Here is a 40561-nt window from a genome sequence, read left to right as displayed (position 1 = left end):
CATCGCCGCCGTTTAAACCGTTAGGTCGTATCCGTCCGGGTTCGACATAATCAGAATCAGGAAAAATCATGAACAAAAATTATCGTGTTATCTGGAATTATGCCCAGCAATGTTATGTCGTGGCCTCGGAACTGGCGCGCGGCAAAGTGAAGTCTTCCTGCTCTGGTGCAGCGACAAATAAATCATCCCTGATTATCGGCGCGCTGGGCTCGGCGCTGCTGCTGGCTGGTTCACCGGCGGCGCTGGCCTCTTCTCATGGCGCAATGGTAAACGGCCCTGAGGATAAGCTGGAACTGAGCAACCAGACGCTGCAGGCGACCGGTAACGATCGTTATGGGCTGCTGGTGCAGAATGGCGGGCAGGCCAGCGCCACGGATGTCATCGTGCTCAATGATGGCAATAACGGCTACGGTGTATTCTCCACCCTTGCGTCTTCTGCGATTGAGATGACACGCGGCAGCGTGCAAACCACGGGCGATGGCGGCTACGGTGTGGTCGCCAGCCGGACTGGCACTTTAAAACTCGATGGCACCCGCGTGGAAACCACCGGAAAAACCGCCTACGGCGCCTACGCTTCTTCGGCCGGTATCATTAACAGCCAGAACGCAGACTATATAACGCACGGCGACAGTGCCTATGGTGTTTATTCGCGCGCTGCGGGTTCGCTGATCGATATCACAGGCGGCAGCGTCACCACCAGTGGCACCAAGGCTTATGGTTTGGTGGCGGGTTCCGGCGGCAGCCTGACTGCGGATGGCGTAAATGTGGTCACCCATGGCGACCAGTCCTTTGGTGTTTTTGCTAACCTGGCCGGGACAGAAGTTACGCTGGCAGGTGGAGCAGTGACGACCAGCGGTACCAACGCCTACGGTCTGGCAGCGATTTCCGGTGGCAAACTCAACGCCAGCGGCGTGCAGGTTGCGACCAGCGGGCAGGATGCCCACGGTCTGTACGTCGCTGGCTCGGGGACGATGACCGCCTCAGATGCCCACGTCAGCACCTCTGGCCGGAATGCACATGGCGGCTACGCCAGCGGCGAGGGCTCTGTGCTCAACGTGGACAATAGTACATTTGTGGTTACTGGCGCCGGTGCTAATGGCCTGCTTGCAGATCCAAAATCGACGCTGAATGCGTCGAACTCTGAAATAGAAGTTACCGGCAGTGGTTCAGGCGTGGCCGCCAATGGTTCCGGAACGGTGCTGAGTCTCTCTGACAGCCGGATAAAAGTCGGTCAGCAGGGCGGATATGCAGCGTTTAGCTATGACAACAGTACTATAAATCTGAAGAACGTAGATATTGTCACTGATGCAAACAATTCAGCGCTGTTATCAGCATTTTCAGGCGATATCAATGCCGAAAATGTTTCTGTACAGGCACGCAGCGGTGGTTTCGGAATTCTGGTGCAGGATGGAAGTACATTCACCGGGCAGAATATCACCATTGATAAAAGTGGTATCGATAAAGATGGCTTTAACGCCGCGCTCAACATCCAGAATGTGTATAACCCGGACCTAATCAATTACCTTAATCTGGCTGATTCGAATATTAATATTACAGGCGAAAATGCCACCGGCATTCTTTCTCAGAGCCAGGCCATGCTGGCGGACACTAAACTCGCCAATACCCGCGTCACCGCCACCGGCGGCACCGCCGTCAATGTGCTGACCGGCACCAGCATGAACATCGACGCTAATAATTCGGTGCTGAGCGGCAGCACGCTGCTGAAAACCGGCTATAACACAGCAGAAGGTTCAACCGCCGGGTCAGTGGTACTGAACGGCAGCAACCACTCGCTGTTCATCGGTGACGTGGACATCGACCGCAGCCAGACGCAGGACAGCCAGATCAACCTGAGCGGCAGCTCGGTGTGGACCGGTGCGTCATCCGGCCTCAATACGCTGACGCTGAACGACAACAGCCAGTGGAACATCATGGACAACAGCAGCGTGGATGCGCTGACCGCGAACAACAGCGTGATCAACTTGGCGCACAATACCGCGAACTTCACGGTGCTGACCGTCAACGGCAACTACACGGCGGACAATGCCACGCTGGTGATGAACGCGGCGCTGGGCGGCGACACCTCGGCCACCGACCGGCTGCACGTGCTGGGCGACGTCAATGGCAACACCGACGTGGTGGTGAACAACGCCGGCGGCAGCGGCGCGCAGACCATTCAGGGCCTGCAACTGATTCAGGTGGACGGCGCGACCAACGGCGAATTCCGTCAGAAAGGGCGTATTGTCGCCGGTGCCTATGACTACAACCTGGTAAAAGGCGCGGATCAGCACGGCTGGTATCTGGTGAGCGACAAAAACGGCAGCGAGACCGATCCGGTTAATACCGATCCGGTGACCGCACCGGGCGAAGGCACCGGCGGTGACATCATCGCGCCGCCGGCGGAGCTGCACAATATGATCGTGCGCCCGGAAGCGGCGAGCTACAGCGCCAACCTCGCGGCGGCCAACACGCTGTTCGCCACCAGCATGGACGATCGCCCGGGCGTCACGCAGTACACGGACGCGAACGGCCGGCAGCAGCACACCCGCCTGTGGCTGCGCAACAGCGGCGGTCACAACCATCAGAAAGACAGCAGCGGCCAGCTGAAAACCGACACCAACCGCTATGCTATCCAGCTGGGCGGTGACCTGGCAACCGGCACGCTGCACGGCGCGGACAGCCTGCGCCTCGGCGCGATGGCCGGCTACGGCAACGCGCAGAGCAAATCGCGCTCGGCGGTGAGCGGCTATCAGTCGCGCGGTCAGGTGCACGGCTACAACCTGGGCATTTACGGCACCTGGCAGCAGAACGCGGCGGCGCGCAGCGGCGCGTTTATCGACAGCACGCTGAGCTACGGCTGGTTCGACAACAGCATCAAGGGCGAGGACATCGGCGAGGAGTCCTACAAGTCGAAGGGCATCCTGGCGTCGCTCGCCGGCGGCTACAGCGCCGAAGTGGCGACGCTCTCCGAGTCGACCGGCTTCTGGCTGCGTCCGCAGGCGATGCTGAACTGGCAGGGCGTGAAGGGCGATGACCTGACGGAAGGCAATGGCACCCGCGTACGCGGCACCGGTGAAAATAACCTGCAGAGCCACGTCGGCGTGCGCGCCTCACTGCGCTCCGGGCTGGAGCAGGGGCGCAGCGTGGAGCCGTACGTCGAGGCCAGCTGGGTGCACAACACCCGCGCGCTGGGCACCTCAATGAACGGCGTTACCATCCATCAGGCCGGCACGCGCAACGCCGGTGAGCTGAAGCTGGGCGTCGATGCCACGCTGAATGCCAACGTCAACCTGTGGGGCGGCGTAGCGCAGCAGCTGAGCAGCCACAGCTACAGCGACACCAGCGCCATCGCCGGCGTGAAGGTCAGCTTCTGATGCTCAACGGCTCCCGCAACGGGGGCCGTTTTTTTATGCCCGCCCGCGTTCTCCGCTTTTGTTTACTGCTCACCTGACGTGTTAACACAGAATTAATTGATCTGGAACATAGCGCGGCGACTTACTTTTTGTAGTCCTGCGACTACAGCCGTATGCCGGTGCTCTCATATTCACCCTTCCGCGATTTTGCGAATATTTTCCCATCAGCCGCTCTGGCAGAGATTAATTAAGGCCGGTAAGACAGCGCATCACCGTAAATAGCGTGATGGCTGTGTATTCCGCGCCTGCCCGTTAATAACCGCTTATTCCGCTTATTGCCGGAAGGGATTGCTTTAACCTGAATCAGGAAAAGAATATGAACAAGAGCTATCGCGTTATCTGGAATTATGCCCTGCAATGTTATGTCGTCACCTCGGAACTGGCGCGCGGCAAAGTCAAATCATCCTGCTCCGGTAAAGCGGCGAATAAATCAGCACTGATCGGCGGCGCGCTGGGCTCGGCGCTGCTGCTGGCCGGTTCACCGGCGGCGCTGGCGGCCAACGGTGCCACCATCAGCGATCCGGCGCAGCCGGTTGAACTGAATAATCAGACGCTGCAGGCGACCGGTGACAAAGCTTATGGACTACTGGTGCAGAATGGCGGCAAGGCAAGCGCCACCGACGTGACGGTGCTGAATGCCGGCACCAGCGGCTACGGTGTGTTTTCCACCGTCGGCGCTGCCTCTGCGGAGATGACGCGCGGCAACGTGACCACTACCGGTACCGGCGGCTACGGCGTCGTGGCCAGCCTGACCGGCGCTGTGAAGACCAACGGCACAAAGGTGGAAACTTCCGGCCAGACCGCCCACGCCGCGTATGCCTCTTCAGCAGGTATCATCAACAGCACTGACACCGACTATGTCACTCACGGCGACGGCGCGTATGGTGCTTATTCGCGCGCGGCGGGTTCGCTGATCGATTTAACCGGCGGCAGCGTTACTACCGACGGTACCAGGGCCTACGGTCTGGTGGCGGGATCTGGCGGCCTACTCAATGCCAGCGATGTGCAGGTGAACACCAGCGGCGACCAGTCTTATGCTGTGATGGTCGCTGACAAAGGTAGTGAACTGACGATGACGGGCGGCAACGTGACCACGACCGGGATGAAAGCCTACGGCCTGGCCGCGGGTTCCGGCAGCAAGCTCAGTGCCAGCGGCGTACGGGTGAGAACCAGCGGTGACCAGTCGAATGGCGTGACCGCTAACAATACCGGTACTAAAGTGAACCTGGAGAACAGTACGTTCACAACCGCCGGAGCCAGCGCGATTGGTCTGTATGCCGGCAGCGCTTCAGCTTTAAACGCCAGCAATGTGCAGGTTAGCACCAATGGCGACCATGCTTATGGTGTATATACCGCGAGCGGCGCACATCTTGATGTTTCAGGAGCAGAAATCACGACCTCCGGCCAAAATGCTGATGCTGTCTATGTAAGCGGTGAGGGTTCGCAGTTAAATATCGATAACACGACCATAGCTGCCAGTGGTGGCGGAGCCAATGGTCTTAAAGCTGATGGGAAATCAACGCTTACTGCCGCTAACACTAATATTACAGTCACTGGCAGCGGCTCAGGTATCTCTGCGTCCGCAGACGGTACAGAACTGAACCTGACAGACAGCCGCATTGAGATGGGGCATGAAGCCGGATATGTAGCTTATGTCACGTACGGCAGCATTGCTAATCTCAGGAATGTTGAGATTGTTACTGATGCTAGTAAATCAGCGCTGCTTACCGCATTTTCTGCCACGACCAATGCGAGCGATGTTTCCGTAGTGGCTCGCGGCGGTGGCTATGGCATCCTTGTACAGGATGGCAGCACATTCACGGGAAATAACATCACTATTAATAAAAGCGGTATCGATGCCGAAAGGTATAACGCCGCTATCAGCTTGCAGAATAATTATATTTTTGATTTAACCAATGCCTTGTCATTAACTAATTCAAATATCAGGGTTTCCGGCGAGAATGCTACAGGTATTCTCTCCCCGACGCAGGCCACGCTGGCGGATATTAAACTGGCGAATACCGCTATCACCGCCACCGGCGGCACCGCCGTTAACGTGCTGACCGGCACCAGCATGAAAATCGACGCCGACAACTCGCTGCTGAGCGGCAGCACGTTGCTGAAAACCGGCTATAACACAGCAGAAGGTTCGACCGCCGGCTCGGTGGTGCTGAACGGCAGCAACCACTCGCTGTTTGAAGGCAACGTAGACATTGACCGCAGCCAGACCACCGACAGCCAGATCAACCTGAGCGGCAGCTCGGCGTGGACCGGTGCGTCTTCCGGCCTGAATACGCTGACGCTCAGCGACAACAGCCAGTGGAACATCACCGGCAACAGCAGCGTCGATACGCTCAACGCCAGCAACAGTACGCTGAACTTCACCCACGACGGCGCCGGCTTCAGCACCCTGACGGTCAACGGCAACTACAGCGGCGACAACAGCACGCTGGTGATGAACGCGGCGCTGGGCGACGACCACTCCGCCAGCGATAAGCTGCACATCCTCGGCGACAGCAGCGGCAGCACCGACGTGGTGGTCAACAACGCCGGTGGCAGCGGTGCGCAGACCCTTCAGGGCCTGAACATCATTCAGGTGGATGGCGCTAACAACGGCGAGTTCCGTCAGAAAGGGCGTATTGTCGCCGGTGCCTATGATTACAGCCTGGTGAAGGGCGCGGATCAGCACGGCTGGTATCTGGTGAGCGATAAAAACAGCAGCGAACCCGATCCGGTGGTGACGCCGGGCGAAGGTGAGGGCGGCCAGATCGTCGAGCCGCCGGTAAATCAGCACAACATGATCGTGCGTCCGGAAGCGGCGAGCTACAGCGCCAACCTGGCGGCGGCCAACACGCTGTTTACCACCAGCATGGACGACCGTCCGGCGGAAACCTTCTACACCGACGCCAGCGGCCAGCAGCAGAGCACGCGCCTGTGGCTGCACAACAGCGCCGGCCACAGCCGGGTGACAGACAGCAGCGGCCAGCTGAAGTCAGACACCAACCGCTACGCCATTCAGCTGGGCGGCGACGTGGCGAGCGGCACGCTGAGCGGCAGCGACAGCCTGCGCCTCGGCGCGATGGCCGGCTACGGCAACGCGCAGAGCAAGTCGCGCTCGGCGGTGAGCGGCTACCAGTCACGTGGCCAGGTTAACGGCTACAGCCTGGGCGTGTACGGTAGCTGGCAGCAGAATGCGGCAGAGCAGAGCGGCGCGTTCGTCGACAGCGCGCTGAGCTACGGCTGGTTCAACAACAGCGTGAAGGGCGATGACATCGGCCAGCAGTCGTATAAATCCAAAGGCATCAGCGCGTCGCTGGCCGGCGGCTACCGCGCCGAAGTGGCGACGCTGAGCGACAGCACCAGCCTGTGGCTGCGTCCGCAGGCGCAGCTGAACTGGCAGGGCGTGAAGGCGGACGACGTGAAAGAGCAGAACGGCAGCCGCGTGCAGGCCACCGGTGAGGATAACCTGCAGAGCCGGCTCGGCGTGCGCGCCTCGCTGCGCGCACTGCTCGACCCGCAGTCGCAGAGCGCCGTCGAGCCGTACGCCGAAGCGAACTGGCTGCACAACAGCAAGGCGTTCGGCACCGCGCTGAACGGCGTCAACATTCAGCAAGCGGGCACGCGTAACGCCGCCGAGGTGAAGCTGGGCGTGGACGCGCGGCTGAACGCGAACGTCAATCTGTGGGGCGGCGTGGCGCAGCAGCTGGGCAACCACAGCTACAGCGACACCAGCGCGGTGGCGGGCGTGAAAGTCAGCTTCTGATAAGTGACATATAATAGAACCGGTGGGGCGTGTCGCCTCACCGGTTTTTTTGTATCTGCAATGCGGAGGTAAGGTGTCATCATCCGTACAACCCGAGTCCGGCCAGCCGATCATTCTTTATGATGGACAATGCAAGCTGTGTAATGCCTGGGTGATTTTTCTGCTGCGCCACCGCTTGCCGCGCGATTATCACTTTGCGGCGATCCAGAGCGAGCGCGGCAAACAGCTGCTGCAGCGCGCCGGATTACCGCACGATAACATCCGCACTATCGTGTTACTGCGCGATGGGCAGCACTGGCTGCGCGCGCAGGCCATCTGTCGCATTATGTACTCGCTGCCCTGGCCGTGGCGCGCCTGTGGCGTTCTGCGTTATCTGCCGGACGGGCTCACTAACCTGATCTACAACCTGATTGCCCGCAATCGCTATCGCCTGTTTGGCCGTTATGACCAGGTACACGCGATTGAAGCAGATTATCCCGGACGATTTCTGACCGACTAAAGACTGACGCGCCGGCCCTGCGCATCAATCACCACCTCACCATCCTCTTTAGTAAACGGACCGCGCTGCGCATCGGGCAGGATATCCCGCACCTGCTCAGAAGGACGGCACAGACGCGTTCCCAGTGGCGTCACCACAATCGGGCGGTTGATGAGAATCGGCTGCGCCAGCATGGCATCCAGCAGTTGCTCATCGCTCAGCGTTTCACGTACGGGCCCCAGCGCCTGCCAGGCGTCGGTGTTTTGACGCACCAGCGCGCGCAGACCAATCCCCATGGCGTCGATCAATTGCTGCAGCGTTTCACGCGTGGGTGGCGTAACCAGATAAAGCACAATGGTGGGCTCGACGCCGCTGTTGCGAATCAGTGCCAGCGTATTGCGCGAGGTGCCGCAGTCCGGGTTGTGATAGATGGTAATGTTAGTCATTGTCAGTCTCTTAACGGTCAAAGGGAAAGGCGCAGCGCCAGAGCTGCCAGCGTCACGGCCAGCACCGGTAACGTCAGGGTGATGCCGACGCGAAAATAGTAGCCCCAGCTGATGCGAATCTCTTTTTGCGCCAGTACGTGCAGCCATAGCAGCGTTGCCAGACTGCCAATCGGCGTGATTTTCGGACCCAGATCGCAGCCGATAATGTTGGCGTAAATCATCGCCTCGCGCACTACGCCCTGCGCCGTGCTGGCATCAATCGCCAGGGCGCCCACCAGCACCGTCGGCATATTATTCATGATGGAGGAGAGCAGGGCGCTGAAGAAGCCGGTGGCAAACGTTGCGCCCCACAGGCCAGTGGAAGAAAAATCGTTGAGCAAGCCGGTGAGCCAGACGGTCAGCCCGGCGTTGCGCAAACCATACACCACCAGGTACATGCCGAGCGAAAACACCACAATCTGCCACGGAGCGCTGCGCAGCACTTTACGCGTATCAATCACCTGACCCCTCCGCGCCACCAGCCACAGCATCAGTGCGCCTGCGGCGGCCACGGCACTCACCGGTACGCCCAGCGGCTCAAGGGCAAAAAAGCCAGCCAGCAATAAGAGCAGCACCAGCCACCCCGCGCGGAAAGTAGCTCGATCCCGAATTGCCGCCGCAGGCGACGTCAGCCGGGCGCGATCGTAGCTGAGCGGTAGCTCTTTGCGGAAAAACAGGTGCAGCATCAGCAATGTCGCCAGCACCGCCGCCAGCGTGACCGGCACCATCACAGCGGCGTAATCGCCAAAGCCGATCCGGAAATAGTCGGCCGAGACGATGTTAACCAGATTGGACACCACCAGCGGCAGGCTGGCGGTATCGGCGATGAACCCGGCCGCCATGACAAACGCCAGCGTGGCCCCCCGGCTGAAACCCAGCGCCAGCAGCATCGCGATCACGATAGGCGTCAGAATCAGCGCGGCTCCGTCATTGGCAAACAGCGCGGCCACTGCGGCGCCCAGCAGGATAATAAAGGAGAACAATTTTTTACCGCTGCCACCGCCCCAGCGCGCCACGTGCAGTGCCGCCCAGGCAAAAAAGCCGGCCTCATCAAGCAGCAGGCTGATGATGATCACCGCGATAAAGGTGGCGGTGGCGTTCCAGACAATCTGCCACACCGCCGGGATATCGCCGGGATGCACCACGCCCGTCAGTAGCGCCAGAAGCGCGCCGGCGCTGGCACTCCAGCCAATGCCCAGCCCGCGCGGTTGCCAGATCACCAGCAGTAAAGTAATGGCGAAAATAGTCCCTGCCAGTAACATGTTTCCTCCGGAAAGTCAGGTTGTGTTCGTTTCATATATGGTAAATCGAATATGTATGGGTAAAATTTTTTACAGACACACCGCCCGGCCATCGGTGGTCAGCTGGTCACGCTGCACCGGCAGCAGCAGGGCATGGATCGCATCGCGCTGGCATTGCCATGCCTGTTCGATCACCGTCGCTGCCCACACCGGCATATGTGGCGAAAGGCGATAGTGGATCCACTTGCCGTCACGACGATCGCTCAGCAAACCGCTGTTGCGTAGCAGCGCCAGATGACGGGAAATCTTCGGCTGCGGCAGTTGCAGAATGGCAGACAGCTCGCACACGCACAGCTCCTGACGTTCTTTCAGCAGCAGCACCAGCGTCAGACGCGTCTCATCGGAAAGGTTTTTAAACAGCTGCAGTGGCGTTAGCGGCGACATAATCCCTCCTGAATGGAAAGCAAACAGTGTGGTGCGGCGACGTGATGAAGTCAACTACATATGCGAAAAAAGAGATGTGTTTATCCTGTGATGCGCCAGGCTCACCGTGAGCGGCTTGAAGCTGGTCACAAATCTGTATTGTGGTGCCCGCGGGCCTGAGCGGAGTAAAAACGGGGCTGGCTTTGTTAACTCATTGTTAATATTGAGGGTGGCCCGTTGCCGGCAGCGATTAATGCGCCGCACGCATCACGCCATGCGTTTATTGCGCTTATTAACCTTAACGTTCTGATCCAGTCTTCCGAAGCAGGCGCGATTGATAACAGCGCCAGGGACAAACTGGAGATACTTATGCATTCCTCTGCCTTACCGATGACCACCCGAGCCCGGGTTGGCGCTATTTTCCGCGTCACCTCCGGCAACTTCCTCGAACAGTTTGATTTCTTTCTGTTCGGTTTCTATGCCACCTATATCGCGCACACCTTTTTCCCCGCCAGCAGCGAATTCGCGTCGCTGATGATGACCTTTGCGGTGTTTGGTGCCGGCTTCCTGATGCGGCCGATTGGCGCGATTGTGCTGGGCGCTTATATCGATAAGGTTGGCCGGCGCAAAGGGCTGATCGTCACACTGTCGATCATGGCGGCGGGCACCTTCCTGATCGTGCTGATTCCGTCGTACCAGTCGATTGGCCTGTGGGCGCCACTGCTGGTGCTGATTGGTCGTCTGCTGCAGGGCTTCTCGGCCGGGGCAGAACTGGGTGGCGTGTCGGTTTATCTGGCAGAGATTGCCACGCCGGGGCGCAAAGGTTTCTACACCAGCTGGCAATCCGGCAGTCAGCAGGTTGCCATCATGGTCGCGGCCGCAATGGGCTTCGCGCTCAATGCTGCGCTGGAGCAGAGCGCCATCAGCGCCTGGGGCTGGCGTATTCCGTTCCTGTTTGGCTGCCTGATCGTGCCGTTTATCTTTATTCTGCGCCGCCGTCTGGAGGAGACGCAGGAGTTCAGCGCGCGCCGTCATCATCTGGATATGCGTCAGGTATTTAGCACGCTGTTGCAGAACTGGCCGGTAGTGATTGCCGGGATGCTGATGGTGGCGATGACCACCACCGCGTTCTACCTCATTACCGTCTATGCGCCTACCTTCGGCAAAAAAGTGCTGATGCTGAGCGCCTCGGACAGCCTGCTGGTGACGCTGCTGGTGGCGATCTCCAACTTTATCTGGCTGCCAATTGGCGGTGCGCTGTCGGACCGCTTTGGGCGTAAACCGGTGCTGCTGGCGATGACGCTGCTGGCGCTGGCGACCGCCTACCCGGCACTGACGCTGCTGGCGCAGACGCCGACCTTCAGCATGATGCTGAGCGTGCTGCTGTGGCTGTCGTTTATTTACGGCCTGTATAACGGTGCGATGATCCCGGCGCTGACCGAAGTGATGCCGGCAGAAGTGCGCGTCGCCGGTTTCTCGCTGGCCTACAGCCTGGCAACGGCGCTGTTTGGCGGCTTCACGCCGGTGGTGTCTACCGCGCTGATCGAATACACCGGCGACAAAGCGTCACCGGGTTACTGGATGAGCTTTGCGGCGATTTGTGCGCTGCTGGCGACGCTGTACCTGTATCGCCGCCGCGCGCTGACGTTGCAAACCGCGCGTTAAGCGTGATGAGACTGTTCGATAATCAGCTTTTCCAGTTCCGCAGCGACGTAAGATTGCATACGTCCGCTGCGGCGAATTAATCCCACCGAACGGGTGACCTGCGGATCGGTCAGCGCCAGCTGGCGCAGCAGCGGATGCCCGTTCGCCGGCATCGACATCGCGGGCACGGCAGCAATGCCGATGCCCGCTTCTACCATCCCCAGCAGCGTCGTGACATGGCGCGTTTCGCAGATGCTTTGCCGGGCGGGCGTAATGTGCGCCAGCGCGTTGTCCAGCAGATTGCGGTTACCGGACACTTTATCCAGCGCCACATAATCCTGCGCAAAATACTCCTGCCAGCTGAGCTGCTGGCGCGTCGCCAGCGGATGATCGTGGCGACAGGCGGCGACGTAAACATCTTCCACCAGCGGCGTGAAGGTGAGCTCCGACGGAAGATTGCGCGCAAAGCAGATACCGAAATCGGCCTGTCCGCTGCTGACTGCATCCATCACGTTGCCGACGCTGCTGTCTATCAGCTTGATGCGCACGCGCGGGTAACGCGCCTGAAAGCGGCGGATCACCTCCGGCATAAAATAGTAAGCGCCCGAGGGCACGGTAGCGACGGTGATCAGGCCGGTGCGATCCTGGCTGGCGCGCTCGACGTCGGCCAGCATCGATTCGACATTATCCAGCAGCTGCTCCGAGCGCTGAGCAAAGTTCTGGCCATACAGCGTTAGCGTGACGCGCCGCGTGGTGCGGTCAAACAGCCGGGTGCCGAGCGCCGCTTCCAGCTTCTCAATTCTGCGGCTGAGCGCTGACTGCGACAGGCAGATTGACTCCGCCGCCAGACGAAAGTTGCCGTACTCCACCAGCGCGCGGAAGGCGTAGAGATCGTTGAGGTCAAAATTGACGGGCATAACCGCGACTATCCTGCGTAATAACGCCAGCACACTGCGCCGCTGACGTTAAAAAGTTGTTATAGCCGACGAGTGTAACAGGCTGCAGGGCGTTTCCGGCGGCGCAGAGGGAAAAAATCCGCTTTTAGCGCATCAGCGGCACTCAGCGCATCCATTCAGCGATGAGCTGCCCGTAAATCTGCTCAGCCTCGCTCAGACGGCTCACCAGGCAGTATTCATCAGTCTGGTGCGCCTGCGTCGGCTCACCGGGACCGAGAATAATGCAGGGCAGATCGCCGAGCGCCGGCATCAGCAGTGAGGCATCGGTAAAATAGGGCACGATGCGCGCTTCCGCAGGTTGCTGCGTCACGGCTTCGCAGGCACGGTACACCGACTGAATCCACTGGTGCCGCTCCGGGCTCAGCACCGCTGGCAGATCGACCAGCGTGCTGATGTGCACGCTGTCACCGAGAAAGGTCGCCAGCTGCTGGCGAATCACCGCGTGTTGCAGGTTGGGCGCGCTGCGGATATCCACATCAAACGCGGCGCGGTCAGGCACCGAGTTGATGTTGAGGCCGCCCTCAATGCGGCCGACGTTCAGCGTCGGCTGTTTCATCAGCGGATGCGGCGCGCCCGGTGAAAAGTGACGAATTTTACCCAGCGCATCAGCCGCCAGGTAGATGGCGTTGATACCCAGCTCCGGCATGGCTCCGTGCGCGGTTTTGCCACGCGTTTCGCAGCGCAGCCACAGCGCGCCTTTGTGGCCGATCACCGGCTGGTTGGCGGTCGGCTCGCCCACGATCAGCGCGCCAATTTCAGGCAACTGCCCGGCCGCGATCAGCGCCTGCGCACCATGGCAGCCGGTCTCTTCACCGCCGGTCAGCAGCAGTACCACGCCGCGCCCGGCAGCAATCGCCGCTTTATGCTGCACGCAGGCCAGCACAAACGCCGCTACCGCCGCTTTCATATCGCTGGCGCCGCGCCCGTAGAGCCGGTCGCCATCAATGTCGTGACCAAACGGATCAAACTGCCACGGCTGATTACCCAGCGGCACGGTGTCCAGATGGCCGGTAAAGGCCAGCGGTTTGCCCGGCATCTGGCCCGGCAGGCGGGCGATCAGGTTGGCGCGCTGCTCGCCAAACCCCGTCAGTTCGACAACGAAGCCCTGCTCTTGTAGCCACGCGGCGAGGAATTGCACACAGGCCAGCTCATTGCCCGGTGGATTGATGGTGTCAAAGCTCAGCAGCTGCTGCGCCAGAGGCAGTGAGCGCGCTGGCATCAGTCACGCTCCGTCAGCCAGTCGAGGCAGTTGATCCACAGCTGGCGATAGCCCGGCCAGCGGCTGAACTCTTCCGGCAGCCAGTGAGCTGACATGTCACTGGTCCACACCAGCGAGCGGCCTTGCTGATATTCGCGCACCGCCAGCAGCGGATGGCCGGTGCCCGCCACGGTGGCCAGCAGCGTGCCTTCCGGCTGCATCTCTACTTCGTTGTAACCGAGCAGCCACGGCCAGTCGCCGGGAAGATCGGTAACCACTTTGTGTGACGTTGTCACCTCAGCGTAACTGCCTTCCGGCGTTTCGATACGGTCGTCCCAGGCCAGACAGCGCACCGGCAGCACTTTCTCCACCAGCGTATTGCGATAGCGTGCGCCGCCGTTAATCCCCTGAAAACTGTAATAGCCGCCTACCATCATTAATGCGCCACCCGCGGCAACATAGTCGTGAATCAGCGCCAGGCGATTGGGCGTGCGCCGGCTTTTCAGCCAGGTGTCCGGATGCAGCAGCAGGGTATTGGCACCGATATCGGACAGTATAATCACGTTCCAGCGCTGCAAATCCTCCAGCGTCTGCGGAAAATCGGTGGCGGCGGCGTGGGCCGGCATATGCGTGACGGCATAGGCGCTCTCCTGCAGCGAGGCGAGAAAATCCGCCGCACCGCTGTGCCAGGTGGCGGTAGCAAACTGATCAAAGCCTTTTACGTGCGTTGCGGTACTGGTCCAGGATTCACCGACCAGCAAGACGTTCTTTTGCATGCCAACTTCTCCGTTTATCCGCCAAACACCCGTTGCGGATTAGTGATCATCAGGGTTTCGAGTTGTTCGCCGCTGACGCCATGACGTTTCAGGCGCGGCACAAAATGTTTGAGGATGTAGCCATAGCCGTGACCGCCGTAGCGCGTCAGCATGGTTTTCAGGAACACGTCCTGGGACAGCAAAATCTGCGGCAGATAACCATCGTCGATCAGTGCGCAAATGGCGCGCGCGTTCTCCTCATCGGACGGTGACTGCGCCGATTCGTCGGCGTAGTAGTAGCTCATGCCGATCATGTCGTATTCGAGGAACACGCCGCGATCCGCCAGCTCGCGCTGGTAGGTTTTGTCGGCAAAGCTGGGGTTCATGTGACACAGCACGGTGTGGCGCAGATCGGCGCCTTCCTGCGCCAGAATATCCAGCACCTTATGGCCTAGCCGCTCCCAGCCCGGCAGATGCACCTGAATCGGTACGCCGGTGGCGGCGCTGGCGCGTCCGGCGGCACGCAGCGACTTCTCTTCATCCGGCGTGAAGCGGCTGGAGATGCCGATTTCACCGATCAGCCCGGCCAGGACCTCCGGCTTCTCCGGCAGTCCGCCGAGGTCATAAATCAGCTTGTCGGTCAGCTGTTCCACGCTGATGGTTTTTACCCACTCCGGATGCGACGGCTCCAGATACAGGCCGGTGCCCATCACAATATTCAGGCCGGTGAGACGGGCGATGCGCTGCAGCGCTTTGCCATCGCGGCCGATGCCGATATTGGTCGGATCGATCACCGTTTCGCCGCCCAGCGCGCGGTATTTCATTAGCTCGTCAATTGCGGTGTCGACGTCAAACAGCTGGCAGTTGTCGCGGCTCATCAGCGGGTTGAGTGACAGCTCGCCGAGGTTTTCGATGCGCACCGGCATTTCAGCAATGTGGCGGTCGCTACAGCAGCAGGGCGGCACCCATTTACCGGAGGCATCCAGTAAAATGTGCTCGTGCATCAGCGTGACGCCCATCTCCGCCACCGGCAGCGGACCGAGCACCGTCATCACCTGACCGCTGCTGACGCCGAGCGGCAACGGATCCGCATGGCGAAAAATTGATCCTTTCATGGGCTATCCTTTGGCGGGCGCGCGGCTCGGGTTGAGAATGCGGGTGTTGAGCCAGATGGCGAGCAGAATGATGGTGCCAGTGGCGATCTGGGTATAGAACGGCGAGATATGCGACAAAATCAGGCCGTTCTGGATAATGGCAATCGACAGCGCGCCGAGCAGCGTACCGATCACGGTTCCAAAGCCGCCAAACAGGCTGGTACTGCCCAGCACCACCGCCGCAATCACCTGCAGTTCAAAACCTTCGCCCTGGTTAGAAGAGCCGCTGCCGAGGCGCGCGGTGATGATCATGCCAGCCAGCGCCGCCGCCATACCGCTGAGAATGTACACTTTCATGGTCACCGCTTTGGTATTGATACCGCTGCGGCGTGCGCCTTCCGCGTTGGCACCGATGGCGGTGACGTAGCGGCCAAAGCGCAGGTGATTAAGCACAATGTGACCGGCCAGCAGCACCACGATGCCGATCAGCGCCGGCATGGGAATCCCCAGCACCCAGGCGCGACCCATAAAGGTGAACAGGCTGTCAGCCGGCACCGGAATCGAATAGCCCTGCGTCACCAGCAGCGCGATGCCGCGCACCACTGCCAGCGTGGCCAGTGTGACGATAAATGCCGGTATCCCTTCCCAGGCGATAAAGAAGCCGTTGATGGCGCCCACCAGCGCACCGAGCAGCAGCCCGCCAATCAGCACCACCGGCCACGGCAAGCCCCAGTTATTGAGCGCAATGGCCGACAGCGCGCCCACCAGCGCCAGCGTCGAGCCGACCGACAAATCGATGCCGCCGGTAGTAATCACCAGCGTCATCGCGGTGGCGACGATCAGCAGCGGCGCACTTTGCCGGATGATATTCAGCCAGTTGGTACTGGTAAGAAAGTTGCTGGTGATCAGCGAAAACACCACGCAGCAAAAGACAAAAAACAGCGCGATGCTCACCACACCCGAATGGTTATGCAACAAGCGGCGCGGCAGAGAGTGCTGGATCATGCGTGAACTGCCCAAATTCATGATGCTCATCCTGTTACCTCAGTGTGCTGCCGCGGACTGCGCGGTAAATTTCTCACCCACGATCAGGTTGACGATATCGCTCAGGCTGGTGTCCGCCACGCGACGATCGGCCACGTTAGTGCCCTCGTACATCACCATGATGCGATCGCACACCAGGAACAGATCCTGCAGCCGATGGGTGATGAGGATCACGCTAACGCCACGCGCCGACACGCGGCGAATCAGCTCCAGCACCGCCTCGACTTCCGCTACCGCCAGCGCGGCAGTGGGTTCATCCATAATCAGCACTTTAGGATCGAACGCGGCGGCACGGGCGATAGCAATCGCCTGGCGCTGCCCGCCGGAGAGGTTACGCACCAGCAGACGGGTATCAGGAATCGAGATGCCCAGACCTTTCAGCATCTCACGCGCCTGCGCATGCATTGTGGCCTGATCGAGAAACGGCACGCCGAGGATGCGTCTGGTCGGTTCGCGGCCCATGAACAGGTTACCGGCCACGTCAACCGTGTCGCACAGCGACAGATCCTGATAAACCATTTCGATATGGCAACGGCGCGAATCCGCCGGATTGCTGAAGTGCTGCTGTTCACCATCAATGCGGATCGCGCCGCTGGTGGGGATCACCGCGCCGGACAGCACTTTGGTCAGCGTCGATTTGCCGGCACCGTTGTCACCCACCAGACCGAGCACTTCGCCGGGGGCCAGCTGCAGATTGACGCCGCGCAGAGAACGAATTGAGCCGTAGGTTTTGGTGATGTTAATCATCTCAACCCGGGCCGGAAGAGCTGGTAATTGCTGCATTGGATCACTCCCATCAACGCCTGTGGGAAATGTTTAACCGGTCGCGAAAAGAGGCTATCTGACACGATTTACAATCTAGTAAACCGGTTTACCTGCCAGATAAACCCTTAATTCACAGCAACAGGGTAAACGCTACAATGATATTTACTCGCCAGGTATGACATTGCAGCATCCATGCCAGCCTGAATAACAGGCACTGCACTCGCGGCTAACTTGTTGTAATACATCGTATGTTATGTAATCAGCAAGTAAACCGGTTTACTCACTATACCGCTAACGGAAAAAATCGCTCACTTTTTGCGCCATGATTGTGCAGTTTTGCCTCATTTTGGGACATCGCTAACAAATCCCACCGAATCGCGACCAATCCATTCCACCGGTAAACGTGTCTCCATCGGGATGCTGCTGTCGTTGTTGAGCAGGCGCAGCATAATGCTTACCGCCGTGTGGCCCAGCTGGCGCGCTGGCTGGCGGATGGTGGAGATCCGCGGCTGGGTCAGATCGCTGTAGTTGGCGTCATCGAAGCCGACCAGCGACAGCGCCGCCGGTGCCTGCAGGCCGATGGCGCGCAGACCGTCGAGCAGTCCCAGCACCAGATAGTCACTGGCGGCGAATACGGCGGTAGGGCGCGGCGTGCAGCGGAACAGGTGCTGCAACGCCTGCTGACCAAATTCGCGTTCGTAGTTGCCATACATCACCCATTGCGGCGGTACGGTTAAACCGGCCTGCTGCATCGCGGTGCAAAAGCCAAGATAGCGTTCGCGCACGCTCATCAGCTGCTCCGGGCCGCCGATAAACGCAATCTGCGTATGCCCGGCGGCGATCAGCTGCTCGGTGGCCATGCGGCCCCCCTGCACGTTATCCGCAAAGACCTTCGGCACGTTACTGCCGGGAATGTCTTCATCCAGCAGCACCACATGGCGCTGCCGCTGGATCTCGTCGCGCAGCAGGCCGTTGTCCGGCCGGTTGGTGGTGAACAGCAGGCCATCCACCTGGCGCGTATCCAGCCAGCGGATAAACTGCGCCTCTTTGTCCGGGTTGTTGCGCGTGATGCACAGCACCAGACTATAGCCGTGCGCTGACGCCGCTTCTTCGGCGGCATCCGCCAGTTCGGCAAAAAACGGGTTAGTGATATCCGGCAGCACCAGGCCCAGGGTTTCGCTGCCGCCTTTGCTTAAACGCCGCGCAAGAGAATTACCGCGATAGTCCAGCGTGCGGATCGCGCTTTCAATGCGGTCAACGGTGTCCTGCGGCAGCACAATACTGTGATTCAGATAGCGTGACACCGTGGCTTTTGACAGGCCAGCCAGCTTTGCCACGTCAGATAACAACACGCGTTTTGTACTCATCCATTTCGCCATGTTTGCCGGGGTGGCTTATCTGTAACACAGTTAAGCGCGACTAATACAGCGCTTTCCCGATTGCGTCGCTGGAGAAATAAACACTTGACAAAAAAATTCGTCGGGCGAATTGTATAAAGCGTTTACCGCAGTACCGGGATTAACTTCCCAACCCGACATTGTTTTTTTCACCCCGCACTCCCAGTGGATGGGATGCCGAAAAAGACAACGCCGGCGGCATCAAAACAAGGCATTATCGCCGTGCTCAGAATCATTGAACTGATATTTACCTGCCAAAAAAAACGCTCAGCGGTACGTCGCTGAGAAGCGCTGGTTATTATTATTCCCGACGAGGAACTCAATGATGTCATCTTTCAGCGGAAAACTGCGTTCACTGTTCGTTGCGAGTGGTTTACTCGCCGCAGGTTCATTATGCGTTCAGGCTCACGCCGCACCCACTTATGCGTTAGTCCAGATTAATCAGCAGGCGCTGTTTTTTAATCTGATGAATCAGGGCGCACAGGAAGCGGCCAAAGCCAGCGGTAAACAGCTGGTGATTTATAACGCCAACGATAATCCCGTGGCGCAAAACGATGCGATTGAAAACTATATTCAGCAGGGAGTGAAAGGCATTCTGGTGGATGCGATCGATGTCAACGGTATTATGCCAGCGATAAAAGAAGCCGCAGCGGCGAATATTCCGGTGATTGCGATTGATGCCGTATTGCCTGCCGGTCCGCAGGCCGCGCAGGTGGGCGTAGATAACCTCGAAGGCGGAAAAATCCTTGGTAAATACTTTGTCGATTATGTTGCGAAAGAGATGGGCGGCAAAGCGCGACTGGGAATTGTCGGCGCGCTCAATTCGGCCATCCAAAACCAGCGTCAGAAAGGTTTTGAAGAGACGATTAAAAGCAACAGCCAGATAACGGTCGCCGATGTGGTCGATGGGCAGAATATTCAGGACAACGCCATGACCGCTGCCGAAAACCTGATTACCGGCAACCCGGATCTCACCGCGATCTATGCCACCGGCGAGCCGGCGCTGCTGGGTGCCATTGCCGCAGTAGAAAACCAGGGACGGCAGAAGGACATCAAGGTATTCGGCTGGGATCTGACGGCAAAAGCCATCAGCGGCATTGACGGTGGCTACGTTACCGCCGTGCTGCAGCAGGATCCGAAGAAAATGGGTGAAGAAGCGCTGAAAGCGCTGAATAGCCTGACGGCCGGTAAAACCGTGAGCAAAACCATTCTGGTTCCGGCCACGGTGGTGACCAAAGCCAACGTCGACAGCTACCGTTCGCTGTTTAAGTAACTGCCAGGCGCAGACGCGAACGTCTGCGCCCAGGCTTAGCGCTGCGCCAGAATACGCTGTAATTCATCAGCATCGGGAAACGCGTTCAGCGTGCCGGTGCGACTGACGGTGATCGCCGCCGCCGCGCTGGCATGCTGCAGCGCCAGCATGTCAGGCGCGACGCCGCGCAGCAGGGCAGACGCCAGCAGCACGGCGAGGAAGGTGTCACCGGCGCCGGTGGTATCGACGGCCGCGACGTTAATCGCCGGGCAGAACACGCGCTGATTGCCGCGCATCAGCAGCGCACCGGCAGCACCCTGGGTAATCACCAGCGTGTTAACGCCGGCGGGTTGCAGCAGATCGGCTTCCGGTTGATTGACTACCGCGATGTCAATCAGTGGCCAGAGATCGGCGAAGTCCGGATTGACCGGCGAAGGATTAAATACCGTGGTTAAGCCGTGCGCTTTTGCCCAGTTAAATAACCGGCGGGTTTTATCCACAGAAAAATTGCCCTGCTGCAGCAGAATATCGCCGGCAGCGGCATCGGCTAAGTAAGCCAGGATAATATCCGCTGCCAGCGCGTCGGCCGCGGCGGTGGTAGTAATAATGGCATTATCGCCATCGCTGCTATTAAAAATAATTGAGGAGTCACTGTGCGCAGACAAAAAATGAGGCGGCAGTAGGGTTAATTTCTCGTGCCGGATGCGTTCGCGGATCCACTGGCCGTTAATATCATCGCCAGTGGCGCTAATTAAGCGCGTATGGATGCCGCAACGCGAAAGTATGATTGCCTGATTGGCGCCTTTGCCACCGATATCCTGCGCAATTTTTTTGCCATGAATTGATGCGCCTTTTTCAGGGAGTTGATCGATGGACCAGGTTTCATCCACCACAATATTGCCTGCAACATAGACACGCATAGTTTTCTCATTAATAAGGTGAAAGAGATGGCTTCTATATCAGCAGAAAAAAGTAACGCGATACAAGATATTTTTTCACGCAGTAAAGCGGTGATTGGGGTTATTCACTGCGATGCCTTTCCCGGCTCGCCGAAATATCGCGGTAAACCGGTGAGTGAAATTATCGATTGCGCCCTGCGCGATGCGGATAATTATCTGGCTGGCGGCGTGCACGGTTTAATTGTTGAGAATCATGGCGATATTCCCTTTGCCAAGCCCGACGATATTGGTCCGGAAACGGCGGCATTTATGGCGGTGATCACCGATAAAATCCGCGAGCGTTTTGCTGCACCGCTGGGAATTAACGTGCTGGCCAATGCGGCAATCCCGGCAATTGCCACGGCATTAGCCGGCGGGGCGGATTTTGTGCGCGTTAACCAGTGGGCCAATGCCTATATCGCCAATGAAGGTTTTATCGAAGGGGCAGCCGCTAAAGCGCTGCGCTATCGCAATCAGCTGCGGGCCGATCACATCCGCGTATTTGCCGATAGCCATGTTAAACACGGCAGCCACGCGATTGTCGCCGACCGCTCGATTCAGGAGCTGACGCGTGACGTCGACTTCTTCGAAGCCGATGCGGTGATCGCCACCGGCCAGCGCACCGGCGACAGCGCCACGCTGAGTGAGATCGACGAAATCCGCGCCGCAACTGCCTTGCCGCTGCTGGTGGGCTCAGGCGTGACGCCGGACAACGTCTGTCAAATCCTTGGCCGCACGCAGGGGGTGATTGTCGCCAGCACGCTGAAAGTCGATGGCGTGTGGTGGAACCCGGTGGAACTGGCGCGCGTGAAGCACTTTATGGCGGTGGCGCAGGCTGCGCTGGAGGAGGCGTAATGGAAAGCTTCAGCGATCGGCTGCTGACGCAGCATCAGGCGCTGTGGCAGGCGATGCAGCAGCACCGCTTTGTCGTCGACATTGAGCACGATCGGCTGCCGGCCAGCGTGTTTAATCGTTATCTGGTGTTTGAGGGTAACTTCGTCGCCACCGCCATCGCTATTTTTGCGCTGGCGGTGAGCAAGGCGCCCGGCATTCGTCAGCAGCGCTGGCTGATTGGCGTGCTCAATGCGCTGGTGGATACGCAAATCGCCTGGTTTGAGGCGGTGCTGGCGCGGCGCGGCATTCAGCCAGCGGATTATCCGGACGATCTGCCCGGCGTCAGCGCATTCCGCGATGGCATGCTGAAAGTCGCGCAGCAGGGCAGCTATGCGGAAATCATCACCCTGATGTTCGGTGCCGAGTGGATGTATTACCACTGGTGCCTGCGCGTCAGCGCGCAATCGCAGCAGGACGCTGACGTACGCCGCTGGGTAGAGATGCATGCTGAAGACGAGTTTCATCAGCAGGCGCAGTGGCTGAAAACCGAGCTGGACCAGTGCGCACTGACGCTCAGCGCGGCGCAACAGACGCAGCTGTCGCAGCTTTACGCCCGCGTGCTGCAGTGGGAGATCGATTTCCACAGCGCGGCTTACCCGGAGAGCGCCCATGACTAGCTGTTTCATCGAAGCGCGCAACATTGGCAAACGCTTCGGCGCGTTAACGGCGCTTAGCCAGGTCAATCTGTCGATCCATCGCGGTGAAGTGCTGGCGCTACTGGGTGACAACGGCGCGGGCAAATCGACCTTTACCAAAGTGTTATCCGGCGCGTACAGCGCCAGCGACGGCGAGCTGTGGGTAGACGGCAGGGCGGTGAAATTCACCTCGCCGCGTCAGGCCGCCGATCACGGTATTGCCACCATCTATCAGGAGCTGGCACTGGCAGAGAATCTGTCGATTGCCGAGAACGTGTTTCTTGGCCGCGAGCTGAAGCGCCGCGTGCTCGGCATTCCTTTTCTGCGCCGCCGCGCGATGCGCGAAACGGTGGATCGACTGCTGACCGAGCTCGATGCGCACATTTCCGATGCCGAAGCGGCGGTCGGCAGTCTGTCCGGCGGCCAGCGCCAGGCGGTGGCGATCTGTCGCGCACTCAATCTCAACGCGCAGCTGGTGATCATGGATGAACCCACCGCCGCGCTGGCGGTCGCGGAGACGCAGAAAGTCCTGCAGCTGACGCGCCGACTGGCGGAACGCGGCTGCGCCGTGGTGCTGATCAGCCACAACATCAGCGATGTGTTTGCCGTGGCCGATCGCATGGTGGTGTTTCGTCGCGGCCGCAAAATCGCCGAGCGCCGTCACGCGGACACCACGCCAGACGAAATCGTTGCACTCATTACCGGTGCGCATCCTGATGCGCGCATTTTCGAAAACACCTAAGCACTCACACCAGGGGAAATCATCATGCATCGCATTGCTACTGCTGTTTGTTCGCTGTCGTTGCTGGTATCGGGTTACGCCTTCGCGGCACAAAAGGTGGCCTTCGTGCCGCAAATCATCGGTATTCCCTATTTTCAGGCGATGGAGGCGGGCGGCAAGCGCGCCGCGCACGATCTCGGCGTGGAGTTTGTCTACAGCGGTCCGGTAGATACCAACCCGATGGATCAGCTGCAGATCGTGCAGAACCTGATTGCGCAGAAGGTAAATGCGATTGGCATCAGCGTGCTGGATGCCTCCAGTATTGCGCCGGTGATGGCGCAGGCGCAGGCGAGTAATGTGCATCTGTTCACCAGCGACAGCGATGCGCCCGACAGCGGGCGGCCGGTCTATGTGGCGCAGGCCACCGATGAGGGCCTGGGCGATACGGTGATCGATGAGATGGTCAAACGCGTCGGCGAGCGCGGCAAAATCGGCATCGTCTCCGGCGAAGCCACCGCGTCCAACCTCAACAGCTGGATTGGCTTTATGCAGCAGCGGGTGAAAAGCAAATATCCGCACATTACGCTGCTCAAACCCCAGTACGCCGGCGGCTCCGCCAGCCGCGCGGCGCAAATCACCACCGATTTGATGTCCGCTAACCCCGATCTGAAAGGGGTGATTGCCATGGCCTCCACAACCTGTCCGGGCGTGGCGCAGGCCATCGAAACCGCCGGCAAAAACGGCAAGGTGATTGGCAGCGGTTTCTGCAGCCCGAACACCGCGCGCGCCTACCTGAAAAGCGGGGCGTTTGGCTACACCGTGCTGTGGGACCCGGAAAAGCTTGGCTATCTGACGGTGTGGGCGGGCAAACAGCTGATCGACGGGAAAGCCTTTGCCGCCGAAAACCACGTTCCCGGCTTTGCTCAACCGGTGACCTTTGACAGCAAAACCGGTGTGCTGCTGCTCGGCAAGCCGGCGGTGTTCACCAAAGATAACGTCGACCAGTTCAAATTCTGACGAGGCCTGTGATGCATATGACTTCGCGGGAAATCGTCCTGCTGGCGATCGCCGTGCTGGCTGGCGCCTGCTTTACGTGGTTTTCACCGTGGTTTGCCACCGCTGACAACCTGTTGACCATTCTGCGCAACAGCAGCGAACTGCTGCTAATTGCGCTGGGTATGACGCTGGTGATCGCCATGGGCGGTGTCGATGTGTCGGTGGGCGTGGTGATGGGCGTGGCCGCGTGGGGCGTCGGACAACTGCTGATGCTGCAATCCCCGCTGCTGGCGGCGCTGGCCGGACCGCTTATTGGCCTGCTGGCAGGGCTGATCACCGCGCTGGTAGTGGTGATTGGCCGCATTCCGGCGATTGTTGGCACGCTGGGGCTGTTCGGCGTCTGGCGCACGGCGCTGTTTGTGCTGCTGGGCGGGCAGTGGCTTTCCGGTCTGCCGGGCGATCTGACGCATGCACTGATGCGGCCGCTGCTGGGACTGCCGCTGATGGCCTGGCTGATTGTCGCGGCCTGGGCGCTGGTGTGGCTGGCGCTGCGCCATACGCCGTACGGGTTATGGCTGCTGGCCGCCGGCAACTCCGAAGAAAAAGCGCGGCTGGCGGGCATTCCGGTGACCCAGGTGCGTGTCGCGACCTTTGCTCTCAGCGGCGTGCTGTGCGGCCTGGCCGCCACCTGCTACATCGCCACCTATCGTAACGTGGAGATGACCGTCGGCGGCACGCTGGCACTGGAGGCGATTGCCGCGGTGGTGCTGGGCGGCACGCGCATTACCGGCGGCTCCTGCAGTCTGCTCGGCACGCTGCTCGGCGTACTGCTGTTGCGCATTCTGCAAAATGGCCTGCTGCTGATTGGCGTGCCCTCGCTATGGCAAACCGTGGTTACCGGGGCGGTGCTGTTGCTGGTGCTGAGCAGCGAAGCAGCCAGTGGGCGGCTGTTATCGCTAAGGAGGCTGGCATGAAACTGTGGCGCAAAGCCCCCGATCTGACGCTGCTGCTGGCGCTGTGGCTGTTGCTGCTGGGGGCCATCGCGATTGTGCTGCCGCAGATGCTGGCGGCATGGTCGCTGACCTCCATCCTGCAGTTTGCCACGCTGCTGTCGCTGGTGGCGCTCGGGCAGTCGCTGGTGGTGATGACTGGCGGCGGCGGCATTGATTTGTCGGTTGGCGGTAACGTTTCGCTCTCGGCGGTCATCGGCATGCTGGCGCTCGATCAGGGCATTGCGTCCGGCTGGCTGCCGCTGATTTGCCTGCTGAGCGGTAGCCTGGCCGGCGCGCTGAACGGCCTGCTGGTGGCGCGCTTACGCCTCTGGCCGCTGATCGTTACGCTGGGCAGTTTTTATCTGTTCTCCGGCCTGGCGCTGGCATTAACCGGTGGTGCGGCACTGGCCGGCGTGCCGCCACTGCTGACGCAGTGGGGCCGGGCGGCCATGCTGTCCGTTCCCTTGCCTTTCTTAACCTGTGTCATCCCTGCGTTTCTGCTGGCGTGGCTGATTCTCAGCAACAGCGCGTGGGGCAAATGGATTTACGCCTGCGGCTTCAACGAGCATGCCACGCGGCTGGTGGGCATTCCGGTCGATCGCCTGCGGCTGCTGGTTTACTGCCTGAGCGGCGCGCTGGCGGGCTGCGCCGGCTTTATTTCCCTGTGCTGGCTCGGTAGCGCCCGCCCGGAAATCGGCGTCAATCTTGAGCTGGAATCGCTGACTGCCGCGCTGCTGGGTGGCGTGGCGATCTTTGGCGGGCGCGGCAGCGTAGCTGGCGTTCTCGCCGCCGCGCTGATGCTGGTCACCCTCAAAACCTGCATGTTGCAGCTGGGGCTGAACAGCGTGTGGCAGCTGGGCGTGGTGGGCATGCTGTTAATCATGGTGTTAATGGCACAACGGCTTTTTATCTATCGGAGATAACACATGAGTCTGACTGAAAAAATTAGCGCGCACGTCGATGCCAGCGCGCAGCGTATCGCGCAGACATTATGCGACCTGCTGGCGTTTCCCTCGGTGGTAAAGGTCGATCCGCGCGAGGCCGGGCCAGGCGAGCGCGACTGCCAGCGCTACCTGCAGCAGCGGCTGATGGCGCTGGGCATGGACACTGATTTGTGGGATCCGGATGGCCCGGCGCTGTACCAGAAGTATCAGGGCCGCCCGGGCGCCAATAAAGGCCGCACCTTCGAAGGCCGTCCCAATCTGGGCGGCACCCTGAGCGGATCCGGTGGCGGCAGGTCGCTGATGCTTACCGGCCATATTGACGTGGTACCACCGGGTCCGGCTGAGCACTGGCACAGCGATCCTTTTGTGCCGGAGATCCGCAACGAGGCGGTGTATGGTCGCGGTGCGGTGGACATGAAAGGCGGCGTGGCCTGTATGCTGATGGCGGTGGAGCTGCTGCAGGATCTCAACGTGCAGCTGGCTGGCGACGTGGTATTCACCACGGTGGTGGATGAAGAGATCGGCGGCATGGGCTCGCTGGCAATGGTGGATCGCGGCTTCAAAGCCGATGCCGGTATCATGACGGAGCCCACTGCCAACCGCATCGCGCCGATTTGCCACGGCATTTTGTGGGCGCGCATCATTCTGGATGGCATCGGCGGTCATGCGGAATTAACGCCGAACAGCTGGGACAGCAGCGGTCCGGTTGATGCCGTGATGTTGTGTCGCCAGATGCTGGACGGGCTCGATGTGCTGAACCGCCGCTGGCAGACGCAGCCCGACAAAAACCATCCACTCATGGATCTGCCCAACCAGATTATCGTGACGCAGCTGAAAGTGGGCGAGCATCCGGCGTCGATTGCCGGCCGCGCCGAGATCGTCATAGATGTGCAGTATCTGCCGGCAGAAAAGGATGAGATGGGGCTGGGCGGTAAGGTAAAACAGGAGATTGAGGCGCACGTGGCGAAGGTGTGCGCGCTGGATCCTTACCTGGCAAAGCATCCGGCGCGCGTGGAGTGGATACTGGACGCCGACTGCGCCGAGATCCCGGCCGATCATCCTTTTGTCAGCGCTTTTCAGCAGGGCGTGAGTGACGCGGCACTGAGCCCGCAGCTGGCCGGCTTTGGTGCCCACAGCGACATTGGCTTGCCCAGCACGCTGGGCCAGACGCCGACGGTCAACTTTGGTCCCGGCGATCCGGCGCTGTCGCATCAGCCTAACGAACATGTGCCGATTGCCGATCTGGTGGCCTGTACCAAAGCCATTGCGCTAACCCTGGTGCACTGGTGCGGGCTGGCGAAGGAAGCGGGGCGCTGAGAGCATTAACCACCGCAGTGACGCTGGCCGCAGAGGGCCGGCGTCACGCGTTAGCGCATTCTGTCACTGGCAAGGTGATAAACGTCACTGCGCTCGCGTTTACCCACCGCGACCACGGCGATGATCAACTGGTCATCAATCACCTGATAAACCAGGCGAAACCCGGAAGCCCTGAGTTTAATTTTGTAGCAGTCTTTAATGCCACGCAATTTGGCTGAGGGGATATGAGGATTTTCACAACATTTTTTGAGTTTTTTGGCAAACTGCTGCTGAATGGCTTTATCCAGCTTATGCCACTCCTTCAGGGCTTCTTCCCTGAACTTAACTGTCCATGTCACAGAAAGCTGTCCAAATCCACGTCAATCAGCGGCTGCTGTTGGCGTTCAGTTACCTTTTTAACCAGTTCCTGATCGTCCAGCGCTTCCAGCATTTGCTCGTAAAGTTGTGCGGGAACACAATAAAAGGCGGGCTGATTACGATTGAGAATCGCCACCGGCAAGCCTTCTCCCGCATTGACGGTCGCCATAGGATTCTTTTTTAATTCACTGACGCTGGCGCTCATATCGCTGAGAATGATGTTTGGCATACGTCTCTCCAGACTGGTTAACAGGTCTCAATATTATCAGATTGATGACCTGTTAACCAGTCCTGACGGCTCAGCCACTTACGCTTTTCCACCCTCCGCCAGCCAGCATGCACTGGCGGAGGGGACCTGCATTACGGCTGATCGGGCAGCGCGGCGAGTAACTTATCCAGCGTCACCGGATAGTCTCTCACTCGTACGCCGGTTGCATTGTAGACCGCATTAACCAGCGCAGCACCGACGCCACACAGCCCCAGTTCACCGACGCCTTTGGCTTTCATCGGCGAAGAGACTGGGTCGGTGTCATCGAGGAAAATCACCTCCTGCTCAGGCACATCGGCGTGTACCGGCACTTCATAGCCTGCCATGTCGTGATTGACGAAGTAGCCGAGCCGGGTGTCCACCGCCAGCTCCTCCATCAGCGCGGCGCCGAGGCCCATGGTCATCGCGCCGATCACCTGACTGCGCGCGGTTTTGGGGTTGAGAATGCGCCCCGCGGCACATACCGCCAGCATGCGCCGCACGCGCACTTCGCCGGTGGCGCTATCGACCGCCACTTCGACAAAATGACCGGCAAAGGTGGATTGCTGGAAGGTTTTGTCCAGATCGCCGAATTCCATGGTCTCTTCCGCCATCAGCGGACCCGCCGCAGTGAGTGGCAGGCGCTGCCCGCTGGCGTGAATGTGCCCATCGGCAAACTCTGCGCTTTCCGCATCCAGACCCAACTGTGCGGCAACCTTCTGGCGTAGCCGGACGCAGGCCGCATACACCCCGGCCGTGGAGGTATTGGCTCCCCACTGGCCACCCGAACCCGCCGAGACAGGAAACGCCGAATCGCCAAGCCGCACGCTGACCTGCTCAATCGGCACGCCCATCATCTCGGCTGCCGTCTGGGCAATGATGGTGTAGCTGCCGGTGCCGATATCGGTCATATCGGTTTCGACAGTGATTGTGCCTTGCGCATCCAGCTGCACGCGCGCGGCGGAGGGCGCCAGCAGGTTATTACGGAAACCGGCTGCCACGCCCATGCCCACCAGCCAGCGCCCCTCGCGCCGCTGCCCGGGTTGCGCACTGCGCTCCGCCCAGCCAAATTTGCTGGCGCCGGTGCGCAGGCATTGCACCAGCTGGCGGCGTGAAAAGAAGCGCTCCGGATGCAGCGGATCGACCTGTGTATCATTGATGATGCGAAACTCAACCGGGTCGATACCGGCGATGGCGGCCATTTCATCCATGGCAATCTCCAGCGCCATCAGACCGGGCGCTTCACCCGGCGCACGCATCGCGTTGCCCTCGGGCAGATCGAGTTCGGCGAGGCGCAGCCCGGTAAGCCGGTTGGCGGCGGCGTAGAGTAATTCAGTCTGCTGCACCGCAGTTTCCGGCGTTCCGCCCGGCAGATTACCGGACCAGCTTTCATGGGCAATGGCGGTGAGATGGCCTTGCGCATCGGTAGCTAATCGGATGCGCTGCCGCGTCGCTGGCCGGTGCGTGGTGTTGTTGGGGATCATCGGGCGCGGCACCATCACTTTCACCGCGCGTCCCACGGCGCGCGCCCCCAGAGCCGCCAGCAGCGCATCGCTTCGTAAAAACAGTTTGCTGCCGAAGCCACCGCCGACGTAAGGAGACAGCACGCGCACCTTTTCCATCGGCATGTCGAGCGTGTGCGCCAGGTCGGTATGGCACCAGTTAATCATCTGATTCGAGGTCCAGACCGTCAGGTGATCGTCCTGCCACAGCGCCATGGAAGCGTGCGGTTCCATTGCCATATGGCTTTGATCGGGCGTGGTGTAGGTGGCGTCCAGCGTAAAGGCTGCGCTGTGCAGGGCAGCATCGACGTCGCCCAGTGTTTTATCCGGCTCACCTTCGGGTGACGTTGTCACCTCTGGCTGGGCCGCTTCAAGATCGTAAGCCCCCGTTTCAGCCTGGCAGTTAACCTTAACCAACTGCGCGGCTGCACGTGCCTGCTCAAAGGTCTCCGCCACCACCAGCGCCACGGCCTGGTGATAGTGTTCGATTTTATTATTCGCCAGCAGCGTCGCAGTGTTGCGCTCTGCCTTGTTGAGCTTGCCGGCGGTTGCTCCGGTGACGATGCCGAGCACGCCCGGTGCCTGTGCTGCGGCGTGGGTATCAATCGAGAGAATATTGCCTTTGGCAACTGGCGCGCCGACCACATAACCGTAGGCTGCATCCGGTGCTTCAGCGTGCCATTCATAGGCGTAATGCGCCGAGCCGGTGGTTTTTAACGGGCCGTCGATGCGCGCCAGCGGCTGGCCGACAACGCGCTGCTGGTCGAGAGGATTGGCGGTTGCTGGTGTGTCAAATTTCATGCGTTGCTCCTCGCTTCCGCGATCGCTGAGGCGAGCGTGCGCTGCGCCAGCAACAATTTGTATCGGTTGGCTTCAGTGGGACGCGCATCAGCAAACAGCACATCGCAGACCGCCTGCGCCCCGTGAGGAAGCTCAGTATCCGCCGCCGCGCTGCGCCACGGCTGATGGGCCACGCCGCCGACGGCCACCCGGCCGCCACCCTCAGGCAGGATAACCGCTGCTACTGAGACCAGCGCAAAGGCGTACGAAGCGCGATCGCGCACCTTACGGTAAATGTGCGTGCCACCCAGCGGTGCAGGCAGGGTAACCGCAACGATCAGCTCACCCGGCTGCAGCACGGTTTCGATATGCGGCGTGTCGCCCGGTGCGCAGTAGAATTCAGCGATGGGAATGGCGCGCTGGCTGCCATCAGGGCTGACGGTTTCAATCACCGCATCCAGCAGTCGCATCGCCACCGCCATATCGCTGGGATGGGTGGCAATACAGGCTTCGCTGACACCCACTACCGCATGCTGGCGGCTGAATCCTTCGCGTGCGGCACAGCCCGTACCCGGCTGACGCTTGTTACAGGGTTGATTAACATCGTAAAAATAGGGACAGCGCGTGCGCTGCAGCAGGTTGCCGGCGGTGGTGGCCTGATTGCGCAGCTGGCCAGAAGCACCCGCCACCAGCGCGCGCGTCAGCACGGCATAGTCGCGCCGGATGCGCGCGTCTGCCGCCAGATCGGTATTGCGCACCAGCGCACCAATACGTAAGCCGCCCCCGGCGGTGGGCTCAATGCTGTCCAGCGCCAGTCCGTTAACATCAATCAGGTGCGCCGGGGTTTCAATTTCCAGCTTCATCAGATCAAGCAGATTGGTACCGCCGGCGATAAAGCGTGCGCTCGGATGCTGCATCGCGCTGCTGGCAGCCTGTGCGGGCGTCGCTGCCCGTTCAAAGGTAAAGGCTCTCATGCTTTCTGGCCTCCGGCGTACTCTTCAATGGCGGCAAGGATGTTGGCATAAGCGCCGCAGCGGCAGAGGTTGCCGCTCATGCGCTCACGAATTTCTTCATCGCTCAGCGCTGGCGCGGCGGTCAGATCGCCCGTGACATGGCTGGGAATGCCCGCCGCAATTTCCTGCAGTACCGCCAGCGAGGAGCAGATTTGCCCCGGCGTGCAGTAGCCGCACTGATAGCCGTCGTGGCGGATAAAGGCGGACTGCAGCGGGTGCAGATCATCCGGCGTGCCGACGCCTTCAATGGTGGTCACTTCGGCATCCTGCTGCATCACCGCGAGAGTGAGGCAGGCGTTGATGCGCCGGCCATTGACCAGCACGGTACAGGCACCGCACTGACCGTGATCGCAGCCTTTTTTGGTGCCGGTCAGGTGTAATTGCTCGCGCAGCGCGTCCAGCAGCGTGGTACGGGTATCCACGTTAAGCTGCTGAGGTTCGCCGTTCACCTGCAGCGTGACCGGCACCGTGACGGGGGCCGGCCCGGTGGCACCGGCTGTCAGCCGGGCTCGCTCTGTCTCTTCCTGCTGCGGTGAATACCGCTGCGTCTTCTCATCGCGTGGGTTGCTCATGCCTTTGCCTCCGGACAAGTGGCGAAATGAAATCTCAATGACACCGATTTTTATAAGGTTTTGGAAAACTTTAAGCATAGACGTCAATACGCAGACGACCATGCGGCAGGGCGAAACCGATCCCAGCAACGGACAAGTCTGAAGCCTGTCGGTCTGTTCACGGTGACAAATACCCACATTCATGATTAATATGCATGCTTTGCTAAACCGTTTTAGCGATTAGGTGAGACTGAATCATGATGAAACGTATCTGGTGTCTGGGTGATGCCGTAGTGGATTTGCTGCCTGATGACGCAGGCCGTTTGTTGCAGTGTCCCGGCGGCGCGCCCGCCAATGTGGCAGTGGGTATCGCCCGGCTGGCGGGCAGTAGCGGATTTATCGGACGGGTGGGCGACGATCCTTTTGGCCAGTTTTTGTGTCAGACCCTGGCGCAGGAAAAGGTGGATGTTTCCCATATGCGCAAAGATGTGCAGCAGCGCACCTCCACGGTGGTCGTGGCCCTGGATGAGCAGGGCGAGCGTACCTTTACCTTCATGGTGCGCCCCAGCGCCGACTTATTTCTCACGCCAGACGATTTACCGCGGTTTCAGTGTGGCGAGTGGCTGCACTGCTGTTCGATTGCGTTACTCGCCGAGCCGTCGCGCACGGCGGCGTTAACCGCCATGCAGCGCGTGCGTGAGGCAGGCGGTTTTGTCAGCTTCGATCCGAATATCCGTCTCGATTTGTGGTCCGATCCGGCAGAGCTGCTGCAATGCCTCAGTGCGGCCCTGCAACGGGCGGATGTAGTAAAGCTCTCCGTGGAAGAACTGGCCTTCATGACGGATACCGCCGACATTGACAGCGGCATCGCGCAACTGGCGCAGCGCTTCTCCGTTAAATTGTTGTTAGTCACGCAGGGCAGCGCTGGCGTGCGTGCTTGTTTTGATGGCCGGCAAACTCACTATCCCGCGCGCGCGGTGATCAGCGTGGATACCACCGGTGCCGGCGATGCCTTCGTGGCGGGACTGCTGTGGGAACTGGCGCAGCGGGGTCTGCCGGCGGAGGAAGCGCAGCTGGCGGCCTGCCTGCGCACGGCGCAGGCGTGCGGGGCGCTGGCCACCACTGCCAAAGGCGCAATGACCGCGTTACCCAACTATCAACAGCTACAGCAGCACAGTATCTGACCCTGCCGTTTTCCCTGTTTTGCGATGTATCTCACATCCACTAAACCGGTTTAGCAAAATCCATTGCGCTTTAAAAAACGGCGCCGCTATGATGCGGTGCCTAAACCGGTTTAGCAAAATAAATACATCTGATGATAGCTTTGCCTCAGGGATACAAAACAGTGAAAAAAAGTCTAATCGCTATAACCCTTAGTACGATATTAGGTTCAGGTTCAGCCTGGGCCGCAACCGACATGAGCAGCATCGAAGCGCGTCTGGCGGCGATGGAAAAACGGCTGGCCGCGGCTGAACAGCGTGCCAGCGTGGCGGAGCAGCGCGCGCAGGCAGCGGAACAGCAGGTGCAAAAGCTGGCTGCGGTGCAGCAGCAGAACCCGACGCCGGTTGCCGTGGCACAGACCGAACCGCAGGCCGCTCAGCCTGTTGCGCCCGCCGCCAGCAGCGAGTCAGAGGGCTTTGAGTTTCATGGCTACGCGCGTTCCGGCCTGTTGATGAACAGTTCCGCCGCCAAAACTCAGGGCGGGCCCACCGTCACGCCAGCCGGTGAGACCGGCGGTCACGTCGGGCGGCTCGGCAATGAGCCGGATACCTACGTTGAACTTAACCTCGAACATAAACAAACGCTGACCAACGGTGCCACCACGCGCTTCAAGGCGATGCTGGCTGACGGACAGCGCACCTACAACGACTGGACCGCCGCCAGCAGCGATCTCAACCTGCGTCAGGCGTTTGTCGAGCTGGGGCAGCTACCGACCTTCACCGGCGCGTTTAAAGACACCACGGTGTGGGCCGGTAAGCGTTTCGATCGCGATAACTTCGACATCCACTGGATCGATTCCGATGTGGTGTTCCTCGCCGGAACCGGGGCCGGTATTTACGACATGAAGTGGGGCGATGACGCCCGCAGCAACCTGTCGATTTATGGCCGCACCTTCGGTGACATCGAAAATAACGAAAACACCGCGCAAAACTACATTCTGTCGCTGAATAACTTCGTCGGCCCGCTGCAGCTGATGGTGAGCGGCATGCGCGCCAAAGATAACGATCAGCGCACCGATATCGACGGTCGTCGCGTGAAAAGTGATGCTGCTAATGACGGTGTGCACGCCCTGGTCGGATTGCACAACGACAGCTTCTACGGCCTGGGTGAAGGTTCAGCGAAAACCGCGCTGCTGTACGGTCATGGCCTCGGCGCAGAAGTGAAGAGCATCGGTTCCGACGGCGCGCTGTTGCCGCAGGCGAATACCTGGCGGCTCGCCAGCTACGGGATGACGCCGCTGGGCGCGGGCTGGCACATCGCGCCGGCGCTGCTGGCGCAGAGCAGCAAAGACCGCTACGTCAAAGGCGACAGCTATGAGTGGGCCACCGTGAACCTGCGCCTGATTCAGGAATTTACGCAGAACTTTGAGATGCAGTATGAAGGCTCATATCAGTACATGGATCTGCGGCCTGAAGGCTATAACAATCGTCAGGCCGTCAGCGGCAACTTCTACAAGCTCACCGTCGCCCCCACGCTCAAAGCCAGCGATGTGGGCGAATTCCTCAAGCGTCCGGAAATCCGCCTGTTCGCCAGCTGGATGGACTGGGATCATCGTCTGGATAACTACGCCAGCGATGACGCCTTTGGCAGCACCGGCTTTAAGTCCGGTGGCGAGTGGAACTTTGGCGTGCAAATGGAAACCTGGTTCTGATGAAACGGCCCGCGTGCGGGCCGCTTAGCGCATGATGGCATAACAACCAAAAATAGAGGTTACTATGGATTTTGTTACTCTTTCCCGGTCGCTGCTGCCGCTGCTGGGAGGCCGGGAAAATATCGCCAGTGCGGCGCACTGCGCCACACGTTTGCGCCTGGTGCTGATGGATGACGCCAAAGCCGACACCGCCGCGATTGGCAAGCTGGAGGGCGTGAAGGGCTGTTTTCGCAATGCCGGACAGCTGCAGGTGATTTTTGGCACTGGCGTGGTGAATAAAGTGTATGCCGCGTTTATCCGCGAAGCTGGCATCAGTGAAACCAGCAAGTCGGAAGCGGCGGATATCGCTGCGCGCAAGCTCAATCCGTTCCAGCGCATTGCGCGTCTGCTGTCGAACATTTTTGTACCGATCATCCCGGCGATTGTGGCCTCTGGCCTGCTGATGGGACTGCTCGGCATGGTTAAAACCTACGGCTGGGTTAACCCCGACAACGCGCTGTATATCATGCTGGATATGTGCAGCTCGGCGGCCTTTATTATCCTGCCAATCCTGATTGGCTTCACCGCGGCGCGTGAGTTTGGCGGTAACCCGTTCCTCGGCGCCACGCTCGGCGGCATCCTGACGCATCCGGCGCTCACCAACGCCTGGGGCGTGGCGGCCGGCTTCCATACCATGAACTTTTTCGGTATCGAAGTGGCGATGATCGGCTACCAGGGCACGGTGTTTCCGGTGCTGCTGGCGGTGTGGTTTATGAGCGTGCTGGAGAAGCAGCTGCGCCGGGTGATTCCGGACGCGCTGGATCTGATCCTGACGCCGTTCCTGACGGTGATTATCGCCGGCTTCGTTGCGCTGCTGGTGATTGGTCCGGCAGGGCGGATGCTGGGCGATGGTATTTCATTCGTCCTCAGCACGCTGATTGCCCATGCCGGCTGGCTGGCCGGACTGGTGTTTGGCGGGCTTTACTCAGTTATCGTGATCACCGGCGTGCACCACAGCTTCCATGCGATTGAAGCCGGGCTGCTGGGCAATCCGGCGATTGGCGTCAACTTCCTGCTGCCGATTTGGGCGATGGCTAACGTGGCGCAGGGCGGTGCCTGTCTGGCGGTATGGTTCAAAACCAAAGATGTGAAAATCAAAGCCATCTCGCTGCCGTCCGGCTTTTCAGCGCTGCTGGGTATTACCGAGGCGGCGATTTTCGGTATCAACCTGCGCTTTATGAAACCCTTTATCGCCGGCCTGATTGGCGGCGCGCTGGGCGGTGCCTGGGTAGTGTCGGTGCATGTGTATATGACGGCTGTCGGTCTCACCGGGCTGCCGGGCATGGCGATTGTGCAGGCCAGTTCGTTGCTTAACTATGCCATTGGCATGGTGATTGCGTTCAGCAGCGCATTTATGATCTCTTATCTGCTCAAATACAAAACGGACGCGGAATAATGGCGGCTTCTACATTGTTACCCGATATTTTACAGGCGGTGATGCGCGGTCAGCCGCGCGCGCTGAGCGACCCGCATTATCCGGGCTGGCATCTGGCACCCGTCACCGGATTACTTAACGATCCGAACGGCTTTATTCACTTCGCCGGGCGTTACCATCTGTTCTATCAGTGGAATGCGCTGGGCTGTCAGCATCAGCATAAATGCTGGGGCCACTGGAGTTCCGCCGATCTGCTGCAATGGCAGCATGAACCCATAGCGCTAATGCCGGATGAAGAGTATGACCGCAGCGGCTGCTATTCGGGCAGCGCCGTTGATGACAATGGCGCGCTGACGTTGATCTATACCGGCAACGTGAAGTTTGCCGATGGCGCGCGTACCGCCTGGCAGTGTCTGGCGGTGCAGAATGCGCAGGGCGGCTTTGACAAACTCGGGCCGGTGATCGCGCTGCCCGACGGCTATACCGGACACGTGCGCGACCCGAAAGTGTGGCGGCATGGCGAACACTGGTTCATGGTGCTGGGCGCGCAGGATTTGCAAAAGCAGGGCAAAGTATTGCTGCTGCGCTCGGCGGACCTGCGTGAGTGGCGCAATCTGGGCGAGATTGCCGGCAACGGTCTGAACGGGCTGGCGGCAGCCAGTTATATGTGGGAATGCCCGGACATGTTTACCCTCGGCGATACCACCTTCCTGATTTGCTGCCCGCAGGGGCTTGCGCAGGAACAGCATCGTTTTCTCAATGCACATCCCAGCGCGTGGCTCTCCGGCGATCTTGATTACGCTAACGCCAGCTTTAACCATGGCGAATTGCATGAGCTTGACGCCGGTTTCGAATTTTACGCGCCGCAAACCACGCTAACCGCCGACGGACGCCGGCTGCTGGTGGGCTGGATGGGCGTGCCGGACGGCGAGGAGATGCTGCAGCCTACGGTGGCCAATGGCTGGATCCATCAGATGACCTGCGTGCGCGAACTGGGCACGCGTGATGGCCGGCTGTTCCAGCGTCCGGTTACTGAACTGCAGGCGCTGCGCAGCGCTGAACAGCACTATCAGGGGCCAGCCGCCGATGCGCCGGTCATTGATGCGCAGCGGCTGGAATTACTGCTGAGCGGGCAGGGCGACATCACCCTGAACTTCGCCGACCAGTTACGGCTGGAGTGGCGGGCCGACGGGCTGCGGCTCGCGCGGCGCAGTCTGGCAAACGGCGAGTGGCAGTTCCGTTACTGGCGCGGCGCGGTGAATCAGCTCCAGTTACTGTGCGATCACTCCAGCGTCGAGATTTTCATTAATGAAGGGGAAGGGGTGATGAGCAGCCGCTACTTCCCGGCGCATCCGGCGCAATTAACCCTGACCGGACACGCAGAAGTGACGGCGCGCTACTGGTCGTTACGGCCGTGCATGGTAGAATAAGTCATTGTTTCCTTAACCGATGCACTGACGTGAGAAAAACCAAACGCGTTACCATAGCGGATATCGCCGCGCTGGCGGGGGTGTCCAAAGCCACCGCCAGCCTGGTGCTGAATGGCCGTGGCAAAGAGTTGCGCGTGGCGAAAGAGACGCGTGAACGGGTACTGACGCTGGCGCGCGAACATCACTACCAGGCCAGTATTCACGCGCGCTCGCTGCGCGATAATCGCAGCCATACGCTGGGTTTAGTGGTGCCGGAGATCACCAACCATGGTTTTGCCGTGTTCTCGCACGCGCTGGAAAATCTGTGTCGCGAGGCGGGCTTACAGCTGCTGATCTCCTGCACTGACGAGAACGCCGGGCAGGAGCGGGTGGTGGTGGATAATCTGGTGGCGCGTCAGGTGGATGGGCTGATTGTGGCGTCCAGCATGTTAAGCGACAGTGACTACGTCAAACTGAGCGATCAGCTGCCGATCGTGCTGTTTGACCGCTACGTTAATGACACGCAGCTGCCGCTGGTGATGACCGATTCGGTCACGCCGACTGCCGAGTTGGTGGAACGGCTGGCGCGCGCCAATCCGGATGAGATTTATTTCCTTGGCGGTCAGCCGCGTCTGTCACCCACCAAAGATCGTCTGGCCGGTTTCATGCAGGGTCTCGAACGGGCAGGTGTGACGCCACGGCCGGAGTGGATCATTCACGGCAACTATCACCCAAGCAGCGGTTATGAAATGTTTGCCGCACTGTGCGCCCGGCTGGGGCGTCCGCCCAAAGCGATTTTTACCGCCGCCTGCGGTCTGCTGGAAGGAGTGTTGCGTTACATGAGCCAGCATCACCTGCTGCACAGCGACATCCGCGTGGCCAGCTTTGACGACCACTACCTGTATGACTCACTAACTCTGCCGATCGATACCGTCGAACAGGATGTGCCGCGCCTGGCGCAGGAGTGTTTTACGCTGCTCACTACCATGATTAACAGCGATGAACCCATCAGCCAGCATACCGTGCTGCCGGCAACGCTGCGGCTGCGCTTTGGCAGGTAGCGCAGCCGCATCGCGTTTAACGACTCAATCGGTCTCCGGCTCACACACCTGCCATCTGACCGAGCTGACGCCTTTTTCCAGGCTGATGCGGCTGACCAGATTTTCCAGCTGATCGGTCAGGCTGGGTTTACCCAGCACTTCCGCATTCACCGCCATGCGGTGTGAGGGTTCCAGATCCTCACTGTGCAGGGATTGCAGCCGCAGACCGCTGCCGCCAAGGCTGTGCAGCATCAGGCTGCGCACCTGTACCTCATCGGCCGCCAGACAGATGATCTGCACTTTGTAATACTGGCTGGCGTCCTCCGCAGTAATGATGCTTTGCCGGTTGATGCCCTGTGCCAGTTCGCGCAGCAGGATGTTGGCGCACAGAATTACTACGCAACCGATGCCTGCTTCCAGCAGCAAGCCCATGCTGCATAACACGCCAATCGCCGCGGTGCACCACAGCGTGGCGGCGGTGTTAAGGCCGCGCACATTCAGGCCATCGCGCATAATGACGCCACCGCCGAGGAAGCCAATGCCGGAAACCACATAGGCCGCCACGCGCGAGGCATCTGCGGCAATTCCCGGTACGCTTTGCGTCATCAGCACAAACAAACAGGCACCGGTGCTAACCAGCGCATTGGTGCGCAGCCCGGTCAGGCGCTGACGCAGCTGGCGCTCGCTGCCAATCAGCGCGCCCAGAATCAGCGCGACCGTGACGCGCAATAAAAAGATTTTCCAGTCCATGTCAGACCTCACTCCATCACCGCCGGGCAATGAATATTCAGGGTTATAAGAATGGATTACAGCGGGGCCAGACAGAACGCCGGACTCCGGGGGGCGGGAAATCCACCGTCTTAACGCTGGGCTAAGACAGCGATGAGGCTATCTCAGCATCGGCACCGATTGTAATCGTGTGGGACAGGTGTCCAATTGTGTATCCTCATCAGTAAAAATTTCGCCGGCATTGTAGACGCTTTGCTCCGTCAGAGCGAAGACAAATCGCGCATCGTTTAAGCGGGGTTGAACAGGCATGAGATAATCACGCGTTTTCATTACAATCAGGCTGGGGTATCTGCTAAAAAACGTTTCATAATTAATTATCTGCGCTCATCCAAATACCCTAAGGTCTGACATGCAACCAATCAGTCTGCAAACCCGGTACCGTTCTGCAAACGAAAACACCATCGCGTTGTGGGCGAAAAATGCAGGCATCGGAAACATCCGTGAAGAGAATTACTACGATCTGGTAAAACTGGCGCTTGCCGCAGGGATAAAGCCGTCAGTTCCCTTACCGGTGTTACGTCTGATTGATGAATTGCAACGACTCACACTGGCAGATCCGCTTGCCGATACGCTGCCAGTGCAAGGCCTTCATTTTACTTTTTTGCCTCTGACTTTGCCGCTGTATAACGTCAACGAGCCTTTACCAGCGAAAGTGGCGCAACTGACCACGATCTGGAAGGAATTTGCTGCGAAAAAAATCGTTATCCGGGATCTGCGCTTGGTGGCATTGCCTGGCCAGTTATTGCTTGCGGGCATACCTGACACGTCAGCGATTGCCATGCGCCAGTCATTCTGCGACAAGGTTCTGGATTCAGACTGGGAAAATGAATTGCTGATGCGGCATGGCAACAGCCCGTTGCCGGCACCATTCTGGCACAGCACGCTACTGCGCTACAGCGCTGAGTTTTTACCCGCAGTTTTGCGTCAATTCATTTATGAACGTCAGGACATCAATTTCGGTGCGGTGGCGGGAGAATTGATGTTGACGAAGACTAACTACAACTGGACGAAGTGTTATCCGTTATTGCCGGCGAGGGTTTAAATATGGTGAGTGCGCCATAATTGGCAGCCATTAAACAAATGGGGCTGTGTGCGGATGTTACTGATTTATCTCTCAGGCTAAAGTACGCATAATCATGATTATGTTAAATAAGATATCTGATCACGTATCTCAATCCTTCAGTTTCGCCCTTCACGCCTCTTACCAGGCCCACAATTCATCCCACCTAGACCACGCAATGT

35 protein-coding genes are annotated in these 40561 nt (G+C 59.6%); 18 read left to right on the top strand and 17 right to left on the bottom strand.

Going from position 1 to position 40561, the window contains the following annotated elements:
* Positions 1–68: 68 nt before the first annotated feature.
* The 3 genes from QMM04_RS04440 to QMM04_RS04430 all read left to right on the top strand — a co-directional run bounded on the left by QMM04_RS04440 (position 69) and on the right by QMM04_RS04430 (position 7675).
* Positions 69–3374, top strand: coding sequence for an autotransporter outer membrane beta-barrel domain-containing protein (locus QMM04_RS04440; protein WP_282995714.1), 3306 nt, complete (start codon positions 69–71; stop codon positions 3372–3374).
* A gap of 355 nt (positions 3375–3729) precedes the next feature.
* The gene (locus QMM04_RS04435) at positions 3730–7176 is read left to right on the top strand and encodes an autotransporter outer membrane beta-barrel domain-containing protein (protein ID WP_282995713.1); all 3447 of its coding nucleotides are present in this window, start codon (positions 3730–3732) and stop codon (positions 7174–7176) included.
* A 73-nt stretch (positions 7177–7249) separates the two neighbouring features.
* On the top strand, positions 7250–7675 hold the full coding sequence (locus QMM04_RS04430) for a thiol-disulfide oxidoreductase DCC family protein (RefSeq protein WP_058758774.1): 426 nt from the start codon (positions 7250–7252) through the stop codon (positions 7673–7675).
* Here the strand turns inward: QMM04_RS04430 and arsC are convergent.
* The 3 genes from arsC to QMM04_RS04415 all read right to left on the bottom strand — a co-directional run bounded on the left by arsC (position 7672) and on the right by QMM04_RS04415 (position 9824).
* Positions 7672–8100 (bottom strand): arsenate reductase (glutaredoxin), encoded by a 429-nt coding sequence (arsC, locus tag QMM04_RS04425; protein WP_282995712.1) that lies wholly within the window; start codon positions 8098–8100, stop codon positions 7672–7674. The genes QMM04_RS04430 and arsC overlap by 4 nt on opposite strands.
* Positions 8101–8117: 17 nt before the next feature.
* A complete protein-coding gene (locus QMM04_RS04420) occupies positions 8118–9401 on the bottom strand; it encodes an arsenic transporter (protein ID WP_127834867.1) in 1284 nt (427 codons plus the stop codon).
* A 69-nt stretch (positions 9402–9470) separates the two neighbouring features.
* On the bottom strand, positions 9471–9824 hold the full coding sequence (locus QMM04_RS04415) for a metalloregulator ArsR/SmtB family transcription factor (protein ID WP_021509466.1): 354 nt from the start codon (positions 9822–9824) through the stop codon (positions 9471–9473).
* 348 nt (positions 9825–10172) lie between these two features.
* Here QMM04_RS04415 and QMM04_RS04410 point away from each other — a divergent pair, with 348 nt between their 5' ends.
* Positions 10173–11468 carry an MFS transporter gene (locus QMM04_RS04410; protein WP_021509465.1) on the top strand — a complete coding sequence of 432 codons (1296 nt, stop codon included), beginning with the start codon at positions 10173–10175 and terminating at the stop codon, positions 11466–11468.
* Here the strand turns inward: QMM04_RS04410 and QMM04_RS04405 are convergent.
* From QMM04_RS04405 to QMM04_RS04375, 7 genes are all read right to left on the bottom strand, one after another.
* Entirely contained in the window at positions 11465–12364 is a 900-nt protein-coding gene (locus QMM04_RS04405; RefSeq protein WP_059012271.1) for a LysR family transcriptional regulator, read from the bottom strand. The two genes, QMM04_RS04410 and QMM04_RS04405, sit on opposite strands and share 4 nt — an antisense overlap.
* Positions 12365–12506: 142 nt before the next feature.
* The gene (locus QMM04_RS04400) at positions 12507–13622 is read right to left on the bottom strand and encodes a M20 family metallopeptidase (RefSeq protein WP_059012269.1); all 1116 of its coding nucleotides are present in this window, start codon (positions 13620–13622) and stop codon (positions 12507–12509) included.
* Entirely contained in the window at positions 13622–14377 is a 756-nt protein-coding gene (locus QMM04_RS04395) for a glutamine amidotransferase (RefSeq protein ID WP_166710291.1), read from the bottom strand. The genes QMM04_RS04400 and QMM04_RS04395 overlap by 1 nt, the downstream gene beginning before the upstream one ends.
* Positions 14378–14391: 14 nt before the next feature.
* Positions 14392–15471, bottom strand: coding sequence for a phosphotriesterase-related protein (locus tag QMM04_RS04390; protein ID WP_132463775.1), 1080 nt, complete (start codon positions 15469–15471; stop codon positions 14392–14394).
* Positions 15472–15474: 3 nt separating this feature from the next.
* Positions 15475–16476: an ABC transporter permease gene (locus tag QMM04_RS04385; protein WP_164861075.1), complete on the bottom strand. Its 1002-nt coding sequence runs from the start codon at positions 16474–16476 to the stop codon at positions 15475–15477.
* A gap of 18 nt (positions 16477–16494) precedes the next feature.
* Positions 16495–17241, bottom strand: a complete 747-nt coding sequence (locus QMM04_RS04380; protein WP_021509459.1) for an ATP-binding cassette domain-containing protein — start codon at positions 17239–17241, stop codon at positions 16495–16497.
* Positions 17242–17600: 359 nt separating this feature from the next.
* Positions 17601–18638, bottom strand: coding sequence for a LacI family DNA-binding transcriptional regulator (locus QMM04_RS04375; RefSeq protein ID WP_031280100.1), 1038 nt, complete (start codon positions 18636–18638; stop codon positions 17601–17603).
* Positions 18639–18978: 340 nt separating this feature from the next.
* Here QMM04_RS04375 and QMM04_RS04370 point away from each other — a divergent pair, with 340 nt between their 5' ends.
* A complete protein-coding gene (locus QMM04_RS04370; RefSeq protein WP_282995711.1) occupies positions 18979–19929 on the top strand; it encodes a substrate-binding domain-containing protein in 951 nt (316 codons plus the stop codon).
* A 35-nt stretch (positions 19930–19964) separates the two neighbouring features.
* On the opposite strand, the gene QMM04_RS04365 is transcribed toward QMM04_RS04370, so the two are convergent.
* Entirely contained in the window at positions 19965–20828 is an 864-nt protein-coding gene (locus QMM04_RS04365; RefSeq protein WP_282995710.1) for a PfkB family carbohydrate kinase, read from the bottom strand.
* A gap of 27 nt (positions 20829–20855) precedes the next feature.
* Here QMM04_RS04365 and QMM04_RS04360 point away from each other — a divergent pair, with 27 nt between their 5' ends.
* From QMM04_RS04360 to QMM04_RS04330, 7 genes are read left to right on the top strand one after another with little or no spacing between them, the layout of a single operon-like run.
* Positions 20856–21701, top strand: a complete 846-nt coding sequence (locus QMM04_RS04360; RefSeq protein ID WP_058758763.1) for a BtpA/SgcQ family protein — start codon at positions 20856–20858, stop codon at positions 21699–21701.
* A complete protein-coding gene (locus tag QMM04_RS04355; RefSeq protein ID WP_125311197.1) occupies positions 21701–22357 on the top strand; it encodes a TenA family protein in 657 nt (218 codons plus the stop codon). The genes QMM04_RS04360 and QMM04_RS04355 overlap by 1 nt, the downstream gene beginning before the upstream one ends.
* Complete coding sequence (locus QMM04_RS04350; protein ID WP_104093608.1) at positions 22350–23117, top strand: ATP-binding cassette domain-containing protein; 768 nt, start codon at positions 22350–22352, stop codon at positions 23115–23117. Before QMM04_RS04355 ends, QMM04_RS04350 begins: the two co-directional genes overlap by 8 nt.
* A gap of 24 nt (positions 23118–23141) precedes the next feature.
* Positions 23142–24113 carry an autoinducer 2 ABC transporter substrate-binding protein gene (locus tag QMM04_RS04345; protein ID WP_058758760.1) on the top strand — a complete coding sequence of 324 codons (972 nt, stop codon included), beginning with the start codon at positions 23142–23144 and terminating at the stop codon, positions 24111–24113.
* Positions 24114–24124: 11 nt separating this feature from the next.
* Positions 24125–25066, top strand: a complete 942-nt coding sequence (locus QMM04_RS04340) for an ABC transporter permease (RefSeq protein WP_058758759.1) — start codon at positions 24125–24127, stop codon at positions 25064–25066.
* Entirely contained in the window at positions 25063–26007 is a 945-nt protein-coding gene (locus tag QMM04_RS04335) for an ABC transporter permease (protein ID WP_282995709.1), read from the top strand. Before QMM04_RS04340 ends, QMM04_RS04335 begins: the two co-directional genes overlap by 4 nt.
* A 3-nt stretch (positions 26008–26010) precedes the next feature.
* Positions 26011–27345 carry an ArgE/DapE family deacylase gene (locus QMM04_RS04330; RefSeq protein ID WP_058758757.1) on the top strand — a complete coding sequence of 445 codons (1335 nt, stop codon included), beginning with the start codon at positions 26011–26013 and terminating at the stop codon, positions 27343–27345.
* A gap of 50 nt (positions 27346–27395) precedes the next feature.
* On the opposite strand, the gene QMM04_RS04325 is transcribed toward QMM04_RS04330, so the two are convergent.
* The 5 genes from QMM04_RS04325 to paoA all read right to left on the bottom strand — a co-directional run bounded on the left by QMM04_RS04325 (position 27396) and on the right by paoA (position 31816).
* A complete protein-coding gene (locus QMM04_RS04325) occupies positions 27396–27683 on the bottom strand; it encodes a type II toxin-antitoxin system RelE/ParE family toxin (protein WP_058770149.1) in 288 nt (95 codons plus the stop codon).
* Entirely contained in the window at positions 27680–27931 is a 252-nt protein-coding gene (locus QMM04_RS04320) for a type II toxin-antitoxin system Phd/YefM family antitoxin (RefSeq protein ID WP_104093611.1), read from the bottom strand. The genes QMM04_RS04325 and QMM04_RS04320 overlap by 4 nt, the downstream gene beginning before the upstream one ends.
* Positions 27932–28062: 131 nt before the next feature.
* Complete coding sequence (paoC, locus tag QMM04_RS04315) at positions 28063–30252, bottom strand: aldehyde oxidoreductase molybdenum-binding subunit PaoC (RefSeq protein ID WP_282995708.1); 2190 nt, start codon at positions 30250–30252, stop codon at positions 28063–28065.
* Positions 30249–31205 carry a xanthine dehydrogenase family protein subunit M gene (locus tag QMM04_RS04310; RefSeq protein ID WP_282995707.1) on the bottom strand — a complete coding sequence of 319 codons (957 nt, stop codon included), beginning with the start codon at positions 31203–31205 and terminating at the stop codon, positions 30249–30251. The genes paoC and QMM04_RS04310 overlap by 4 nt, the downstream gene beginning before the upstream one ends.
* Positions 31202–31816: an aldehyde dehydrogenase iron-sulfur subunit PaoA gene (gene paoA, locus QMM04_RS04305; protein ID WP_282995706.1), complete on the bottom strand. Its 615-nt coding sequence runs from the start codon at positions 31814–31816 to the stop codon at positions 31202–31204. The genes QMM04_RS04310 and paoA overlap by 4 nt, the downstream gene beginning before the upstream one ends.
* A gap of 236 nt (positions 31817–32052) precedes the next feature.
* On the opposite strand from paoA, the gene QMM04_RS04300 reads away from it, so the two are divergent.
* From QMM04_RS04300 to QMM04_RS04280, 5 genes are all read left to right on the top strand, one after another.
* Positions 32053–32979, top strand: coding sequence for an aminoimidazole riboside kinase (locus QMM04_RS04300; protein WP_282995705.1), 927 nt, complete (start codon positions 32053–32055; stop codon positions 32977–32979).
* Between the two features lie 161 nt (positions 32980–33140).
* Positions 33141–34667, top strand: coding sequence for a carbohydrate porin (locus QMM04_RS04295; protein WP_282995704.1), 1527 nt, complete (start codon positions 33141–33143; stop codon positions 34665–34667).
* A 64-nt stretch (positions 34668–34731) separates the two neighbouring features.
* Entirely contained in the window at positions 34732–36102 is a 1371-nt protein-coding gene (locus QMM04_RS04290) for a sucrose-specific PTS transporter subunit IIBC (RefSeq protein ID WP_282995703.1), read from the top strand.
* Positions 36102–37511, top strand: a complete 1410-nt coding sequence (locus QMM04_RS04285) for a sucrose-6-phosphate hydrolase (RefSeq protein ID WP_282995702.1) — start codon at positions 36102–36104, stop codon at positions 37509–37511. Before QMM04_RS04290 ends, QMM04_RS04285 begins: the two co-directional genes overlap by 1 nt.
* Before the next feature lie 29 nt (positions 37512–37540).
* Complete coding sequence (locus QMM04_RS04280; RefSeq protein WP_058770156.1) at positions 37541–38551, top strand: substrate-binding domain-containing protein; 1011 nt, start codon at positions 37541–37543, stop codon at positions 38549–38551.
* Positions 38552–38575: 24 nt separating this feature from the next.
* On the opposite strand, the gene QMM04_RS04275 is transcribed toward QMM04_RS04280, so the two are convergent.
* Positions 38576–39280, bottom strand: a complete 705-nt coding sequence (locus tag QMM04_RS04275) for an MgtC/SapB family protein (protein ID WP_021509440.1) — start codon at positions 39278–39280, stop codon at positions 38576–38578.
* A 388-nt stretch (positions 39281–39668) separates the two neighbouring features.
* On the opposite strand from QMM04_RS04275, the gene QMM04_RS04270 reads away from it, so the two are divergent.
* On the top strand, positions 39669–40361 hold the full coding sequence (locus QMM04_RS04270; RefSeq protein ID WP_282995701.1) for a hypothetical protein: 693 nt from the start codon (positions 39669–39671) through the stop codon (positions 40359–40361).
* Positions 40362–40561 lie beyond the last annotated feature (200 nt).

The sequence above is a fragment of the Pantoea sp. Pa-EAmG genome, from assembly GCF_030024295.1.
In the GTDB taxonomy this organism is placed as follows: domain Bacteria; phylum Pseudomonadota; class Gammaproteobacteria; order Enterobacterales; family Enterobacteriaceae; genus Pantoea; species Pantoea dispersa.
Note: the sequence above shows the minus strand (reverse complement) of the source record. Positions and strands in the feature narration are given on the sequence as shown.

What these genes read in the sequence shown, in the direction of transcription:
- QMM04_RS04435 (WP_282995713.1), top strand. Translation starts at nt 3,730, where the DNA reads ATGAACAAGAGCTATCGCGTTATCTGGAATTATGCCCTGCAATGTTAT.
- QMM04_RS04390 (WP_132463775.1), bottom strand. Translation starts at nt 15,471, where the DNA reads ATGAAAGGATCAATTTTTCGCCATGCGGATCCGTTGCCGCTCGGCGTC.
- QMM04_RS04285 (WP_282995702.1), top strand. Translation starts at nt 36,102, where the DNA reads ATGGCGGCTTCTACATTGTTACCCGATATTTTACAGGCGGTGATGCGC.
- QMM04_RS04330 (WP_058758757.1), top strand. Translation starts at nt 26,011, where the DNA reads ATGAGTCTGACTGAAAAAATTAGCGCGCACGTCGATGCCAGCGCGCAG.
- QMM04_RS04350 (WP_104093608.1), top strand. Translation starts at nt 22,350, where the DNA reads ATGACTAGCTGTTTCATCGAAGCGCGCAACATTGGCAAACGCTTCGGC.
- QMM04_RS04340 (WP_058758759.1), top strand. Translation starts at nt 24,125, where the DNA reads ATGCATATGACTTCGCGGGAAATCGTCCTGCTGGCGATCGCCGTGCTG.
- QMM04_RS04290 (WP_282995703.1), top strand. Translation starts at nt 34,732, where the DNA reads ATGGATTTTGTTACTCTTTCCCGGTCGCTGCTGCCGCTGCTGGGAGGC.
- QMM04_RS04410 (WP_021509465.1), top strand. Translation starts at nt 10,173, where the DNA reads ATGCATTCCTCTGCCTTACCGATGACCACCCGAGCCCGGGTTGGCGCT.
- QMM04_RS04400 (WP_059012269.1), bottom strand. Translation starts at nt 13,622, where the DNA reads ATGCCAGCGCGCTCACTGCCTCTGGCGCAGCAGCTGCTGAGCTTTGAC.
- QMM04_RS04345 (WP_058758760.1), top strand. Translation starts at nt 23,142, where the DNA reads ATGCATCGCATTGCTACTGCTGTTTGTTCGCTGTCGTTGCTGGTATCG.
- QMM04_RS04415 (WP_021509466.1), bottom strand. Translation starts at nt 9,824, where the DNA reads ATGTCGCCGCTAACGCCACTGCAGCTGTTTAAAAACCTTTCCGATGAG.
- QMM04_RS04335 (WP_282995709.1), top strand. Translation starts at nt 25,063, where the DNA reads ATGAAACTGTGGCGCAAAGCCCCCGATCTGACGCTGCTGCTGGCGCTG.
- QMM04_RS04385 (WP_164861075.1), bottom strand. Translation starts at nt 16,476, where the DNA reads ATGAATTTGGGCAGTTCACGCATGATCCAGCACTCTCTGCCGCGCCGC.
- QMM04_RS04380 (WP_021509459.1), bottom strand. Translation starts at nt 17,241, where the DNA reads ATGATTAACATCACCAAAACCTACGGCTCAATTCGTTCTCTGCGCGGC.
- QMM04_RS04355 (WP_125311197.1), top strand. Translation starts at nt 21,701, where the DNA reads ATGGAAAGCTTCAGCGATCGGCTGCTGACGCAGCATCAGGCGCTGTGG.
- QMM04_RS04405 (WP_059012271.1), bottom strand. Translation starts at nt 12,364, where the DNA reads ATGCCCGTCAATTTTGACCTCAACGATCTCTACGCCTTCCGCGCGCTG.
- QMM04_RS04440 (WP_282995714.1), top strand. Translation starts at nt 69, where the DNA reads ATGAACAAAAATTATCGTGTTATCTGGAATTATGCCCAGCAATGTTAT.
- QMM04_RS04310 (WP_282995707.1), bottom strand. Translation starts at nt 31,205, where the DNA reads ATGAGAGCCTTTACCTTTGAACGGGCAGCGACGCCCGCACAGGCTGCC.
- QMM04_RS04270 (WP_282995701.1), top strand. Translation starts at nt 39,669, where the DNA reads ATGCAACCAATCAGTCTGCAAACCCGGTACCGTTCTGCAAACGAAAAC.
- QMM04_RS04275 (WP_021509440.1), bottom strand. Translation starts at nt 39,280, where the DNA reads ATGGACTGGAAAATCTTTTTATTGCGCGTCACGGTCGCGCTGATTCTG.
- QMM04_RS04300 (WP_282995705.1), top strand. Translation starts at nt 32,053, where the DNA reads ATGATGAAACGTATCTGGTGTCTGGGTGATGCCGTAGTGGATTTGCTG.
- QMM04_RS04360 (WP_058758763.1), top strand. Translation starts at nt 20,856, where the DNA reads ATGGCTTCTATATCAGCAGAAAAAAGTAACGCGATACAAGATATTTTT.
- arsC (WP_282995712.1), bottom strand. Translation starts at nt 8,100, where the DNA reads ATGACTAACATTACCATCTATCACAACCCGGACTGCGGCACCTCGCGC.
- QMM04_RS04395 (WP_166710291.1), bottom strand. Translation starts at nt 14,377, where the DNA reads ATGCAAAAGAACGTCTTGCTGGTCGGTGAATCCTGGACCAGTACCGCA.
- paoC (WP_282995708.1), bottom strand. Translation starts at nt 30,252, where the DNA reads ATGAAATTTGACACACCAGCAACCGCCAATCCTCTCGACCAGCAGCGC.
- QMM04_RS04370 (WP_282995711.1), top strand. Translation starts at nt 18,979, where the DNA reads ATGATGTCATCTTTCAGCGGAAAACTGCGTTCACTGTTCGTTGCGAGT.
- QMM04_RS04375 (WP_031280100.1), bottom strand. Translation starts at nt 18,638, where the DNA reads ATGGCGAAATGGATGAGTACAAAACGCGTGTTGTTATCTGACGTGGCA.
- QMM04_RS04365 (WP_282995710.1), bottom strand. Translation starts at nt 20,828, where the DNA reads ATGCGTGTCTATGTTGCAGGCAATATTGTGGTGGATGAAACCTGGTCC.
- QMM04_RS04320 (WP_104093611.1), bottom strand. Translation starts at nt 27,931, where the DNA reads ATGCCAAACATCATTCTCAGCGATATGAGCGCCAGCGTCAGTGAATTA.
- paoA (WP_282995706.1), bottom strand. Translation starts at nt 31,816, where the DNA reads ATGAGCAACCCACGCGATGAGAAGACGCAGCGGTATTCACCGCAGCAG.
- QMM04_RS04420 (WP_127834867.1), bottom strand. Translation starts at nt 9,401, where the DNA reads ATGTTACTGGCAGGGACTATTTTCGCCATTACTTTACTGCTGGTGATC.